Source organism: Sphingomonas sp. PP-F2F-A104-K0414, from assembly GCF_004340945.1.
Lineage (GTDB): Bacteria > Pseudomonadota > Alphaproteobacteria > Sphingomonadales > Sphingomonadaceae > Sphingomonas.
The window spans coordinates 226,650-282,401 of the sequence record NZ_SLYD01000003.1; the positions used below are offsets into that span (position 1 = coordinate 226,650).

At 65.5% G+C, this 55,752-nt stretch carries 57 protein-coding genes, 1 tRNA gene and 1 pseudogene (2 of these 59 running past the window's edge); 34 read left to right on the forward strand and 25 right to left on the reverse strand.

Features of this window, described 5'->3' with window-relative positions; all coding sequences use genetic code 11:
* Positions 1-435 carry the 5' end (the start) of a DNA repair protein RecN gene (recN, locus tag C8J46_RS08175; RefSeq protein WP_132737378.1) on the reverse strand. 1,230 nt of this gene lie to the left of the window's left edge, so 435 of the gene's 1,665 nt are visible here — the first part of the coding sequence; the start codon lies at positions 433-435; its stop codon lies beyond the left edge, outside the window.
* A 79-nt stretch (positions 436-514) separates the two neighbouring features.
* A complete protein-coding gene (locus C8J46_RS08180) occupies positions 515-1,477 on the reverse strand; it encodes an outer membrane protein assembly factor BamD (RefSeq protein ID WP_132737381.1) in 963 nt (320 codons plus the stop codon).
* Positions 1,478-1,623: 146 nt separating this feature from the next.
* Here C8J46_RS08180 and C8J46_RS08185 point away from each other — a divergent pair, with 146 nt between their 5' ends.
* Positions 1,624-2,448 carry a class I mannose-6-phosphate isomerase gene (locus tag C8J46_RS08185; RefSeq protein WP_132737384.1) on the forward strand — a complete coding sequence of 275 codons (825 nt, stop codon included), beginning with the start codon at positions 1,624-1,626 and terminating at the stop codon, positions 2,446-2,448.
* Positions 2,449-2,831: 383 nt separating this feature from the next.
* Positions 2,832-4,004, forward strand: coding sequence for a glycosyltransferase (locus C8J46_RS08190; protein ID WP_132737387.1), 1,173 nt, complete (start codon positions 2,832-2,834; stop codon positions 4,002-4,004).
* A gap of 140 nt (positions 4,005-4,144) precedes the next feature.
* Here the strand turns inward: C8J46_RS08190 and C8J46_RS08195 are convergent, their stop codons facing one another.
* The 4 genes from C8J46_RS08195 to yajC are packed head-to-tail and all read right to left on the reverse strand — an operon-like array spanning position 4,145 to position 7,452.
* On the reverse strand, positions 4,145-4,519 hold the full coding sequence (locus C8J46_RS08195) for an MTH938/NDUFAF3 family protein (protein WP_132737390.1): 375 nt from the start codon (positions 4,517-4,519) through the stop codon (positions 4,145-4,147).
* Positions 4,520-4,526: 7 nt separating this feature from the next.
* Positions 4,527-5,492 (reverse strand): protein translocase subunit SecF, encoded by a 966-nt coding sequence (gene secF / locus C8J46_RS08200; RefSeq protein ID WP_132737393.1) that lies wholly within the window; start codon positions 5,490-5,492, stop codon positions 4,527-4,529.
* 14 nt (positions 5,493-5,506) lie between these two features.
* Entirely contained in the window at positions 5,507-7,111 is a 1,605-nt protein-coding gene (gene secD / locus C8J46_RS08205; protein WP_132737396.1) for a protein translocase subunit SecD, read from the reverse strand.
* A complete protein-coding gene (yajC, locus tag C8J46_RS08210) occupies positions 7,111-7,452 on the reverse strand; it encodes a preprotein translocase subunit YajC (RefSeq protein WP_055875282.1) in 342 nt (113 codons plus the stop codon). The genes secD and yajC overlap by 1 nt, the downstream gene beginning before the upstream one ends.
* A 266-nt stretch (positions 7,453-7,718) precedes the next feature.
* On the opposite strand from yajC, the gene C8J46_RS08215 reads away from it, so the two are divergent.
* Positions 7,719-7,795, forward strand: a tRNA-Pro gene (locus C8J46_RS08215).
* Between the two features lie 143 nt (positions 7,796-7,938).
* On the opposite strand, the gene C8J46_RS08220 is transcribed toward C8J46_RS08215, so the two are convergent.
* Positions 7,939-10,221: an NADP-dependent malic enzyme gene (locus C8J46_RS08220; RefSeq protein WP_132737399.1), complete on the reverse strand. Its 2,283-nt coding sequence runs from the start codon at positions 10,219-10,221 to the stop codon at positions 7,939-7,941.
* 525 nt (positions 10,222-10,746) lie between these two features.
* On the opposite strand from C8J46_RS08220, the gene C8J46_RS08225 reads away from it, so the two are divergent.
* From C8J46_RS08225 to C8J46_RS08245, 5 genes and pseudogenes are all read left to right on the forward strand, one after another.
* Positions 10,747-11,283 (forward strand): glycosyl hydrolase 108 family protein, encoded by a 537-nt coding sequence (locus C8J46_RS08225; RefSeq protein ID WP_132737402.1) that lies wholly within the window; start codon positions 10,747-10,749, stop codon positions 11,281-11,283.
* Positions 11,284-11,371: 88 nt separating this feature from the next.
* A pseudogene (locus tag C8J46_RS08230) lies at positions 11,372-11,605 on the forward strand (3TM-type holin); the annotation flags it as partial.
* A 191-nt stretch (positions 11,606-11,796) separates the two neighbouring features.
* A complete protein-coding gene (gene hslV / locus C8J46_RS08235; RefSeq protein WP_056053053.1) occupies positions 11,797-12,339 on the forward strand; it encodes an ATP-dependent protease subunit HslV in 543 nt (180 codons plus the stop codon).
* A 119-nt stretch (positions 12,340-12,458) separates the two neighbouring features.
* Positions 12,459-13,754 carry an ATP-dependent protease ATPase subunit HslU gene (hslU, locus tag C8J46_RS08240; protein WP_132737408.1) on the forward strand — a complete coding sequence of 432 codons (1,296 nt, stop codon included), beginning with the start codon at positions 12,459-12,461 and terminating at the stop codon, positions 13,752-13,754.
* A gap of 101 nt (positions 13,755-13,855) precedes the next feature.
* Entirely contained in the window at positions 13,856-14,521 is a 666-nt protein-coding gene (locus tag C8J46_RS08245; protein WP_132737411.1) for a nitroreductase, read from the forward strand.
* 224 nt (positions 14,522-14,745) lie between these two features.
* Here the strand turns inward: C8J46_RS08245 and C8J46_RS08250 are convergent, their stop codons facing one another.
* From C8J46_RS08250 to C8J46_RS08265, 4 genes are all read right to left on the reverse strand, one after another.
* Positions 14,746-15,012 carry a hypothetical protein gene (locus C8J46_RS08250; protein ID WP_132737414.1) on the reverse strand — a complete coding sequence of 89 codons (267 nt, stop codon included), beginning with the start codon at positions 15,010-15,012 and terminating at the stop codon, positions 14,746-14,748.
* Between the two features lie 57 nt (positions 15,013-15,069).
* Complete coding sequence (locus C8J46_RS08255; protein ID WP_132737417.1) at positions 15,070-16,500, reverse strand: DEAD/DEAH box helicase; 1,431 nt, start codon at positions 16,498-16,500, stop codon at positions 15,070-15,072.
* A 224-nt stretch (positions 16,501-16,724) separates the two neighbouring features.
* The gene (locus C8J46_RS08260) at positions 16,725-17,453 is read right to left on the reverse strand and encodes a Crp/Fnr family transcriptional regulator (RefSeq protein ID WP_132738217.1); all 729 of its coding nucleotides are present in this window, start codon (positions 17,451-17,453) and stop codon (positions 16,725-16,727) included.
* A 181-nt stretch (positions 17,454-17,634) separates the two neighbouring features.
* Entirely contained in the window at positions 17,635-17,901 is a 267-nt protein-coding gene (locus C8J46_RS08265) for a hypothetical protein (protein WP_132737420.1), read from the reverse strand.
* A gap of 151 nt (positions 17,902-18,052) precedes the next feature.
* On the opposite strand from C8J46_RS08265, the gene C8J46_RS08270 reads away from it, so the two are divergent.
* The 5 genes from C8J46_RS08270 to C8J46_RS08290 all read left to right on the forward strand — a co-directional run bounded on the left by C8J46_RS08270 (position 18,053) and on the right by C8J46_RS08290 (position 23,353).
* Entirely contained in the window at positions 18,053-19,072 is a 1,020-nt protein-coding gene (locus C8J46_RS08270) for a fumarylacetoacetate hydrolase family protein (RefSeq protein ID WP_132737422.1), read from the forward strand.
* 138 nt (positions 19,073-19,210) lie between these two features.
* The gene (locus tag C8J46_RS08275; protein ID WP_132738220.1) at positions 19,211-20,500 is read left to right on the forward strand and encodes a thiamine pyrophosphate-dependent enzyme; all 1,290 of its coding nucleotides are present in this window, start codon (positions 19,211-19,213) and stop codon (positions 20,498-20,500) included.
* A gap of 223 nt (positions 20,501-20,723) precedes the next feature.
* A complete protein-coding gene (locus C8J46_RS08280) occupies positions 20,724-21,731 on the forward strand; it encodes an alpha-ketoacid dehydrogenase subunit beta (RefSeq protein WP_056053047.1) in 1,008 nt (335 codons plus the stop codon).
* The gene (locus C8J46_RS08285) at positions 21,731-23,125 is read left to right on the forward strand and encodes a dihydrolipoamide acetyltransferase family protein (protein WP_132737425.1); all 1,395 of its coding nucleotides are present in this window, start codon (positions 21,731-21,733) and stop codon (positions 23,123-23,125) included. The genes C8J46_RS08280 and C8J46_RS08285 overlap by 1 nt, the downstream gene beginning before the upstream one ends.
* Positions 23,126-23,140: 15 nt before the next feature.
* Complete coding sequence (locus C8J46_RS08290) at positions 23,141-23,353, forward strand: hypothetical protein (protein ID WP_132737428.1); 213 nt, start codon at positions 23,141-23,143, stop codon at positions 23,351-23,353.
* A 251-nt stretch (positions 23,354-23,604) separates the two neighbouring features.
* On the opposite strand, the gene C8J46_RS08295 is transcribed toward C8J46_RS08290, so the two are convergent.
* The 4 genes from C8J46_RS08295 to pgi form a co-directional block, all read right to left on the reverse strand.
* Positions 23,605-24,801, reverse strand: coding sequence for a thiolase family protein (locus C8J46_RS08295; protein WP_132737431.1), 1,197 nt, complete (start codon positions 24,799-24,801; stop codon positions 23,605-23,607).
* Between the two features lie 70 nt (positions 24,802-24,871).
* Positions 24,872-26,245, reverse strand: a complete 1,374-nt coding sequence (gene gorA / locus C8J46_RS08300) for a glutathione-disulfide reductase (RefSeq protein WP_243643282.1) — start codon at positions 26,243-26,245, stop codon at positions 24,872-24,874.
* A gap of 109 nt (positions 26,246-26,354) precedes the next feature.
* Positions 26,355-26,732 carry a DUF4174 domain-containing protein gene (locus C8J46_RS08305; RefSeq protein WP_132737437.1) on the reverse strand — a complete coding sequence of 126 codons (378 nt, stop codon included), beginning with the start codon at positions 26,730-26,732 and terminating at the stop codon, positions 26,355-26,357.
* 124 nt (positions 26,733-26,856) lie between these two features.
* Positions 26,857-28,347 (reverse strand): glucose-6-phosphate isomerase, encoded by a 1,491-nt coding sequence (gene pgi / locus C8J46_RS08310; RefSeq protein ID WP_056065526.1) that lies wholly within the window; start codon positions 28,345-28,347, stop codon positions 26,857-26,859.
* 125 nt (positions 28,348-28,472) lie between these two features.
* Here pgi and lepB point away from each other — a divergent pair, with 125 nt between their 5' ends.
* From lepB to lgt, 4 genes are all read left to right on the forward strand, one after another.
* Complete coding sequence (gene lepB / locus C8J46_RS08315; protein ID WP_132737440.1) at positions 28,473-29,282, forward strand: signal peptidase I; 810 nt, start codon at positions 28,473-28,475, stop codon at positions 29,280-29,282.
* Positions 29,279-29,941: a ribonuclease III gene (rnc, locus tag C8J46_RS08320; protein WP_107954640.1), complete on the forward strand. Its 663-nt coding sequence runs from the start codon at positions 29,279-29,281 to the stop codon at positions 29,939-29,941. The genes lepB and rnc overlap by 4 nt, the downstream gene beginning before the upstream one ends.
* Before the next feature lie 252 nt (positions 29,942-30,193).
* Positions 30,194-31,111, forward strand: a complete 918-nt coding sequence (gene era, locus C8J46_RS08325; protein ID WP_243643283.1) for a GTPase Era — start codon at positions 30,194-30,196, stop codon at positions 31,109-31,111.
* 326 nt (positions 31,112-31,437) lie between these two features.
* Complete coding sequence (gene lgt, locus C8J46_RS08330) at positions 31,438-32,277, forward strand: prolipoprotein diacylglyceryl transferase (protein ID WP_132737449.1); 840 nt, start codon at positions 31,438-31,440, stop codon at positions 32,275-32,277.
* On the opposite strand, the gene C8J46_RS08335 is transcribed toward lgt, so the two are convergent.
* Entirely contained in the window at positions 32,278-32,979 is a 702-nt protein-coding gene (locus C8J46_RS08335) for an NAD-dependent deacylase (protein WP_132737452.1), read from the reverse strand.
* Positions 32,980-33,196: 217 nt separating this feature from the next.
* Here C8J46_RS08335 and C8J46_RS08340 point away from each other — a divergent pair, with 217 nt between their 5' ends.
* The 5 genes from C8J46_RS08340 to C8J46_RS08355 all read left to right on the forward strand — a co-directional run bounded on the left by C8J46_RS08340 (position 33,197) and on the right by C8J46_RS08355 (position 36,957).
* On the forward strand, positions 33,197-33,991 hold the full coding sequence (locus C8J46_RS08340; protein ID WP_207894138.1) for a hypothetical protein: 795 nt from the start codon (positions 33,197-33,199) through the stop codon (positions 33,989-33,991).
* Between the two features lie 217 nt (positions 33,992-34,208).
* Positions 34,209-35,726 (forward strand): fumarate hydratase, encoded by a 1,518-nt coding sequence (locus C8J46_RS08345; protein ID WP_132737455.1) that lies wholly within the window; start codon positions 34,209-34,211, stop codon positions 35,724-35,726.
* Between the two features lie 192 nt (positions 35,727-35,918).
* The gene (locus C8J46_RS20780; RefSeq protein WP_165886492.1) at positions 35,919-36,092 is read left to right on the forward strand and encodes a hypothetical protein; all 174 of its coding nucleotides are present in this window, start codon (positions 35,919-35,921) and stop codon (positions 36,090-36,092) included.
* On the forward strand, positions 36,089-36,349 hold the full coding sequence (locus C8J46_RS08350; protein ID WP_165886493.1) for a hypothetical protein: 261 nt from the start codon (positions 36,089-36,091) through the stop codon (positions 36,347-36,349). The genes C8J46_RS20780 and C8J46_RS08350 overlap by 4 nt, the downstream gene beginning before the upstream one ends.
* Before the next feature lie 113 nt (positions 36,350-36,462).
* On the forward strand, positions 36,463-36,957 hold the full coding sequence (locus C8J46_RS08355) for a DUF2501 domain-containing protein (protein ID WP_132737461.1): 495 nt from the start codon (positions 36,463-36,465) through the stop codon (positions 36,955-36,957).
* Positions 36,958-37,749: 792 nt separating this feature from the next.
* Here C8J46_RS08355 and C8J46_RS08360 read toward each other — a convergent pair.
* Positions 37,750-38,151: a hypothetical protein gene (locus C8J46_RS08360; RefSeq protein WP_332755593.1), complete on the reverse strand. Its 402-nt coding sequence runs from the start codon at positions 38,149-38,151 to the stop codon at positions 37,750-37,752.
* 286 nt (positions 38,152-38,437) lie between these two features.
* Here C8J46_RS08360 and C8J46_RS08365 point away from each other — a divergent pair, with 286 nt between their 5' ends.
* Positions 38,438-38,815 carry a PRC-barrel domain-containing protein gene (locus tag C8J46_RS08365; protein ID WP_056065550.1) on the forward strand — a complete coding sequence of 126 codons (378 nt, stop codon included), beginning with the start codon at positions 38,438-38,440 and terminating at the stop codon, positions 38,813-38,815.
* On the opposite strand, the gene C8J46_RS08370 is transcribed toward C8J46_RS08365, so the two are convergent.
* The 3 genes from C8J46_RS08370 to uvrB all read right to left on the reverse strand — a co-directional run bounded on the left by C8J46_RS08370 (position 38,812) and on the right by uvrB (position 41,653).
* Positions 38,812-39,132 carry a HigA family addiction module antitoxin gene (locus C8J46_RS08370; RefSeq protein ID WP_132737464.1) on the reverse strand — a complete coding sequence of 107 codons (321 nt, stop codon included), beginning with the start codon at positions 39,130-39,132 and terminating at the stop codon, positions 38,812-38,814. The genes C8J46_RS08365 and C8J46_RS08370 overlap by 4 nt on opposite strands.
* Positions 39,101-39,388, reverse strand: coding sequence for a type II toxin-antitoxin system RelE/ParE family toxin (locus tag C8J46_RS08375; protein WP_132737467.1), 288 nt, complete (start codon positions 39,386-39,388; stop codon positions 39,101-39,103). Before C8J46_RS08375 ends, C8J46_RS08370 begins: the two co-directional genes overlap by 32 nt.
* A gap of 66 nt (positions 39,389-39,454) precedes the next feature.
* Entirely contained in the window at positions 39,455-41,653 is a 2,199-nt protein-coding gene (gene uvrB / locus C8J46_RS08380; RefSeq protein ID WP_132737470.1) for an excinuclease ABC subunit UvrB, read from the reverse strand.
* A 168-nt stretch (positions 41,654-41,821) separates the two neighbouring features.
* Between uvrB and C8J46_RS08385 the strand changes: the two genes are divergently transcribed.
* Entirely contained in the window at positions 41,822-42,652 is an 831-nt protein-coding gene (locus tag C8J46_RS08385; protein ID WP_132737473.1) for a ferredoxin--NADP reductase, read from the forward strand.
* 172 nt (positions 42,653-42,824) lie between these two features.
* The gene (locus C8J46_RS08390) at positions 42,825-43,211 is read left to right on the forward strand and encodes a VOC family protein (protein ID WP_132737476.1); all 387 of its coding nucleotides are present in this window, start codon (positions 42,825-42,827) and stop codon (positions 43,209-43,211) included.
* Positions 43,212-43,503: 292 nt separating this feature from the next.
* On the opposite strand, the gene C8J46_RS08395 is transcribed toward C8J46_RS08390, so the two are convergent.
* Positions 43,504-44,679, reverse strand: coding sequence for an MBL fold metallo-hydrolase (locus tag C8J46_RS08395; RefSeq protein ID WP_132738227.1), 1,176 nt, complete (start codon positions 44,677-44,679; stop codon positions 43,504-43,506).
* A gap of 118 nt (positions 44,680-44,797) precedes the next feature.
* Between C8J46_RS08395 and C8J46_RS08400 the strand changes: the two genes are divergently transcribed.
* The gene (locus C8J46_RS08400; protein WP_132737479.1) at positions 44,798-46,378 is read left to right on the forward strand and encodes an amidase; all 1,581 of its coding nucleotides are present in this window, start codon (positions 44,798-44,800) and stop codon (positions 46,376-46,378) included.
* Positions 46,379-46,550: 172 nt separating this feature from the next.
* Here C8J46_RS08400 and C8J46_RS08405 read toward each other — a convergent pair whose 3' ends face one another.
* Together C8J46_RS08405 and C8J46_RS08410 are read right to left on the reverse strand one after the other, a co-directional pair.
* On the reverse strand, positions 46,551-46,940 hold the full coding sequence (locus C8J46_RS08405; RefSeq protein WP_132737482.1) for a DUF4345 domain-containing protein: 390 nt from the start codon (positions 46,938-46,940) through the stop codon (positions 46,551-46,553).
* Positions 46,937-47,395, reverse strand: coding sequence for a DUF2721 domain-containing protein (locus C8J46_RS08410; protein ID WP_132737485.1), 459 nt, complete (start codon positions 47,393-47,395; stop codon positions 46,937-46,939). The genes C8J46_RS08405 and C8J46_RS08410 overlap by 4 nt, the downstream gene beginning before the upstream one ends.
* Before the next feature lie 93 nt (positions 47,396-47,488).
* Between C8J46_RS08410 and C8J46_RS08415 the strand changes: the two genes are divergently transcribed.
* Positions 47,489-48,583: a GNAT family N-acetyltransferase gene (locus C8J46_RS08415; RefSeq protein ID WP_132737488.1), complete on the forward strand. Its 1,095-nt coding sequence runs from the start codon at positions 47,489-47,491 to the stop codon at positions 48,581-48,583.
* Positions 48,584-48,604: 21 nt separating this feature from the next.
* Here C8J46_RS08415 and C8J46_RS08420 read toward each other — a convergent pair whose 3' ends face one another.
* A complete protein-coding gene (locus C8J46_RS08420) occupies positions 48,605-50,011 on the reverse strand; it encodes a methyl-accepting chemotaxis protein (RefSeq protein ID WP_243643285.1) in 1,407 nt (468 codons plus the stop codon).
* 20 nt (positions 50,012-50,031) lie between these two features.
* The gene (locus C8J46_RS08425; RefSeq protein WP_132738232.1) at positions 50,032-51,375 is read right to left on the reverse strand and encodes a methyl-accepting chemotaxis protein; all 1,344 of its coding nucleotides are present in this window, start codon (positions 51,373-51,375) and stop codon (positions 50,032-50,034) included.
* Positions 51,376-51,673: 298 nt separating this feature from the next.
* On the opposite strand from C8J46_RS08425, the gene sdhC reads away from it, so the two are divergent.
* From sdhC to C8J46_RS08460, 7 genes are all read left to right on the forward strand, one after another.
* The gene (sdhC, locus tag C8J46_RS08430) at positions 51,674-52,084 is read left to right on the forward strand and encodes a succinate dehydrogenase, cytochrome b556 subunit (RefSeq protein ID WP_132737491.1); all 411 of its coding nucleotides are present in this window, start codon (positions 51,674-51,676) and stop codon (positions 52,082-52,084) included.
* Positions 52,084-52,470, forward strand: a complete 387-nt coding sequence (gene sdhD / locus C8J46_RS08435) for a succinate dehydrogenase, hydrophobic membrane anchor protein (protein ID WP_060524023.1) — start codon at positions 52,084-52,086, stop codon at positions 52,468-52,470. Before sdhC ends, sdhD begins: the two co-directional genes overlap by 1 nt.
* Entirely contained in the window at positions 52,470-54,272 is a 1,803-nt protein-coding gene (gene sdhA / locus C8J46_RS08440; RefSeq protein WP_132737494.1) for a succinate dehydrogenase flavoprotein subunit, read from the forward strand. Before sdhD ends, sdhA begins: the two co-directional genes overlap by 1 nt.
* Entirely contained in the window at positions 54,272-54,544 is a 273-nt protein-coding gene (locus C8J46_RS08445) for a hypothetical protein (protein WP_132737497.1), read from the forward strand. Before sdhA ends, C8J46_RS08445 begins: the two co-directional genes overlap by 1 nt.
* A gap of 192 nt (positions 54,545-54,736) precedes the next feature.
* Positions 54,737-54,985, forward strand: coding sequence for a DUF1902 domain-containing protein (locus C8J46_RS08450; protein ID WP_132737500.1), 249 nt, complete (start codon positions 54,737-54,739; stop codon positions 54,983-54,985).
* A gap of 6 nt (positions 54,986-54,991) precedes the next feature.
* A complete protein-coding gene (locus C8J46_RS08455; protein WP_132737503.1) occupies positions 54,992-55,189 on the forward strand; it encodes a type II toxin-antitoxin system HicA family toxin in 198 nt (65 codons plus the stop codon).
* 60 nt (positions 55,190-55,249) lie between these two features.
* A protein-coding gene (locus tag C8J46_RS08460) for an ATP-dependent Clp protease proteolytic subunit (protein ID WP_132737506.1) crosses the window boundary here: on the forward strand, positions 55,250-55,752 show its 5' portion. The gene runs 79 nt beyond the window's last position; 503 of the gene's 582 nt are visible here — the first part of the coding sequence; it begins with the start codon at positions 55,250-55,252; the stop codon falls past the right edge of the window.

The window sequence follows — 55,752 nt, forward strand, 5'->3', positions numbered from 1 at the left end:
ATGTCCGCGGGCATTCAACAGCCCCCGTTCGTCATGCTGGCCGTGAATCTCGACCAGATGCGGCGCCATCTCGCGCAGCAGACCCGCCGACGCCGGCTGGTCATTGACGAATCCGCGACTGCCGCCATCCGCCTTGACGATCCGCTTCACGATCAACGGCTCGCCGCGTTCGATCTCCAGCCCGTTTTCATCGAACAGCAGTGCGAGCGGCGATTCGGGGGCAGGGGCGTCGAACGTCGCGGTGACGACGGCCTGCGTCGCGCCGTGCCGCACGAGCCCGCTATCGCCGCGTCCACCGAGCGCAAGCCCCAGCGCATCGAGCAGGATCGACTTGCCCGCGCCGGTCTCGCCGGTCAGCACGCCGAGTCCTTCGCCGAATCCCAGATCCAGCGCCTCGATCAGCACCACGTCGCGAATGGAAAGGTCGGTCAGCATCGTGCGCGTCTTAGACGATCAGCGCGCGAAAATGATCCCCTATTGTTCTCATGCGCGTGTTCTCATAGCGGTCCGGCGATCAGTTGCCGGGGCCGGTCCGCGTCGCGCTGCCCGGACCGACCGGTGCGGGGCTCGAAACGCTGCCTGCACCAGTACCACCGGTGTTGCCGTTCGCCTTGGGAAGCTCCAGCACGCCGGTACCCGGCGTCCCCGCGGTCCCGGTCGGAATGATCGCCTCGCCCGGTGCCAGTGGTGCGATCGGCTTCACCGGATGGTCCTGCATCAGCTTGTAGGCGTGATCATACCAGTCGGTGCCCGGATAGTTGCGACCCAGCACCGCGGCGGCCTTCTCGGCCTCGATCGGCACGCCGAGCTGCAGATACGTCTCGGTCAGCCGCATCAGCGCCTCGGGCGTGTGCGTGGTCTGCTGGAACTTGTCGACCACCGTGCGGAACCGGCCGTTCGCGGCGAGCCACTGGCCGCGCGTCTCATAGAACCGCCCGATCTCCATCTCCTTGCCGGCGAGATGGTCGTTGACCAGATCGATCTTGAGGCGTGCATCCGACGCATAGCGCGTGTTCGGGTAGCGGCGCATCAGTTCGCCGAGCGAGTCGAGCGCCTGGCGCGTAATCTTTTGGTCGCGCGTGACGTCGGTGATCTGCTCGTAATAGCCGAGCGCGATCAGGTAATAGGCGTAAGGCGCGTCGCGGTTGCCCGGATGGACCGCGAGGAAGCGCTGCGCCGAGCTGATCGACGCGGTGTAGTCCTTGGCGAGGTAATAGCTGAACGCCGACATGATCTGCGCACGGCGCGCCCAGATCGAATAGGGGTGCTGGCGCTCGACCTCGTCGAACAGCTGCGCCGCTTCCTTGTAGCGTCCCTGATCGAGCCGTGCCTTGGCGGTCGAATACAGCGTGCCGACGTCGCGCGCGACATAGGGCAGATCGCCCTTGGCGGCGCGGCCACCCGCACAACCGGCCATGGGGAGCGCAAGCGCGGCGAGGAGCGTGACCGCGAGGGCACGAGACTGGGTGATACGCATTGGCGTGATCCTTAGCGTAAGCGGATAGCCACGAACAATCCTTTTCGCCGGGCGGGTCTTGCCCCTTTCCTGGAGCCGGATCGCACGGCAATAGTCGTGCGTTGGTGCTCGCCATTCGAAGCGCCATTCACGTCGAGGATCATGTCATGCCGGCCACATTGTTGCACACCCACCGCGTCGAGAAGCCCTGGGGTCGCGACACGCTCTGGCCCGGTTTCGAGGATCCGGCCGAAGGTTCGCCGCCGATCGGCGAAGTCTGGTTCCAGGAGCCCGGCAACACCACGCCCGATCTGCTGATCAAGTATCTGTTTACCAGCGAAAAGCTGTCCGTTCAGGTCCATCCCAACGACGAGCAAGCGCATGATCGCGGGCTGCCGCGTGGCAAGGACGAGTGCTGGACGATTCTCGCCGCCGAGCCGACCTCGACCATCGCGGTCGGTACGAAGCAGCCGATCTCGAAGGACGCGCTGCGCCAGTCGGCGATCGACGGCACGATCGAGGACAAGCTCGACTGGAAGCCGGTCAAGCCGGGCGACTTCATGTATTGCGCGTCGGACACGATCCACGCGATCGGCGGCGGGCTGACCGTGATCGAGGTCCAGCAGAATTCCGAGACCACATATCGTCTTTATGATTATGGCAGCGATCGCGAGCTGCATTTGAAGGACGGCATCGATGTCGCCGATCCGACCCCGTACGTCCCCGTCGCGCCGCCGATCGAGGTCGAAACCGGCCGGACGATCATGGTCGAGGGGCCGAAGTTCGTACTCGAGCGCTGGAAGGGTGGCGATCATGTCGTCAATTTGCCCGGGGGTACGACCGGCTGGGTGATCCCGATCACCGGCTCGGGCGATGTCGCGGGTGTGGCATTCAAGGCCGGCGAATGCGCGACGATGACGGGGAGCGAGACAGTCTCGACGAGCGCGGATGCCGACGTGCTGTTCGCCTATCCTTTGGCGAAGCGGATTTAAGCCAAAGTCCGATTGAACGGGGAGACCCAAGCCCCGTTCGTCCTGCGTTTCCTTGTTCTCCCGCGAAGGCGGGAGCCCAGTCTGGGTCCCCGCCTTCGCGGGGAAACAAGGTGGGGGCGGGCAAGTGTCAGTCACCTGAGCGTTACCCTATCCAAAAGCACCACCCCGGCGAAGGCCGGGCCCCAGCTGGAAGGCGTCGCTAATTGAATGCTGCACTCCATTATTTCCACCTTTCCAACTGGGCCCCGGCCTCCGCCGGGGTGGAAATTTTGCCGGGCTGGTGGACCCGCCGGTCTGGCGAGCGTTCGGCAGGAAGTGAGTGACGGCACTGTGTCCCGTCACTCACTCCCCATTAACTCACCCCACCTTAAACTCGCGGCGACATGCTCCGCATCCTTACCCTCTCGACGCTGTTTCCCGACGCCACGCGCCCGAATTTCGGCGTGTTCGTTGAGCGTCAGACGTTAGGGCTCGCCGCGCATCCCGACGTCAGCCTGAAAGCGGTCGCACCGATCGGCCTCCCCCCCGGCATACTGAAACGCATCGGTCATTATGCCAGGCTGGCGACGCTGCCGGCACGCGAACGATGGAAAGGCATCGACGTCCATCGTCCGCGCTTTGCGGTGCGCCCGCTGCTCAAGGGGCGCCGCCACCCCGCCGAACTCGTCCGCGCGCTTGCTCCGGTGCTCGACGCGATCCGCGAGGATTTTGCGTTCGACGTGATCGATGCGTCGTTCTTCTTCCCGGACGGACCCGCTGCGGTGGCGCTCGGCAAGCGCTACGGCGTTCCCGTTTCGATCAAGGCGCGCGGTGCCGATATCCACCATTGGGGCACCGCGCCCGCCACTGCAGCGCGCGTTCGCAGCGCCGGGCGGGACGCCGCCGGGATGCTCGCGGTCAGCGCGGCGATGAAGGCCGACATGGTCGCGATGGGCCTCCCCGCCGAGCGTATCCGTGTCCACCACACCGGTGTCGATCAGGACCGATTCCGTCCCCTCGACCGGACCGCAGGCAAGACCGCGCTCGGCATCGCGGGGCCGCTCGTCGTGTCGGTCGGCGCGTTGATCCCGCGCAAGGGGCACGACATCGTCATCGATGCGGTGTCGGCGCTCCCCGGAGTCACGTTGCTGATCGCGGGCGAGGGCCCCGAACGCGCAGCACTCGATGCCCGGATCGCGCGCTACGGCATTGCCGACCGCGTTCGACTACTCGGCGCCGTTCCGCACGCCGAATTGCCGAAGCTGATTGCCGCCGCCGACGTCAGCGCGCTTGCCTCCAGTTCGGAAGGACTCGCCAACGCCTGGGTCGAGTCGCTCGCCTGCGGCACCCCGATCGTCATCACCGATGCGGGCGGCGCGCATGAGGTGGTAAAATCCGCCGATGCCGGTCGGGTCACGATCCGCGACGGGCTGGCGTTTGCCGCCGCGATCGACACGCTGCTCGCAGACCCGCCGGCGCCCGAAGCAACGCGCAAGGCCGCGGCGCCGTTCACCTGGGAGGCCAATACCGCCGCGCTCTACGATCACCTTGCGACGCTAGCCGCAGAACGCCGCTAAACGATCTTCTCCCGCAAAGGGAGAGGTGGCTGTCCCTCGCCAGAAGGAGGGGAGGAAAGGGGAAACGGCCGTTCCGTGTCCGCCCCCTCCGTCACCTTCGGCGACACCTCCCCCTGGTGGGGGAGGATTGTAATTCTGGATTACCCCTCGAGCGGGTACAGCGCCGCGACGATCCAGCGACCCTCACCGCGCAACACCGCCCAGGCGCGGGCGGCGGCGCGGCTGTCCATCGCCTCGATCCCAAACCCGCGCGCTTCGACCGCGCGCTTGAACGCGAGCGGCGGCTGGCGCAGCGCGGAGCCGGTGCCGAGCAACAGGAACTCAGGCGGCGGATCGAGTGCGAGAAGCGCCGCGACGTCCGACTCTGCAAGCGCCTCGAACGTCGGCGGCTCCCAGCCATCCGCGCGCTCGGGACTGATCGACAACGCGGTATAATAGCCGTCGTCGACCTTGAACCCGGCCCGACCGATCGCCGAGATCATCGGCCCATCGGTCTTCTCGCGGTCCATCCTCATGACGCGATCAACGCTCGACCTTGGGACCAACCCGCTCGGCACCGTCCTGCACGCCGCCCTTGCGCGGCGCAGGATCGGCGCGCAGACCCAGCGTGATCAGCAGCGACGACGACACGTAGATCGACGAATACGTCCCGACGACGATACCCAGGATCATCGCCGCAGTGAACCCGCGCAGCACGTGGCCGCCCAGCACCAGCATCGCGACCAGCGCGAGCAGGATCGTCACCGACGTCATCACGGTACGCGGCAGCGTCTCGTTCACCGACAGGTCGATGATCTCGCGCATGTCCATCTTCCGGTAGCGCCGCATGTTCTCGCGGATACGGTCGTCGATCACGATCTTGTCGTTGATCGAATAGGAGATGATCGTCAGCACCGCCGCAACGATGTTCAGGTCGAACTCGAACTGCGTCAGCGCGAAGAAGCCGAGCGTCATCAACAGATCGTGGACGATCGCGACGACCGTCGACACGCCGAACTGCCACTCGAACCGCACCACCGCGAACAGCGCGATGCCGAGGATCGCGAGGCCGACCGCGAGCAGACCCTTGCTGATCAGCTCGTCCGACACCTTGCCCGAGATCGTGTCGTACTTTGAGAACGTCGCGCCGGGGAACTTAACCGCGAGGTCGTCCGACACCTTCTTGACGAGGCGGTTGGTCGCGCCTTCGTCACCGGCGGGGACCGGCAGGCGGATCGACAGCGTCTTGGGATCGCTGAACGACTGGATCGAGGCTTCGCCGACGCCAAGCCGGTCGACTTCGGTACGGACCGCGTCGATCGACGGAGGGGTCGCGAACTTCTCTTCGATCAGGACGCCGCCGACGAAGTCGACGCCCATGTTGAGGCCCTTCGTCACGACCAGTCCGATCGCCAGCAACGACAGCAGCAGGGTCAGCCCGAACGCCCATTTGCGGAGCGAGACGAACTTCAGGTTCGTGTTGTCGGGTACGAGTTTCAGCAGGCGCATGGTTATCTCCCGCCTCAAATATTGATCGTGGTGGGGCGGTTCTTCCGCAGCCACAACGCGACCATCATCCGGGTGAACGTGACGGCGGTGAACACCGACGTGCAGATCCCGATCAGCAGCACGACCGCGAAGCCCTTCACCGGACCCGAGCCGAGCAGCAGCATGATCACGCCGGTGATGGCGTGCGTCACGTTGGCTTCGAAGATCGTCCGCGACGCTTCCTTGTAGCCGAGCTCGACCGACTGGATCACGCTACGCCCGCGGCGTCGCTCCTCGCGAATACGCTCGTTGATCAGCACGTTGGCATCCACCGCGGTACCGATCGTCAACACGAACCCGGCGATACCGGGCAGCGTCAGCGTCGCGTTCAGCATCGCCATGACGGCGACGATGACCAGGATGTTGATGACCACGGCGAGGTTCGCATACAGGCCGAACCGCCCATAGGTGACGAACATGAACACGATCACCGCGAGCGCTGCGATGATCGAGGCGAGCACGCCGGCGCGGATCGAATCCTTGCCGAGATCGGGGCTGACGGTGCTCTCGGCGATCGTCTTCAGCGCGACCGGCAGCTTGCCCGACCGCAGCGTGATCGCCAGCGCGTTCGCCGACTCGACGGTGAAGTTGCCCGAGATCGATGCACGACCGCCAAGGATCGGCTCGTTGATGTTCGGAGCAGAGATCACCGAATTGTCGAGGATGATCGCGAACGGCTTGCCCGTATTGTCCGTCGTGACCTTGGCGAAGCGACGCCCGCCGACCGCGTTGAACGTGATCGCCACTTGCGGCGCGTTGGTCTGCGGCTCGAACTCCTGGCGCGCATCGGCCAGCTGGTCGCCCGAGATGATCACCGAGCGCTTGACCGCGATGAACGGTACGCCGCGTGGATTGCCCGGATAGGGGAGAACCTGGCTGCCGATCGGCGCGATACCCTTGACCAGATCGGCGGGGTTCGCGGTCTCGTCGACCAGCTTGAATTCGAGCTTGGCGGTCTTGCCGAGCAGATCCTTCAGCGCCTGCGGGTTCTTCAACCCCGGTACCTGGACGACGATCCGCGTCGCGCCCTGGCGGACGATCGTCGGCTCCTTGGTGCCGAGTTCATCGATGCGGCGACGGACGACTTCGGTCGCGTCCTTCATCGCCGTGTCGACCGCCTGGGTCAGGCCTGCCTCGGTCGGCTTGAGCACGAACCGGCTCGTGTCGACGACATTGATATCCCACTCGCGCTGGCCGCTCATCCCGGCGCCACCGCCGGTGATCGCCAGCAGGCGCTCGCGCGCTGCGTCGACCTGGCTCGGATCACGCAGCAGGAAGGTCAGCTGGCCGCCCCGCGTCGAAATGTCACCGATCTCGATCCGCGGCGTGCCGTTGCGCATCGTCCCCGCGACGCTGTCGCGCATCGCCTCGATCCGCGTCGCGGCGAGGTCGGCGGTATCCGCCTCGAGCAGCAGATAACTGCCGCCAGCGAGATCGAGCCCCAGGTTGATGTGCGGATGGGGGATGCGACCCCATTGGCTCGTGGTGCTCTCGGGGAGGAAACTCGGGATCGCCAGCAGGCACAATGCCGCCAGCAACCCGATGATCGACCCGACCTTCCAGCGCGGAAAATCCAACATCAGTCGTTGGCCGGCTTCGTGTTCGGGCTGGTGATGTCGGTCAGCGTCGCCTTGACAACCCGGACGCGGACGTTCGGCGCGATCTCGACCTCGACGACATTATCCTCGACCTTGGTCACCTTGCCCAGGATCCCGCCCGAGGTGACGACGCTGTCGTTCTTCTTCACCGCGGCGACCGACGCCTGCAGCGCCTTCATGCGCTTTTGCTGCGGGCGGATCATCAGGAAATAGAAGACGACGAACACGAGGAAGAGCGGCGCGAGGCTCAGGAACGAGGCGATCCCGCCCCCCGCCGTGGTGGCGCCGTCCGCGGCCTGGGCATAAGCTGGTGAAATGAACATGAAGGTCCGTATCTGGCTGGGCCGTAGAAGGCGCTAGGATGGGTCGGGCCGGACGTCGCGCGTCGCGCCCGCATTGGTCCGCCCGCTATCATCGCTTGGAACCGCGCGCAACAGATCGCCACAGGATGAGACGTGGGCGCCGTGCGACCGGCGCATCTGACATGGCTGCTGACATGGCTGCCGACATCGCCGCCGTGTTCGGGCTTGCATCAGGCGCGGACCCCGCGTAGTGCGCCCCCCTCGGGTCGTTTTGCGGCCCGTTCGGTCGGAGCGTAGCGCAGCCTGGTAGCGCACCACACTGGGGGTGTGGGGGTCGCAGGTTCGAATCCTGTCGCTCCGACCATTTTCTTACATCGACGAGATACGGTGACCATCTGCTGGATCTTGTTCTCCCGCGAACGCGGGAGCCCAGGATAACGAACGCTGCCGCCCGTTACCCTGGACCCCCGCCTTCGCGGGGGAACAGCTTTGGTATGGCGTTCGCCCTTACGCCGTCTCGCTCACCGTTGCCGCATGCCCCACCGCGATCGCGCTCAAATTCACGATCCCGCGCGCGGTCACGCTCGGCACCATCATCTGCAACGGCTTGGCCAGCCCGAGCAGCATCGGCCCCAGCGGCGCCGACTCGGTCGATGCCGACAACAACGACACCGCGATGTTCGCCGCATCGATGTTCGGCATCACCAGCAGGTTCGCCGAGCCGGTCAACGGGCTATCGTCGACCAGCCGCCGCCGCAGTGCCTCCGACAGCGCGGCATCACCGTGCATCTCGCCGTCGAACTCGAACTCCGGCGCCATCTCCTTCAGCAACGCATGCCCTGCACGCATCTTCTGCGCAGACGGCGACCGCGACGCACCGAAGCTCGAATGCGACAGCAACGCCGCCTTCGGCTCGATCGCGAACGCGCGCACCGCTTCGGCCGCCAGCATCGTCATCTCCGCGATCTGCTCGGCGGTCGGATCGACCGTCACGTGCGTATCGCAGAAGAACAGGCTGCCGGTGCGCAGGATCACCGCCGACATTGCATATAGTCGCGAGACACCCGGCATCCGCGGGATCAGCGGCATGACATACGTCATCTGCGTCCACCAATCGCCAATCCCGCCACACAGCGCCGCATCGACGCGGCCCTCGCGCAGCAGCATCGCCGCGGCGACGCTTGGCCGAGTCCGCAGCGCGCGCTCGGCGCTGTCCGGCGGCGTGCCGCGGCGGCCTACCAGCGCGCTATAGCCCGCCAGCAGCGGCTCGAAGACTTCGCGATCAGTAGCCGGATCAAGCACCTCGACGTCGGTGCCGATCGTCATGCGCAGACCGCTCGATTCGATCTTCTCGGCGATCACCTCGCGCCGCCCGATCAGCACTGGTCGCCCGATGCCCTCGTCGATCACCGTCTGTACCGCGCGCAACGTCCGCGGGTCCTCGCCCTCGCCATACGCGATCGAGCGCCCGGCCTGCTTGGCGCGCGCGAAGATCGGCCGCATCAGCTGGCCCGAGCGATACACGAACACTTCGAGATCGCGCAGATACGCGTCGAAATCCTCGATCGGCCGCGTCGCCACGCCGGAATCCATCGCCGCCTTTGCCACCGCCGGCGCAACATGCAGGATCAGCCGCGGATCGAACGGCTTGGGGATGATGTAGGTCGGCCCGAACACCGGCGTCGCGCCGCCGTACGCCGTCACGACCACGTCCGAAGCGGTCGCGCGTGCGAGCGCTGCGATCGCGTCGACCGCGGCGACCTTCATCGCCTCGTTGATCTCGGTCGCACCGACGTCGAGCGCGCCGCGGAAGATGAACGGGAAACACAGTACGTTGTTGACCTGGTTCGGAAAATCCGAGCGGCCAGTGGCGATGATCGCGTCGGGCCGGGTCGCATGCACTAGCGCCGGCTGGATCTCAGGCTCCGGGTTCGCCAGCGCCAGGATCAGCGGATCGGGCGCGAGCAGATGCAGCCACTCCTGCTTCAGCACGCGCGGCGCCGACAGGCCGAGGAAGATGTCCGCCCCCTCCAGCACGTCCGGCAGGGTCCGCGCATTCGTCTTGCGCGCATACCGCGCCATGTTCGGCGGCATCACGTCGCCGCGATCGGCATGCACCACGCCGGCGATATCGGTCAGCGTCACGTTCTCGGGGTTAAGCCCCATCGACACCAGCAAGTCGACCGTCGCGAGCGCCGCCGCGCCGGCGCCCGACGTCACCAGCTTCATCTGGTCGAGCCGCTTGCCGCGCAGTTCGAGCACGTTGCGGACCGCCGCCGCACACACGATCGCGGTGCCGTGCTGGTCGTCGTGGAACACCGGGATGTTCATCACCTCGCGCAGCTTCGTCTCGATCTCGAAGCATTCCGGCGCCTTGATGTCCTCGAGATTGATCCCGCCGAACGTCGGCTCGAGCACGCGGACAGCCTCGATGAACGCCTGCGGATCGAGCTGGTCGATCTCGATGTCGAAGCAGTCGATCCCCGCGAATTTCTTGAAGAGCACCGCCTTGCCCTCCATCACCGGCTTCGACGCCAGCGCACCGATCGCGCCGAGCCCGAGCACCGCGGTGCCGTTGGTGATGACCGCGACGAGGTTGCCCCGCGCGGTATAATCCCTCGCCTTGTCCGGATCCGCGGCGATCTCCTCGCACGCGGCAGCGACGCCTGGCGAGTAAGCGAGCGCCAGATCGCGCTGCGTCGCCATCCGCTTGGTCGCCTCGACGGAGAGTTTCCCGGGCTTTGGATAGCGGTGATAATCGAGCGCGGCTTTGCGGAAATCGTCTTCCATGGTCTTCCTAACCTGTCGGCCGCGGCGGCGACCGGGTTGAGCGCGCAGACAGAGCCCGCGGCGAATGTTCAAGGGAGCGCATAGCCTTAGGCACACCAATCCGCCAACCCCGCGCGGACGTAGCGTCGGTTTGGATGGGGAGGGTGGGTGGCGACCACACCCGGTACCCTACAGCACAGCACCACCCCGGCATAGCACCACCCCGGCGAAGGCCGGGGCCCAATTGGAACGTCGGACATAACGAAGCGCCGCCCTCAGTCAGCACCGTCCCCCAATTGGACCCCGGCCTCCGCCGGGGCGGTGCGCGCCCTAGTAATCCTTCCCCGCAAGGGGGAGGTGGCGCCGAAGTTGACGGAGGGAGAGGCAAGCGATCACGTCCGTTGGGTGTCCTCCCCCTCCGACCGGCAAGTGCCGGCCACCTCCCCCTGGCGGGGAGGATCGAAGATCCTGACCTCCACAGAATCCCCTGTCCTACAGCGAACCAATATGGTTCGCTCTACCCCCAAACAGGGCGGGACCCACATCATGACCATCGACCACCTAATCGACGCCGTCATCGACCGCGAAGGCGGCTACTCCAACCACCCCGCAGACCGAGGCGGCCCCACCAGATACGGCATCACGCAACAAGTAGCCCGCACCAACGGCTACCCCGGAGACATGCGCAATTTCCCCCGCGCACAGGCCGAAGACATCTACCGCCGCCTCTACTGGACCCGCCCCGCCTTCGACCAGGTCGCCCCCCGAGCCCCCAAAATCGCCGAAGAACTCTTCGACACAGGCGTCAACATGGGCCCCGCAGTCTCCGCCACCTTCCTACAACGCGCGCTCAACGCGCTCAACCGAGGCGCCACCGACTACCCCGACATGATCCTGGACGGCCGCATCGGCCCCGCGACGCTGACCGCGCTCGAAGCCTTCCTCGCCCGCCGCAAACCCGGCGGCGAAACCGTGCTCCTGAAAACGATCGAGGCGCTGCAAGGCGAACGCTACGTCGCCCTCGCCGAGACCCGTCCTGCCAACGAAGCCTTCCTCTACGGCTGGCTCGCCAACCGCACATGACGCTCGCGACGAAACGCTCCCAGCGTCTACACTTCCTATACTTCACTTTTGCCGGAGGCAGCCAATGACCCCGCAACCCCTTGATCCCGCACCAGATCCCTGGATCACCCGAGCCCGCCCGACGTTCCTCTACGTGATGTACACCTTGCTGCTCGGCGCGATCCCCGCAGGCCTGATCGCCGCCGTCCGCCCGCAAATGGCACAAGCGATCGCGGCTGGCATGGCGGCGTATTTGAACGCGATCCCCGAACCCCTCTACGCGCTCTTCGGCACCGGCTATCTCGGCTACACGGTGGCGCGGGAATGGGGGAAGGGGCGGTAACCTCCTTCTCCCGTCATCCTGACGAAAGTCAGGACCCAGGGTTCCAGCCGACACGTCCGTGGCTCTGGGTCCTGACTTTCGTCAGGATGACGGGGAGGGCGCTTGATGAGCGGTCCTGCCGTTGCGGCCCCGCCCGTTGCACCCCCAAAACCAAACCCTACATCGCGCCTATGAGCAACGACCCCCACGCCATGCCGACATGGCACGGCACCACGATCCTCTCGGTCCGCCGCGGCGGCAAGGTCGTCGTCATCGGCGACGGCCAGGTCTCGATGGGCCAGACCGTCATGAAACCCAACGCGCGCAAGGTCCGCCGCCTCGGCGACGGCAGCGTCATCGGCGGATTCGCCGGAGCCACCGCCGACGCCTTCACGCTGTTCGAACGCCTCGAACGCAAACTCGAAGCGCACCAGGGCCAGCTCCTGCGCGCCGCGGTCGAGCTCGCCAAGGACTGGCGCACCGACAAGTTCCTCCGCAACCTCGAAGCGATGATGATCGTCGCCGACAAGGACGTGACGCTGATCCTCACCGGCAACGGCGACGTCCTCGAACCCGAGAACGGCGTCGCGGCGATCGGCTCCGGCGGCAATTACGCGCTCGCCGCCGCCCGAGCCCTGGTCGAATACGAGACCGACGCGGAGGTGCTGTGCCGCAAGGCGATGCACATCGCGTCTGAGCTCTGTGTCTACACCAACGACCGCCTCACGGTCGAAACGATGGACTCGACCACGTAATCCCCCTCCCGCTTGCGGGAGGGGTCAGGGGAGGGGCTGAAATAAACCCCACCCACACCTTCCGTTGCGGCCACGCCCTCCCCCGACCCCTCCCGAGCGGGAGGGGAGAAGGTAACAAAATGAACGACCAGCTCACCCCCAAGGCCATCGTCGCCGCGCTCGACGCCCACATCATCGGCCAGGCCGCCGCGAAACGCGCGGTCGCCGTCGCGATGCGCAACCGCTGGCGCCGCCAGCAGCTCAGCGAGGACCTCCGCGACGAGGTCACGCCCAAGAACATCCTGATGATCGGGCCGACCGGCTGCGGCAAGACCGAGATCAGCCGCCGTCTGGCGAAACTCGCCGACGCGCCGTTCGTGAAGGTCGAGGCGACCAAGTTCACCGAGGTCGGCTATGTCGGCCGCGACGTCGAACAGATCGCCCGTGACCTCGTCGAGGAAGCCATCCGCCTCGAAAAGGAACGCCGCCGCGTTGCCGTCAAGGACAAGGCCGAGGAGGCCGCAATGTCCCGCCTGCTTGACGCGCTCACCGGCAAGAACGCGAGCGAGGCGACGCGCGAGAGCTTCAAGCAGCGCTTCCTCGACGGCCATCTCAACAATGCCGAGGTCGAGATCGAGATCGAGCAGGCCCCGGCGATGCCATTCGACATTCCCGGCGGCGCCCCGCAGATGATCAATCTCGGCGAGATGATGAAGTCGTTCGGCGGCGGCCAGCAGCTCAAGCGCCGGAAGCTCACCGTCCACGCCGCGTGGGACAAGCTCGTCGAGGAAGAGGCTGACAAGCGTCTCGACCAGGACGAGGTCAGCCGTGCGGCGCTCGCCGACGCGGAGGCCAACGGTATCGTCTTTCTCGACGAGATCGACAAGATCGCGGTCTCCGACGGCCGCGGCGGTTCGATCAGCCGCGAGGGCGTCCAGCGCGACCTGCTACCCTTGATCGAGGGCACCACGGTCGCGACCAAGTACGGCCCGATGAAGACCGACCACATTCTCTTCATCGCCTCGGGCGCGTTCCACGTCGCCCAGCCGAGCGACCTGCTCCCCGAATTGCAGGGCCGCCTGCCGATCCGCGTCGAGTTGAAGGGCCTCACCGAAGCCGATTTCGTCGCGATCCTGTCGGATACGAAGGCGTCGCTGCCGCTGCAATACAAGGCGCTGATCGCCACCGAAGGCGTCGGCATCGAGTTCACCGAAGACGGCATCGCCGCAATCGCGCGCATCGCCGCCGAGGTGAATTCGGAGATCGAGAACATTGGCGCGCGACGTTTGCAGACGGTGATGGAAAAGCTGCTCGAGGAGGTCAGCTACAACGCCGAAGACCGCGGCGGCTCGAACCTCGTCATCGACGGCGCGTACGTCGACAGCCAGTTGAAGGAAATCGCCCGCAACACGGATCTGAGCCGCTTCGTGCTCTAATTGCTTTCCTGCGAACGCAGGAATCCAGGGTAACATGGAGAAACGCTCGTAACCTTGGACTCCTGCGTGCGCAGGAGAACAAAATTGGAGAGGAGAACACCATGGACGTGACCGAAGCCATAGCCGCTCGCCGCTCCGTCCGAGGCTTCCTCGACACCCCGGTCGATCCCGCACTCCTCCACGACCTCGCGATAAAAGCGTCCCGAGCCGCAACCGGTGGTAACCTCCAGCCCTGGCACATCGCCATCGTCCAAGGCGAACCCCTGGCCCGCCTCAAGGCGACGATGGCCGCAAAACTCGCCACCGGCGAAGCCGAAACCCCAGCCTACGACGTCTACCCGAAAGACCTCACCGCTCCCTACCGGGACCGCCGCTACACCGTCGGCGAAGCGATGTACGCGCACCTCGGCATCCCCCGCGACGACAAGACCGCCCGCCGGGACTGGTTCGCCCGCAATTTCGAATTCTTCGGTGCCCCCGCCGCGTATTTCTGCACGGTCGATCGCCGCATGGGGCCGCCGCAATGGTCGGATCTCGGCATGTACCTGCAGAACCTGATGCTGCTCGCGGTCGAGGCTGGACTCGCCACCTGTCCGCAGGAATGTTGGGCGATGTATCCGGAAACGGTCGGGACGTTTCTCGAGATACGGGAAGACCGCATGCTCTTCTGCGGCATGGCGATCGGTTATGAGGACAAGAGCGCTCGGGTAAACGCGTTGCGCACGGAGCGCGCGGACGAAGCGGAATGGCTGACGACGATCCGCTGACAGCCCTCCAGCTACCGCAAACCAAACCCCACCCCGGCGAAGGCCGGGGCCCAGGTGGGAAACGATTGTAACGGATGTACGCGCTTCGTTACGCTGGTCCTGCCAACTGGACCCCGGCCTCCGCCGGGGTGGAGTGCGTGTGCTGAGTGTGCGTATGCCAAGCGTGTTCACCCGCGACGGCGGGTGCCCAGACTGGGTCCCCGCCTTCGCGGGGGAACAAGTTTCTAGAGAACCACCGTCACCGGCTTGGCGCCCCTGATCCCCGCGAGGATCATCGCCTCCCACACCGCCGGATCACCCGCCGCGGCCATCGCCTTGTCAGGCTCGCGCAACGTCTTCAGCACAGCCAGCGCATCGGGCAGATAATCCGCCCAAGCCGCGTCGATCAGCCGCGACGCCGACTCGGCATCGCCGCCGGCGTTGCAGCTGATCCGCTGTCCCGCCAGCACGCGTGCGACGCGTTCGGCGACAGGTGTAGTGGAAACGTCCATGAGCATTCTCCTCGCGGGACCGGTCTACACCAAACCCGCGAGGCGAACGAATGCTCCTTAGCGTGCCGGGCCTGAACCCGCGCCACGGCTCGGACCACGGCCACCGCCGCCGGCTGGACGACCGCCGCCCTGACCGCCGGGACGACCACCGCCCTGGGGACGACCGCCGCCGCCTTGGCCGCCACCGCCACCCTGGCCACCACGGCTCGCACCCGCATAGTTACGGCCGGTCGTACCGGTCGCCCTCGGCGAATGCGTCGCCCGCGGCCGTGCCGGATCGCGCGGACGGTCGATCCGGACTTCTGGATCGGCGCCCATCGTCTTCACGCGCGTCTGCTTGATCTGGTTCGACAGGTTGACGAAATCGTCCGGCAGCGACCGGACCTGGACCTTCTGGCGGGTGATCCGCTCGATGTCGCGCAGGTAGGCCTTCTCGTCATCCGCGCAGAACGCGACGGCGATGCCGCTGGCGCCCGCACGCGCGGTACGGCCGATGCGGTGGACATACTGCTCGGCGACGTTCGGCAGCTCGAAGTTGATGACGTGCGAAACGCCCGAGACGTCGATGCCGCGCGCGGCGATGTCGGTCGCGATCAGGACCTTGACCTTGCCCTGCTTGAACTCGCCGAGTGCGCGCTCGCGCTGGCCCTGGCTCTTGTTGCCGTGGATCGCGTTCGACGCGATGCCGTTGCCGGCGAGCAGCTTCACGACGCGGTCGGCGCCATGCTTGGTACGCGTGAACACGAGCGCGCGGTCGATGGCAGGATCGGCCAGCGTGATCGTCAGCAGCGCCTGCTTTTCCGACTGGTTGCAGAAGGTGACATACTGGTCGACGCGCTCGGCGGTCGTCGCAGCCGGCTTTACCGACACCGTCTTCGGGTCGAGCAGGAACTGCGACGCGAGCTCGCGGATCGCGACCGGCATCGTTGCCGAGAAGAACAGCGTCTGGCGCTTCTTCGGCAGCATGCGGACGATCTTCTTCAGCGCGTGGATGAAGCCGAGGTCCATCATCTGGTCGGCTTCGTCGAGCACGAGGATCTCGATCATCGAGAGGTTGACGAAGCCCTGCTCGATCAGATCGATCAGACGGCCCGGCGTGGCGACGAGGATGTCGACGCCGCGGCTCATGTCCTGGCGGTTCTTGTTGATGCTGGTGCCGCCGAACACGGTCGTCACCGACATCTTGCTGAACTGGCCGTAAGCGCGCGCGCTGTCGGCGATCTGGCTGGCGAGTTCGCGCGTCGGTGCGAGCACCAGCATGCGGCAATGCGTCGGCAGGACGCGCTTCTGGTTTTCGGTCAGGCGCTGGATCGACGGCAGCACGAACGCCGCGGTCTTGCCGGTGCCGGTCTGCGCGATGCCGAGCAGATCGCCGCCTTCGAGCAGGATCGGGATCGACTGTGCCTGGATCGGCGTCGGCTCGGTGTAGCCCTTGGCTTCGAGCGCACGGACGAGCGGCTCGGCAAGGCCGAGGTTTGCAAATGACATGAATAGTCTCTCAAATAGATGCCGGGCTCGCGAATCCACACAAGGACGCGCGAGGGGCGGTGGTGTTTTGACACCCCGCGTGAAAAGGGAAGCCCGTTGGAAACGACCGAGGCGGAGCTAAGACCCTAAGGTCCAATCACGCTGCATTACGCCTCGATGGCCGCCATTTGGCGAACCACAGTCGAAAAGTCAACCTTCGGCCCCTTTTCGCACCCCTGGCGACGTCAGGTCCGGATCTGGCCCAGATGCAGATAGCGCTCGTTGAACTCCGCGGCGTCGCGCAGGCGGGGCCAGTCGGTCACGCTGACCTGCCGCTTCTTGCGCGCGATCAGCCCGTCGTTCTCGAGCGATTTCAGGACACGGTTTACGTGCACGGGGGTCAGCCCAAGCGCGTCGCCAAGCTGTTCCTGAGTCATCGGCAACTCGTAGGCCATGGCATCCCCGAGCGTCGATTTCTTGAACCGCACGGAAAATTCACAGAGCAGATGCGCCAACCGGCTGCGCGCGTTGCGCCTGCCGACGTTGAGCAGCCATTCGCGGTGGATCGATGCCTCGACCAGCGCATCGATCCACAAGGCCTGGCCCGCGGTCGGGCACGCCTCGATAAATTGACGCAACGCCACGATCGGCACCTCCGCCAACGTCAGTCTGGTCAGCGCCTGGATGTCGTGATCGGATTCATCGAGGAACAGGTTCTGGAGGTCGACGAACTCGCCGGGCATCAGGATCGACACGATCTCGCGCTCGCCATTGGGCGTCAGCTTCTGCCGATAAGCGAGACCAGCGAGGATGAAGGCGCAGCGCGTCGGACGTTGGCCTTCGCGCAGCATGTAGGTCGACGCATCGATCGTCCGCACCTTGAACGGCAGCGCAGCGATCTGAGCACGGTCATCCGCACGCAGCGCCATCCGCGACTCGAACTTCCGTGTAACCTGTTCAGTCACGGTGGACATATCCACGTGCACTCTCCGCATCAGGGCAGGAGCACTCGTTTCTCGCTGTCACCCTCACTGGGATAGCGCGTTGGCGGATGTCGCACCTTATCCCAGGATTGAGCAGACTGACAAAACCCATGTTATATTATTGCGGGGTGTTCTGACGTCCTTAGGGCACGGCGCCCGGTCGACTCCGGCGTCAGGCATGTAATGAACCGGAGGCGCCCGCATGAGGGCTTCCCGGTTCGTCTATCGTGACCGCGACGGCGAGCAGCACATGCCCCTGGTCGTTGCGGACCGCGACACGAAAATGTGCGCCGTGGCGCGCGATCGCGGGATGGTCGCTAAGATAATCGCCCGCGAAAATGACCGCCTGGACACGCGCTACCTCGTCGTCGGCCAAATCGGTGCCGTCGTCGTCATTGACGTGTTTATGGTTGTCGATGTCGAAGAAGTATCTGGGCATGCTCGACTTCCTCAACCGTTACGCAAGCCTAATTCCTAGCAGGCCGGCGCTCCCTGCGCTCTTACCAAAATCAGTTTCGATGCGCGCAGCAAGCTCGACTTGACCAGCGTCGCGGGCGTAGGATGCGTGCAAACAATAGAGGATCCGCCCCATGAAACTGGCCAGCCTGAAGCATCCCGACGCTACTCGGGGACGAGACGGCAAGCTTGTGGTCGTCTCCAACGACCTCGCCTGGTACGCTGATGCGAGCCATATCGCGCCGACGCTGCAGGCCGCGCTCGACGACTGGGACCGGCTTTCGATCGACCTCAAGAACCTGTCGACCGATCTCGAGCACGAGATGATCCCGATGCGCCGCTTCCACGAGCATGACGCCGAGTCGCCGTTGCCGCGTGCGTATCAATGGGCGGATGGCTCGGCCTACGTGAATCATGTTGCGCTCGTGCGACAGGCGCGTGCGGCGGAGATGCCCGACAGCTTCTGGCACGATCCGCTGATGTACCAGGGCGGCTCGGACGGGTTCCTGGGGCCGCGCGATCCGATACCGCTCGCCGACGAATCCTGGGGCTGCGACATGGAGGGCGAAGTCGTCGTCGTTACCGGCGACGTCCCGCTCGGCGCGAGTCGCGACGAGGCGCTGGCGGCGATCTTGCTGGTCGGGCTCACCAACGACGTCTCGCTGCGCAACCTGATCCCCGGTGAACTCGGCAAGGGCTTCGGCTTCTTCCAGTCGAAGCCGGCCAGCGCGTTCTCGCCCGTCTTCGTCACCCCCGACTCGCTCGGCGACTGGTGGAAGGACGGCAAGCTGCATCGCAAGCTGATGGTCGACCTTAACGGCCAGCCGCTCGGTCGCGCCGAAGCCGGCGAGGACATGACGTTCGATTTCGGCACGCTGGTCGCGCACGCCGCCAAGACCCGCAAGCTCGGCGCGGGGACGATCGTCGGCTCGGGCACCGTCTCGAACCGCGGCCCCGATGGTGGTCCCGGCAAGTCGGTTGCCGAGGGTGGCGTCGGCTATTCCTGCCTCGCCGAAGTCCGGACTATCGAAACCATACAGGGCGGCAAGCCCGTCACGCCGTTCCTCAAGCAGGGCGACGTCGTCCGGATCTGGGCCGAGGACGACAAGCGCCATCCGATCTTCGGCGTGATCGAACAGACCGTCGGCGGCTGAATTCTGCGGAGGGGGAGAAAAATCCGCGCGGCACATCGTGAATGCGCAACTCCCCCTCGCAATCTGCGTTGAAATTTAATAACAAGCCTCGGTAAGAGTGTTCCGCGGTCACAGCGGCCTCATGGAGATGGAATGACGATGGCAAGCGAGCATCCGCGCGCCAATTTGCAGCCACTTACGCTGCATATCCCCGAGCCGAAGTTCCGCCCCGGCGACGCGGTGGACTTCGCCGAAGTCGACGTGCCGCCCGCCGGCGAAGCGCGCCGCCCCGACACCGCGGACAAGGCGTCCGACTTCATCGATCTCGCCTATACGCTGGTCCGCGTGCTCGACGACGACGGCAACGCGGTCGGCCCCTGGGGCCCCAAGCTTTCGCCCGACGTGATGCGCCGCATGTTGCGCAGCATGGCTTTGCTCCGCGCGTTCGACGAGCGCATGTTCCGTGCGCAGCGTCAGGGCAAGACCAGCTTCTACATGAAGGCGCTTGGCGAGGAGGCGGTCGCGGTCGCGGCAGCCTACGCGCTCGATTACGAGGACATGTGCTTCCCCTCGTACCGTCAACAAGGCCTGTTGATCGCGCGGGGCTGGAGCCTCGTCGACATGATGAACCAGATTTATTCGAACACGGCGGACCGGCTCGGCGGCAAGCAGCTGCCGATCATGTATTCGGTCAAGGAAGCCGGCTTCTTCTCGATCTCGGGCAACCTCACGACGCAGTATCCGCAGGCTGTCGGCTGGGCGATGGCGTCCGCCGCCAAGGGCGACACGCGGATCGCCGCCACCTGGTGCGGCGAAGGCTCGACCGCGGAGGGCGACTTCCACTCGGCCTGCACGTTCGCCGCGGTCTACCGCGCACCGGTGATCTTCAACGTCGTCAACAACCAGTGGGCGATCTCCAGCTTCTCCGGGTTCGCCGGTGCCGAGGCGACGACGTTCGCGGCGCGCGCGGTCGGCTATGGGATTGCCGGACTCCGCGTCGACGGCAACGACGCGCTCGCGGTCTACGCAGCGACCGAATGGGCCGCCGAGCGCGCGCGCACCAACCAGGGCCCGACGCTGATCGAGCACTTCACCTATCGCGCAGAAGGCCATTCGACCTCCGACGACCCCGGCCAGTATCGCAGCGAAGGCGAACCCAATGCCTGGCCGCTCGGCGACCCGATCAAGCGCCTCAAGGATCACCTGATCGCGATCGGCGAATGGGACGAGGAGCGCCACGCGGCACAGGACAAGGAACTTGCCGAGCAGGTCAAGGCCGCGCAGAAGGAAGCCGAGAAGAACGGCATCCTCGGCCACGGCCTCCACCAGCCGCTCGAATCGCTGTTCGATGGCGTGTTCGAGGAACTGCCGTGGCATCTGAAGGAGCAGCGCCAGCAAATGCTCGACGAGGAATCCGCGAGCGGCCGCCCTTGGGATATCAAGGCATGAGCGCCCAGCCCAACCAGGCCCCACCAAACTCCGTCATCCCAGCGAAAGCTGGGATATCCCGGTTATCGAGCGTGCCCTCGCGGCATGAGACCCCAGCTTTCGCTGGGGTGACGAAGGTGTTTGTATGAGCGACGTGACTGAAGCACGTGGGTCGGGCGCAACCGAAGCAGCGGAAGCGGCTGCGGCCTCGTCGAGCCACGCAGGTACCGAACCCACCGCACGCATGAACATGATCCAGGCGATCAACTCCGCAATGGACATCATGATGGAGCGCGATCCGGACGTGATCGTCATGGGCGAGGATGTCGGCTATTTCGGCGGCGTTTTCCGCGCGACCGCCGGGCTCCAGGCCAAGCACGGCAAGACCCGCGTGTTCGACACCCCGATCACCGAATGCGGCATCATCGGCGTCGCGGTCGGCATGGGCGCGTACGGCCTGCGCCCCGTCCCCGAAATCCAGTTCGCGGATTACATCTACCCCGCGCTCGACCAGCTCGTGTCCGAAGCCGCACGCCTGCGCTACCGCTCCGCCGGCGAGTTCACCTCGCCGATCACGGTCCGCTCGCCGTTCGGCGGCGGCATTTTCGGCGGCCAGACGCACAGCCAGTCGCCCGAGGGGCTCTTCACCCACATGTCCGGCATCAAGACGGTCATCCCGTCGACGCCGTATGACGCCAAGGGGCTGCTGATCGCCGCGATCGAGGACAATGACCCGACGCTCTTCTTCGAACCCAAGCGCATCTACAACGGCCCGTTCGACGGATATTGGGATCGCCCGTCGCAGAACTGGTCGAAGCATCCGGCCGGCGAAGTCCCGACCGGCTATTACAAGATCGAGCTCGGCAAGGCGAAGATCGTCCGCGCCGGCGAGGCGCTCACGATCCTTGCCTACGGCACGATGGTCCATGTCTGCGCGGCCGTCGTCGCCGAAGCCGGGATCGACGCCGAGATCGTCGACCTGCGCACGCTCGTGCCGCTCGACATCGAGACGATCGAGGCGTCGGTGAAGAAGACCGGCCGCTGCATGATCGTCCACGAGGCGACTCGCACCAGTGGCTTCGGCGCGGAGCTGTCGGCGATCGTCCAGGAACGCTGTTTCTACCATCTCGAGGCGCCGATCGAGCGCGTGACCGGGTTCGACACGCCGTACCCGCACAGCCTCGAATGGGCGTATTTCCCGGGGCCCGTCCGCATCGGCGAAGCCCTGAAAAAGATCATGAAGGACGCATAATGGCCCGCTTCACCTTCAAGCTGCCGGACATCGGCGAAGGCATCTCCGAGGCCGAGATCGTCGCGTGGCACGTCGCCATCGGCGACCGCGTCGAGGAGGATTCGCCGATCGCCGACATGATGACCGACAAGGCCACCGTCGAAATGGAGTCGCCGGTGACCGGCGTCGTCGTCGAACTGGCGGGCGAAGTCGGCGAGCAGGTGTCGATCGGCGCCGCGCTGGTCGTGATCGAGACGGACGCGGTGGACGCCGCGGACGAAGTCGTCGCCGCGCCGCTGACGTCGGCCCAGGCCGAGACCGCGGAGCAATACGAAGCCGAGAACCCCGGCGTCGAACTCCTCCCCGAAACGGGGAGGGGGACCGCCGGCGAAGCCGGGGGTGGAGGGGGCGTGCCGCAAACGACCCCGCCGGTGGCGGATACTGCATCGGTGGGCATGTTCCCGCAGACCGCTCCGCCCGTGGAAGCCCCCCTCCACCATCCTGCGGATGGTCCCCCTCCCCGTGCCGGGGAGGATAAGGCGCACGCGCTCGCATCTCCAGCGGTACGCGCTCGCGCGCGCGATCTCGGCATCGACCTCGCCTCGGTCAAATCCGACTCCGACCGCGTCCGCCACGCCGACCTCGACGCCTACCTCCGCTACGGCTCGGGCGAAGGCTACCACCCCCCGCATGCGTCGCGCGCCCGCGAGGACCAGCCCATCAAGGTCATCGGCATGCGTCGCCGCATCGCCGAGAACATGGCCGCCTCGAAGCGCGCGATCCCGCACTTCACCTATGTCGACGAGATCGACGTCACCGCCTTGGAAGCGATGCGCGCCGACCTCAACGCCAACCGCGGCGGCCGCCCGAAGCTCACCATGCTGCCGCTGATGATCGTCGCGATCTGCAAGACGATCCCCGACTTCCCGATGCTCAACGCGCGTTACGATGACGAGGCGGGCGTGGTTACGCGTCACGGCGCCATCCACCTCGGCATGGCCGCGCAGACCGACGCGGGGCTCACCGTCCCCGTGATCCGCGACGCACAGGACCGCAACGTCTGGCAGCTCGCCACCGAGATCACGCGCCTCGCCGAAGCCGCACGCGCCGGAAAACTAGCACCCAACGAAATGGGCGGCGGCACGATCACCGTGACGTCGCTCGGCCCGCTCGGCGGTATCGCGACCACGCCGGTCATCAACCGCCCCGAAGTCGCGATCATCGGCCCCAACAAGATCGTCGAACGCCCGGTCTTCCGGTCTGATGGAAGAGGGGGCGACGAAGTCGTCCGTGCGAAACTGATGAACCTGTCGATCAGCTGCGACCACCGCGTCGTCGACGGCTGGGACGCGGCAAGCTTCGTCCAGGGCCTCAAGAAATACCTCGAAACCCCCGTCCTCCTCTTCGCCGACTGAACGCACGTGAACGGCATGCACCGCGGAGACCTGACGATCGAGGGTAAATTCGAAGGCATGCTCGACGGCACCGCGATCGTCCCGGCCGGCGCCACCGCCGAGATCGCCGGGATGATCGATGGCACGCTGATAGTCGAACCCGGCGCGACGGTGCTGATCAGCGGCATGGTCGACGGCGAGATTATCGACCGCGGCGGCAAAATCACCGTAACCGGGATGGTCGACTGATCTTGTATCCCTCTCCCCCAGGGAAGCGGCCCGCTTGGCAAAGCCGGTGGGAAGGGTGAGGACTCGACGAAGAACACCCTAAATTTCGTGTACTGCCACCCCGGCGGAGGTCAGGGTCCCTGTGCCCTAACCAATGCCGTCACCCCAGCGAAGGCTGGGGTATCCCGGTAAGTGCGTCGGCTCGAACCGGGAGATCCCAGCTTTCGCTGGGATGACGGGGCCGCACATCGAGGTGGTGGCGATTAGAGAAATCAAACGATCTCGAACAACCCCGCAGCGCCCATGCCCCCAGCCGTGCACATCGACACGACGACATAGCGCACACCGCGTTTGCGCCCCTCGATCAGCGCATGCCCGACCAGCCGCGACCCGGTCATCCCGAATGGATGGCCGACCGCGATCGCGCCGCCGTTGACGTTGTACTTTTCCGGATCGATGCCGAGGAAATCGCGGCAATAGAGGCATTGCGACGCGAACGCCTCGTTCAGCTCCCAAAGTCCGATGTCGGCCACCGACAACCCCGTACGCTCGAGCAGTTTCGGGATCGCGAAGATCGGCCCGATCCCCATTTCCGCCGGGCTGCACCCCGCCGCCTGGAACCCGCGATAGATGCCGAGGATGTCCTTGCCCTCAGCCTCAGCAGTCCTGCGATCCATCAGCAGCTGCGCCGACGCGCCGTCGGACAGCTGGCTCGCATTGCCCGCGGTGACACTCGACCCCGGCCCGGAAAACTCGCCGCCCGGCCACACCGTCTTCAGCCCACGCAGACCCTCCAGCGTCGTGCCGGCGCGGATACCCTCGTCTTGCGACAGCGTGACGCTCTCGATCCCGGCATGCGCGCCCTGCTTGTCGTACAGCACTTTCTCGACCGTGATCGGCACGATCTCCTCGGCAAACGCCCCGTTCGCCAACCCGGCGGCGGCACGCTGCTGGCTCATCGCCGCATAGGCGTCCTGCGCCTCGCGGCTGATGCCGTATTTCTCCGCGACGATCTCCGCGGTCTCGATCATCGGGATATACGCCGCCGGCTCCTTCGCCACGACGCTCGCATTGACGTAGCGCGGCGCATCCTTCGTGACGGTGTAGCTGATCGACTCCATCCCGCCGGCCAGTGCCACATCCGCCTCGTCGCAGATGATAGTCCGCGCCGCGAGCGCCACCGCGGTCAGGCCCGACCCGCATTTCCGGTCGAGCGTGAAGGCGGGGACCGACTCCGGCAGCCCGCCGGCAAAAAGCGCCATCCGTCCGGCGTTACCGCCCTGCGTCCCCCATTGGTTGCCGACGCCCCAGAACACCTCGTCGATCCGCGCCGGATCGATCCCTGCGCGCTCGACCACCGCGTTCATCACATGCCCCGCCAGCACCGGCGCCTCGGTCGCATTGAACGCGCCGCGATACGCCTTGCCGATAGCGGTACGGGCGGTCGAGACGATGGCGGCTTCACGCATGCTGGAACCTTTCGAGGATCGGGTATGCGCGATCTACCGCGTCGTTCCCGCAACGCAAAGCCTGAAGGTTTCACTTCATCAAGACAAGCTCTTCCGCCATCGTCGGATGCAGCGCGACGGTCGCGTCGAAATCGGCCTTGGTCAGCCCGGCCTTCACCGCCACCGCAGCCGATTGCAGGATCTCCGGACAGTCCGGCCCGATCATGTGGATGCCGACCACCCGGTCGGTCTCGCCGTCGCAGATCATCTTGTACAGCGAGCGCTCGTTGCGGCCCGCCAGCACGTTCTTCATCGGCCGGAAGTCGCTCGAATACACCCTTACCGAGCCGAGTGCTTCCCGCGCCTGCGACTCGGTCATGCCGACGCCGGCCATCGGCGGATGGCTGAACACGGCTGCGGGAACGTTGGCGTAATCGACTCGCGTCGGCTTGCCGCCGAAGAACGTGTCGGCGAACGCCTGCCCCTCGCGGATCGCGACCGGAGTCAGCTGAATCCGGTTGGTGACGTCGCCGACCGCAAAGATCGAGTCGCAACTCGACCGATTATCCTCGTCGACGATCACCGCGCCCGCCGCGTCCATCTCGACGCCTGCGGTTTCAAGCCCGAGGCCCTTCGTGTTGGGCAAACGGCCGGTCGCGAACATCACGAGATCGACGACGATCGGCTCGTGCCCGCTCATCTTGACCGTCAGGCAGCCATCCGAATCCTTCTCGATGCTCTCGAACGCAGCGTTGAAGCGGAAATCGATGCCCTTGCTCATCGAGATCTGGAGCAGCCGGTCGCGGATCGATTCGTCATAGCCGCGCAGGATCACGTCGGTCCGGTTGACCAGCGTCACGTGCGATCCGAACTGGTGGAAGATGCCGGCGAATTCGTTGGCGATATAGCCCGCGCCGGCGATCAGCACGCGCTTGGGCACGTCATCGAGATGGAAGACCTCGTTCGAGGTGATGCCATGCTCGGCACCGGGGAACTCAGGCACCAGCGGATGCGCGCCGACCGCGATCAGGATCTTGGCGGCGGTCTTGGTGGTGCCATCAGCGAGCGTGACTTCGTTCGGCCCGGAGACGACCGCACGCTGGTGGATGATGTCGACATGGTTGTTCTGCAGCGTGGTGGTGTAGGCGCCGTTGATCCGGTCGACCTCCTCCATCACGTTGTCGCGCAGCGTCGGCCAGCTGAACGCGCAATTGTCGGGCACCTGCCAGCCGAACCGCTTGGCATCCTTCAAATCCTCCGCGAAATGCGCGCCGTAGATCAGCAGTTTCTTCGGCACGCACCCGCGGATGACGCAGGTCCCGCCGACCCGGTGCTCCTCCGCGACCGCGACCCGCGCGCCGTGCGCGGCGGCGACACGCGACGCACGCGTCCCGCCCGAGCCTGCGCCGATGACGAACAGGTCATAGTCGAATGGGGTATCGGTCACGGATTTGGTGTCGGTCACGGGCAGTCCTCGTAGGTCACGTGCCGCTGGCGAGCGGCTTTGCATGCCATCTGGGGCAGGGGGCGCGAGGCGGCAACCCCGGCGCGGCGATCACGCTGATCGGCTCAGCCTATCGCTGGCCGGCCTTGCGCATCGGCATCGTGTCGATCGTCGCTTCCAACGCAGCGGTAGGGAAGGGCTTGGTGCTACGTAGTTTCTCGCCGCCGTCCTTGCCGATCAGGATCGCGGTGAAGGTGGTGGGGAGGTGGTATTTGCGGCGGAGCGCTGCTGCTGGGTCACTCGCGCCGCGAACCGTGTCGCCGACAACTTCGACGACAGTGAGGTCGCGGGCGGCGGCGCTGGCCTTCCAACCGGCGAGAATGCGACGTTGCTCGGCGAGCGCGGGGTCTTCAGCGGTCGAGGCGGAGACGATCAACACGCGCCGCTCCCACTTCATCTGTGCAACGGTGGGGGAGGCGGCGAGCGCGACGGCGAGGATTAGGGGCATGAAACGGGAACGCCCCCGCCTCACCAAAGCTCCGTCATCCTGGGCTCGACCCAGGATGGAGAGCCACGCAGGATGTCGCGCGTGGCTCTGGATCCCGGATCAAGTCCGGGATGACGACCGTGTTTTATCCAAAAGCGCGCTTGATCAGATCGTCCGTCGAAGGATCGAACGTCTGCCCGCCCTTCTCCGCCGCCTTCGCCATTTCCTTACCCAGCTCGACCCCGAACTGGTCGAACGAGTTGATCCCCAACAGCACCCCGTTCACGAACACCCGGTGCTCATAAAACGCGATCAGCGCCCCCAGCGTCCGCGCATCCAGATCGTCCAGCAGCAACGTCGAAGACGGCCGATCGCCCGAATAGCTGCGCGCCGGATCCTCGACCTGCTTGCCCGCCATCAGCGCCGCACCCTGCGCAAACGCGTTCAGCAACAGCGCCCGGTGATGCTCCTCGGGCAGCGTGTCACCCGGCTCGATCACCGCGATGAACTCGACCGGCACGAGATGCGTGCCCTGGTGGAGCAACTGGAACACCGCATGCTGCGCCTCCGTACCGACGCCACCCCAGGTGATCGCCGCCGACGGACGCCCGAGCGGCTGCCCGTCGACCGTCACCGACTTGCCGTTCGACTCCATCTCCAGCTGCTGGAGATAGCTCGGCAGCAACCGCAGCCGCTCGTCATACGCGAACGGCGCGCGCGTCTCGGCATGGCGGATCTGTGTGTAATACAGGTCGGCGAACGCCGCGAGCGCCGGCGCGTTCTCATGAAGCGCCGATAGCCGGAAATGCCGATCCATCTCGGCAGCACCCTCGAGCAGTTCCTCGAACCGATCCCACCCCAGCGCGATCGCCGCCGGGAAACCGATCGTCGACCACAGCGAGTAGCGCCCACCGACGCTCTCCGCGAACGGCAGGATGCGCGTCTCGTCAACGCCCCATTCCATCGCCTTCTCAGGGGACGCGGTCAGCGCGATCACGCGGCCATACGGATCCTCGACATTATGCTCGGTCATCCACTGCAGCACGCTTTCGGCGTTCATCAGCGTCTCGGTCGTGGTGAACGTCTTCGACGCGACAACCAGCAAAGTCGCCGCCGGATCGAACTTCGCGAACACGTCCTCCAGCGCCACGCCATCGACATTGGCGACGATCGCCACGTCGTAGCGCTTATCGTCACGCCCCAGCGCATCGACCAGCAATTGCGGCCCCAGCGCCGATCCACCGATCCCGACGTGCAGGATATGCCGCACCGGACCCAGCGCCTCAGCCTCGATCGCATCGATCAGCGTCCGCATCCGCGCATGGCTCGCCTGCGCGATCGCGACGCTCTCAGGCTTGCCCTCGCCGCGCTCGGCAGTGTGCTCGACCGCGCGGCCCTCGGTGACGTTGACGACCTCGCCCGAGAACAGCGCCTGCCGCTTACCCGACAAGTCCTGCGCCTTCGCCATCTCTTCGAACGCAGTGACCATGTCCGTCGTCAGATGCGTCTTCGACCAGTCGAAGTGGATCCCCGCGACATCGAGGCTGAGCTTCGAGAGTCGCTCCGAGTCCGCTGCGAACAGGTCGGTCAGCTTGGTGGCGGGCAGGGCTTCGATCTTGGACCAGTCGGCGGTCATGCTACTTCTCCGAATAGACGTGCGCGCCGGTCATGCTGCAAGCGCGAGACCGCGACAACGCTCTTTCGGTGACTGGTATCCCGCACACGCTTGACGATAGGCGCGGTCTGCGCAAACCCGCGCACATGGCAAATGACGTTAAGACCAAACCCAAGCGCTCTGAGACGAGCGAAACGTTCCGCTTTCTTCTGAAGCTGGCGGTGGTCGTCCTGATCCTCCGCAGCTTCATCTTCGCGCCGTTCAGCATCCCGTCCGAATCGATGCTGCCCCGCCTCCTGATCGGCGACTATCTCTTCGTCTCGAAGTGGAACTACGGCTATTCGCGCTGGTCGCTCCCCGCGGGCATACCGCTGATCCCCGGCCGCATCTTCGGCAGCACCCCGACGCGCGGCGACGTCGTCGTCTTTCGCGCACCCGAAGTGCTCGACCACGACGTCATCAAGCGCGTCATCGGCCTCCCCGGCGAGACCGTCCAGATGCGTCAGGGCACCGTCTACCTCAACGGCACGGCGATCCCGAAGCTCCGCATCGCCGACTTCACGATCCCGCTGACCGAGAACTTCAACGCCGAGAAATGCGGCGCGCCGTACGTCGACGTCGTCGCGAACGTCCAGATCTGCCGCTACCCCCGCTTCCGCGAAACGCTTCCGGGCGGTCGCAGCTACGAAGTCCTCGACCAGGCCGAACTCCCCGATCGCGACGACACCGGGCTCTACACGATCCCCGCCGGCCACATCTTCGTGATGGGTGACAACCGCGACGACAGCGGCGACAGCCGGTTCCCCGCGCCGCAAGGCATGGGCTACGTCCCGCTCGCCAACGTCGAGGGCAAGGCGGTCGTAAATTTCTTCTCGACCGACGGCAATGCCGAATGGCTGAAGCCCTGGACCTGGGTCAGTGCCGCGCGCTGGAGCCGTATCGGGGAAGGCTTTTGAGCGATCTAGCCGGCTGGCTGAAGACGCTCTTCGGCCGCGCACCGACCAACCTCGCCCCCTATGAGCGCGCGCTGACGCACGGCAGCCAGGCCGCGGCGAACTACGAGCGACTCGAGTTCCTAGGCGACCGCGTCCTAGGCCTGATCATCGCCGAGTGGCTCTACGAACTGTTCGCCACCGACCCCGAGGGTTCGCTGTCGAAGCGCCTTAACGCACTCGTCACCGGTCCCGTCTGCGCCGACGTCGCCCGCGAACTCGGCGTCCGCGCGCATCTGAAACTCGGCAAGCAGGCCCGCGATGACGGCGCGAGCGACAGCGACAACGTGCTCGGCGACGTGATGGAAGCGCTGATCGGCGCCTGGTACCAGGAAGCCGGCCTCGACGCGGCGCGCGCCTTCGTCCGCGGCGCCTGGGGCGACCGCGTCCAGGCGGGCGCAAAAGCCCCGCAACACCCCAAGTCCGCGCTGCAGGAATGGGCCGCCGCGCACAACCGCAAGCCCCCCGAATACACCATCGTCGAACGCACCGGCCCCGGCCACGCCCCCAAGTTCACGATGCTGGTGTCAGTCGGCAAACTCGCCGAAGCCACCGCCACCGGCTCCAGCAAACAGGAAGCCGAAACCGCGGCAGCCAAGGCGCTCCTGGAGAAGCTGGGCTGAGAAGGCAGTTTTGTTCGCGCAAAGGCGCAAAGGCGCGGAGGTGGTGTGGATGGGGCTCGCGCGCGCCGCAATCATGCGCCGCCGAGTATCTCGGAGCCGTTTGGAGCGATACCTGATTACCGCTCGCAACCCCTCCGCGCCTTTGCGCCTTTGCGCGAACAAAACTGCCTTCTTCGACCTTCTCGCGACGCGATGACGGACGGCCATTTTCCCTGTACAGCCGAACGCAACACCAGTTCGAAAAGAGCATATGTGACTGAAACGAATACCAAGCCCGATACCAAGCATTGCGGCCTAGTTGCCATCGTCGGCGCGCCGAACGCCGGCAAGTCGACGCTCGTCAACGCGCTCGTCGGCCAGAAGGTCGCGATCGTCAGCCCCAAGGCGCAGACGACGCGAGCCAAGCTGATGGGCGTCGCGATCGAGGGCGACACGCAGATCCTGCTCGTCGACACCCCCGGCATCTTCGAGCCCAAGCGCCGCTTCGACCGCGCGATGGTCGCCGCCGCCTGGGGTGGCGCGGAAGGCTCCGACATCATCGCGCTCGTGGTCGATGCCAAGGGCGGGATCGGCGGCAAGGTGACGACGATCGTCGAGTCGCTGGTCGGCCGCACCGAGCCGATCTGGCTGGTCCTCAACAAGGTCGATCTCGCCGACAAGACCAAGCTGCTGATCCACGCCGAGAAACTCAACGCGCTGCTCCCGTTCGCCGAGACGTTCTTCATCAGCGCCGGCACCGGCGACGGCCTTGCGCACTTCAAGACGCAGCTCGCCAAGGCCATGCCCGAAGGTCCGTGGCACTACCCCGAGGACCAGGTCTCCGACTCGACCGAGCGCGCGCTGGCATCGGAAGTCACGCGCGAGCAGCTCTATCTCCAGCTCCACGCCGAACTCCCCTATGCGAGCACGATCGAGACCGAGCAGTATATCGAACGCCAGGACGGCTCGCTGGAGATCCACCAGCAGATCCTGGTCGAGCGTCCCACCCAACGCGCGATCGTGCTCGGCAAAGGCGGCGTCCGCATCAAGGAAATCGGCGCCCGCTCCCGCATCGAACTCGCCTCGATCACCGGCAAGCCCGTTCACTTGTACCTGCACGTAAAGGTCAAACCCGGCTGGGACGAAGACCGCGAAGTCTATCGCGACATGGGCCTCGACTGGGTCGACTGAACCCGCGGAAATATTCCACCCCGGCGAAGGCCGGGGCCCAATTGGGGGCGTTTGTAACTGCGGACAGCGTTCCGTCACTTCGACCTTGCCAATTGGGCCCCGGCCTTCGCCGGGTGGTATAGAGTTCGAACAAAGGGTGTTCCCCCGCGAAGGCGGGGGTCCAGTCTGGGCCCCCGCCTTCGCGGGGGAACAATTTGGGTCGGTATTTCCGCGACCCGATCCCGCAATAGTAAAACCATTTCGCGATCGCCGGTCAAAACCGCGCCGTCCTCTCGCCCGCGCATGCTATCGTTCCCACGCCCGCTCAGCCGGACGAGGACCACACGATGCCGACCATGATCGATGCGACGTCCGCGATCCGCTACGACCAGCTTCCTCTTTCCCCGGTCGCCTGGGATTTCGGCCTGTTCCAGCTCAGATGGTACGCGCTCAGCTACATCGCGATGATCGCCCTGGGCTGGTGGTATCTGCGGAAAATGCTCGGGCGATCCGGCGCGCCGATGGCTGAACGCCATGTCGACGACCTCGTCTTCTATCTGACGCTCGGCATCATACTCGGCGGCCGCCTCGGCTATTGCCTGTTCTACCGGCCGGAGATCTGGCGCGATCCGCTGGACGTACTGAAACTCTGGCGGGGCGGGATGTCGCTGCATGGCGGGTTCCTCGGCGTGATCGTCAGCCTGATCGCGTTCACCCGCCGCCATCGCCTCTCGCTGCTCCGCGTCTGCGACTATGTTGCGTGCGCGACGCCGTTTGGGCTCGTGCTGGTACGGATCGCCAATTTCGTGAACGGTGAGTTGTGGGGCCGGCCCAGTTCGCTGCCCTGGACGGTGATCTTCCCCGGCACGCAGGACGGCATCCCCCGCCACCCCAGCCAGCTATACGAAGCCGCGCTCGAGGGGGGCGTGACCATGATCGTGCTCGCATATCTGTTCTGGCGCACCGACGCGCGGCTTCGCCCGGGACGGCTGCTCGGCACCGGACTGATCCTCTACGGCACTGCGCGCTTCCTGCTCGAATTCGTCCGCCAGCCCGACGCCGGACTCGATCACCTGTGGTGGGGACTGACGATGGGGCAAACGCTGAGCGTACCGATGATCGTGGCGGGTATCTGGTTCTGGGGGCGGTCCTATACGCGATCGTCCGTAACGCCCGTGCCTGCCTGACTATCGGCCCAGCACTTCGTCCACCCACGACGGCACCAGCACGCCCGCCGCACCGATCCGCGTCTGCTCGAAGAACACGCTCCCCATCGACGGATCGAGATTCAGCTCCAGCGTCCTGGCCCCATGATACGCCGCGGTCTGCACGAACCCCGCCGCGGGATACACCGCGCCCGACGTGCCGATCGACACGAACAGGTCGGCCTTCGCCAAGGCCGCCTCGATCCGTTCCATCTGGTACGGCATCTCGCCGAAGAACACGATGTCCGGCCGCAACGCGCCTGAGCCGCACGCCGCGCACGTCGCCCCCTCTGGCAAGCTGTCAGCCCAAGCCTCACGCGCGCCGCACACGGCACACAAGGCCGACAACAACTCACCATGCATATGCAGCATCCGCGTTGCACCCGCGCGCTCGTGCAGGTCGTCGACATTCTGCGTGACGATCAGCAACTCGCCCTCCCAACCCGCATCCAGCCGCGCCAGCGCGTTGTGCGCAGCGTTAGGCTCGACCGTCGCCAGAGCCTCGCGTCGCAGATCGTAGAACCGGTGCACCAGTTCCGGATCCGCCGCGAGCGCCTCGGGGGTGCACACGTCTTCGACACGGTGCCCCTCCCACAAGCCACCCGGCCCGCGAAACGTCGCGATTCCGCTTTCCGCCGAGATGCCCGCCCCGGTCAGAACGACGATGTTTCTGATATCCTGCATCGGCACATTCTAGGCCGGGCAGCGCCGCGCGGAAAGCCGGAGTCGGCCTGCCGCCGCCGAAATGGCCTTCCGGTCGCCCGCCCGCCCTGTCCATGCGATGCGACCGATTGTCCCTTCCGGCGTTAAGGTACATCGACCATATCATCATGGCCGTCTGCGAACCGATCGCCGGTGCCGTCTCGGCGCTACGCTTTGATATTGTGAAGGATTTACTGCGATGTTGACGAAAAAGCTGATGCTGCTGGGCGGTATGATCGCGGTCCTCGGCGGCTGTGGTCAGACGACTTCGACGGACTCGAACACCACGACCGCAAACATCGCCATGGGCAACACCAGCGCTGCGACGAGCGCGACCCCGGCGGTCAACCGTGTCCGCGGCGTGATCACCGCGATCGGCACCGATGCGCTGACCGTCCAGACCTATGACGGCAAGTCGGCCACCGTGCCGCTCGACGCCAACACCAAGTTCGCCTGGGTGGTGAAGTCCGACCTGTCGACGCTCAAGGACGGCGACTTCATCGGCACCGCGACGACTGGTCCCGACAATGCGTTGCGCGCGGTCGAACTGGTCATCTTCCCCGAGGCGATGCGCGGCACCGGCGAGGGTCATTATCCCTGGGACGTCCCCGGCGCGGTCGCGGCTGCAGGCGGCGGCACGAGTGGGTCGAGCGCAATGACCAACGGCACCGTCGACGGGCAGAGCGCGATGACCAACGGCACGGTCGATGGCCAGAGCGCGATGACGAACGGCACGGTGGCGCAGCAGAGCGGCATGACCAACGGCACCGTCACAGGTGGCGCAGGCAAGCCCGGCGAGACCAAGCTGAGCATCTCGTACAAGGGCGGCAAGGCCCAGGTCGTCGTCCCCGTCGGCACGCCGATCGTCCGGTTCGAGCCAGCCGAGCGTACTGTCCTCGCCAAGGGCCAGAAGCTGTTCGCGATCGTCTCGACCGACTCCAAGGGCGCCAAGTCGGTCGCCGTCGGCAAGGACGGCCTGACGCCGCCGATGTAATCATACTAACACTTTGAGATAACTAGGAAAGGTCGGGGTGGCGCGAAGGCTATCCCGGCCTTTTCCATTTGGTGGCATCGGATACGCCAGGGCACGTTGGTGTGACCTTATCGTAACCTTTGGCTGTTTGCGCCCCGATTACCGCAACGGCCCCGTCTTCATAAATCGCGCGATCACCGCTAAGACGCCTGCAAACCTGTATCCGTAAAGGCGCTGCATGACCGTCATCACCGAAGCCGACCTGATCGAAAGCGTCGCCGACGCACTCCAGTTCATCAGCTACTACCACCCGATGGACTACATTCGCGCGCTGGGCGTCGCGTACGAAGCGGAGCAATCGCCCGCCGCCAAGGATGCGATCGCGCAGATCCTGACTAACAGCCGGATGTGCGCGGAGGGCCACCGCCCGATCTGCCAGGACACCGGCATCGTCACGATCTTCGTCAAATGGGGCCAGGATTGCCGCCTCGAGTCGACCCGCAGCTTGCAGGAAGTCGTCGATGAAGGCGTGCGAAAAGCCTATCTCAACCCCGAGAACAAGCTGCGCGCGTCGATCCTCGCCGACCCCGCCTTCACCCGCCGCAACACCAAGGACAACACGCCGAGCGTGATGCATGTCGAGATGGTGCCCGGCAACACCGTCTCGATCGACGTCGCGGCGAAGGGGGGCGGCAGCGAGAACAAGTCGAAGTTCAAGATGATGAACCCGTCCGACTCGATCGTCGACTGGGTGCTCGAGATGATCCCGCAGATGGGTGCCGGCTGGTGCCCGCCCGGCATGCTCGGGATCGGCATCGGTGGCACCGCCGAGAAGTCGATGATCCTCGCCAAGCAGTCGCTGATGGGCTCGATCGACATGGCGCAGCTGAAGGCGCGCGGGCCCAGGAACGACATCGAGGCGCTGCGGATCGAGATCTACGACAAGGTCAACGCGCTTGGCATCGGCGCGCAGGGGCTGGGCGGGCTTTCGACTATTCTCGACGTGAAGATCTTCGACTGGCCGACGCATGCCGCGTCGAAGCCGGTGGCCATGATCCCCAACTGTGCCGCCACGCGCCACGCGCACTTCGTGCTCGACGGCTCGGGCCCGGTGTATCTGGAGGCGCCAAAGCTGGAGGAATGGCCCGACGTCAACTGGACGCCCGACAGGGCCGCGATCCGCGTCGATCTCGACACGCTGACGCCCGAAGTCGTGCAGACGTGGAAGCACGGCGACCGCTTGCTGCTCAACGGCAAGATGCTGACCGGGCGCGATGCGGCGCACAAGCGGATCAAGGACATGCTCGATGCGGGCGAGCCGCTGCCGGTCGATTTCAAGGGTCGCGTGATCTATTACGTCGGCCCGGTCGATCCGGTCGGCGAGGAAGTCGTCGGACCTGCGGGCCCCACCACGGCGACGCGGATGGACAAGTTTACGCGGATGATGCTCGACCAGGGCCTGCTGGCGATGGTCGGTAAGGCGGAACGCGGCGGCGATGCGACCAAGGCGATCGCCGAGGCCAAGTCCGCGTATCTGATGGCGGTCGGCGGCGCGGCGTATCTGGTCGCGCGCGCGATCAAGGGATCGAAGGTCGTCGGCTTCGCGGATCTCGGCATGGAAGCGATCTACGAGTTCGAGGTCAGCGACTTCCCGGTGACCGTTGCGGTCGATTCCGCGGGCGAGAACGTCCACCAGCTCGCACCGTTGGTCTGGCGTGAGAAGATCGCGCGTGAGGGGTTGCTGACGCCGGCATGACGACGCGCGCAGGCAGAAGGGGGCGGGGGCCCGTCCGGTGGGTCGTGCCTTCCTACTTCTGCTTGTTGTCGCGGTCGTCTACGCGCCGCAGTTGCTAGCGTTTCCGTATGAGCAGCGAATCGGCACCGTCACCGTCTATGCCGAGCGTCCGATCGATCCTCGGATCGCAGCGAACTGGCGCGCGCGGAAGGGTTGCTGCGCGCCAGTCCGATCTACACCGGCTCGCTCGATCGGTCGCTGTTCCTGACGGACGGAGGCTGGCGCTGGCGGTTTCTCGCGATCCAGTCGCCGGACGCCTTCGCGTTCCGCCGGCCCTTCAGTTCGGCGATCATCTTAACCGCAGCGATGTCGCCGCCGACCGCGTGACGAACGGTCGTGCGATGGGCGGCACTCGCACGTTGTCCGGCGTGATCGCGCACGAGACGACGCACATTATGCTCGCCAACCATCTTGGCGAAGTGCGCAGTGTTATGCTCCCGACTTGGCAGCAGGAGGGGTATGCGGATCATGTCGCGGGCGAGAGCAGCCTGACGGACGCGGAGGCCTCTCGTCTTCGCAAGACCGTCCGGGCGCGACGGCGCTGGTGTATTACGATGCCCGCCGACGGGTGGCGGCGGCGTTGAGCGCCAAGCGCGGATCCGTCGACGCGTTCTTTGCGGGCGGTTGAGCGAAGCCGAGCTCGGAACGCACCCCGGCCAGTCCTGTTGGTAACACGACCTTATCGGAGCTCCGTATCATGCCCAAGACCGCAATCGCCCTCGTCGCAGCCTTCGCCCTCGCGACGTCCGCATCTGCGCAGACCACCGCACCGGAGTCGGCGTCGACTCGAAACGGTCTTGGCGGTCTTGGTGGACTCGGCGGCCTGGATGGCTTGCTGGGTGGTGCGTTGCCGAGCGTCGGATCGATCGGTGCCGGTAACGCCGCCGGCCTGCTCGGTTATTGCCTTAAGAACAATCTGCTTGGGCAGGGTGGTGCGCTTGGCGCGCTGACCGGCGGACGGAATGCACCGCGAGCGGGCAGCACCACGAAAGCCCCGGATACTGGCGCGCAATCGATCCTCCAGCGTCTGATCGGGCGACAGGGGGTGCAGACGTCGCCGGGCTATGCCGCCGGACAAGACGGCGAAGTGCAGGCGCCGAACGGACAGGCGTTTTCGCTCGACGAGCTCGGTGGGCAGGTGAAGACGCGGATGTGCAGCATCGTGCTCAACCGGGCTAAGTCTTTCCTGTAGGGGTAGTTACGGACCAAGGGCGGGGCGCGGTAATACAGATGGTAGATCAGGTGCTTGCCCAAGCAGCCCACTCATTCCTGCGTCTTTCCCGTCATCCTGACGAAAGTCAGGATCCAGAGTAATCAAACGCAGCCCTTTGCGACCCTGGATCCTGACTTTCGTCAGGATGACGGCGGGGGCGGGGCATGCACTTGTAACGCTTCGGCTGGTGCAGCGTTGGCCTAATGCGCGCTCGGTTGCCCGGTCCTAACCGTAAAGCGGAACACAAAGGTGATGGGTGCGGAGGCGAAGCGAGGCACCGGCTCGGCCGGCACCTGTCGACATCGTCAGCTCGAAAAAACCGGGGTGACTTCGACGGACAGCGAACATAGTCCCGTTCGACGCAATCTCGTCGCAGATGGCAATTGGGTCGACCACCATCGTCAACCCACCACCCCACAAATGAAAAGAGGCTGCCGGATCGTCTCACGACGAACCGACAGCCCCCTGACATGGTCAGCGGCCGGAGAGCTCCAGCCCGGAGGACCATGCGTACCGCCTATCCTATGGACCACGTGTTGACTGGGAGAGGATACTCCCCACGCGGACCGGCGGCGTTAGCGGTGCGTCCCCCGAACGAACCGAACCGAACTCACTGCTGAACCATGAGACATCGGATCACCTCCTTTCGCTTGTTGAAACAACGCGGCCAAGCCTGACCGCAACGCCAATGTGTGCCGAGCGCGCCTGCGATACAAGCCTTGTTTTACGGAAGTTTTTGATCAATCCTGTGGGACCGCCGGTTCGTCGAAATCAGCCGCGGCAATCCTCGGTGACGCGCTCGATCTCGGCCCAGGCGGGCACGACGAGCGGCGCCAGTCCGGCCTGCTGGACGACGAACCGCCCGCGACTGAACCCCATCGCCTCCAGCAACGAATCGTTCGGCATCAGCGTAGCCGCGACATAGGGCGGCGTGCCCCCGGTCGGCTGTACGGACACGGCGCGCGTAACGCTTGATGTGCGGATCGTCAGCGGCGTCGGCGTACTGCCCGCGCGCGATAGATAGACTTGGCGCGCCGTAGTGTCGCACCGCACCGTCAGCGACGCGTCGGCATTGGCTGGCCCGAACAACGCGATCGAACCGCGCGCATCCCGGCGATACACCCACGTCCCCGGCGAATACGGCCAGTCGCGCCAGTCCGCAGCGATCGGCACCGGACGTGGCGCCGGAGCGGGGGGGGCCTCACGCGGGGGCGGCGGCGCTTCAACACGTGGCGGCGCAACGCAGCCGGCGATCGAGGCAAGAGTCGCTAGACCAGCAAGCCGTGCCAGGGCGATAGGGCTGGCAAGCGATCGCAAGCCGACGAGGGGAGGGGACGGAGTGCGCATCGCATCGCTATGCGGCACGCCCGGCGGTCGCTCAAGTACGACGAAGAGCGGCCGGCGGGAACCGCCGCACGGTGATACCGGTTCAACGACGGAAGAAATCAGGAGAACGTCCATGTCCGATACCGCCGCCCAGACGCCAACCCAGCTGCTCGTCCAGTCGAACATCTCCGGCACGATGAAGGTCGAGAGCCGCGACGGCGACAATGTCGGCTCGGTCCACGCGTTCATGGTCCACAAGGGCACCGGCCGCGTCACCCACGCCGTGCTGAGCCTCGGCGGCTTCCTCGGCATGGGCAAGAGCTTCTACCCGCTGCCGTTTGCGCTGCTCCAGTTCGACGCGGTCCGCGACCTCTACGTCGTCACGATCGACAAGCGTGTCCTTGAAGGCGGTCCAAGCTGGGCGAACAACGCGCCGGTCTTCGACCAGGCGTATGCCGACCGTGTGGCAAGCTATTATGGGTCGAGCAGCGAAGACCTTGTAGTCGGCTAAGCCGCGCGCGGAACGATGCGGGCCAGTGCGCCCGCTTCGTTCCGCTGAATTTTCTCGACATCGTAACTGACCTGAAGCCGGAGGAAAAATCCCTCGGACATCCGTAGATACCGGGTCAACCGGGCGTCCACCGACGGATCTATGTCACGGGTGCTGGCAACTATTTCGCGCAGAGTGGCAAGTTCGATCCCGGTGCCGTTTGCGACTTCCTCAAGCGGGATGTCGCTACCAATCAGGAAATCTTCGCGCAGAATGTCGCCTGGGTGGACGTTGTCCAACCGCTCGTCATCCGCGATGGTAATCCTCGATCCGGACATCGTCCGCGCCTCCGTTCGACCAACCAAACGTAATCCGCCACCGGTCGTTGATCCGGATGCTATATCGCAAAGGCGTTAACCCTTTCAACTGCTCCAAGCGGTTGCCCAGCGGGGTGCGCAGGTCGTCCAAGCGACCGGCATTTTCTAGCTGACGAAGTTTGCGCCGGGCAGTCTGCTGAATATCAAGTGGCAGTCTGCGACTTTGCCGTCCGACGGAAACGCTTTCAGTCTCATCATCTAAAAAACTGCGGATCATAAGCCACCATCAAACAGGCATAGGCGATCCCTTAGTGTCCAGCGGCAGCGTAAAGCATGCAAGCGTTCACCGTGACCGGGAGCCACCCATCCGCATCTTCTGGCTCTTGCCGTACCTCGTCTTGCGCGTCCCCGGCTTGCCCTCGTTCGAACGCCCCATGACCGGCGCTTTCTGCTGGTCGACCGGCAGGCCCAGTTCCTCGTTCTCCAACTGGCGGATCTCGTCGCGCAGTCGACCCGCGGTCTCGAATTCCAGATCGGACGCAGCCTTGCGCATTTGCTTCTCGAGGTCCTCGATATACGCGCGGAGATTGTGGCCGACCATGTGCGGGCGGTCCTCATCGATCGGGATCGTCACCTGATCCTGGCTCGCCACGTGCGCGATGATGTCGCCGATGTTGCGGCGGATCGTCGTCGGGGTGATGCCGTGCTCGGTGTTGTACGCGACCTGCTTCTCACGGCGGCGCGACGTCTCGTTCATCGCGCGCTCCATCGATCCGGTTACGCGGTCGGCGTACAGGATCACGCGGCCATCGACGTTGCGTGCCGCGCGACCGATCGTCTGGATCAGCGACGTCTCGGAACGCAGGAAGCCCTCCTTGTCCGCATCAAGGATCGCGACCAGCCCGCATTCGGGGATATCCAATCCCTCGCGCAACAGGTTGATGCCGATCAGCACGTCGTACACGCCGAGCCGCAGGTCGCGGATCAGCTCGATGCGCTCCAACGTCTCGACGTCGCTGTGCATGTAGCGGACCTTGATCCCCGCCTCGTGCATATACTCTGTGAGATCTTCGGCCATCCGTTTGGTGAGCGTGGTGACGAGCGTGCGGTAGCCGAGCGCGGTGGTCTTGCCGACTTCGACGATCAGGTCCTGGACCTGTTCCTCGACCGGCTTGATCTCGACGGGGGGATCGATAAGCCCGGTCGGGCGGATAACCTGTTCGGCGAAGACGCCGCCGGTCTGCTCCATCTCCCAGCTGCCCGGGGTCGCCGAGACATAGGTCGTCGGCGGGCGCATCGCGTCCCATTCGTTGAAGCGCAGCGGACGATTGTCGATCGCGCTCGGCAGGCGGAAGCCATATTCGGCGAGCGTCAGTTTGCGACGGTGATCGCCGCGCGACATGCCGTTGATCTGGCCGATCGTGACGTGGCTCTCGTCGACGAAGAGCAATGCGTTGTCGGGGAGATATTCGAACAATGTGGGTGGCGGCTCGCCGGGCATGCGTCCGGTCAGGAAGCGACTGTAATTCTCGATCCCCGCGCAGGAGCCCGTCGCGGCGATCATCTCCAGATCGAAGTTGGTGCGCTGCTCGAGGCGCTGCGCCTCCAGTAGCTTGCCCTCCAGCACCAGCTCCTTCAACCGCTCCGCCAACTCGTGCTTGATCGCCTCGCCCGCCTGCTTGAGCGTCGGGCCGGGCGTCACGTAATGCGAGTTTGCGTACACCCGAACCGAGTTCAGCGACGCGACCTTCTTGCCGGTCAGCGGATCGAATTCGGTGATCTCCTCGATATCGTCGCCGAAGAACGAGATGCGCCACGCGCTGTCCTCGTAATGCGACGGGAAGATCTCGAGCGTATCGCCCTTCACGCGGAAATTTCCGCGCTGGAACGCCGCGTCGTTGCGCTTGTACTGGAGCGCGACCAGTTTCCGCACAATCTCGCGCTGATCGACCGTCGTGCCTTTTTTGAGGTCGAAGATCATCGCCGAATAGGTCTCGACCGAGCCGATGCCGTACAGGCACGACACCGACGCGACGATGATGACGTCGTCGCGTTCGAGCAGCGCACGCGTCGCCGAATGCCGCATCCGGTCGATCGACTCGTTGGTCGACGATTCCTTCTCGATGTAGGTGTCGGAGCGCGCGACATAGGCTTCGGGCTGATAATAATCGTAATAGCTGACGAAATATTCGACCGCGTTGTCGGGGAAGAACGACTTCATCTCGCCGTATAGCTGCGCGGCCAGGATCTTGTTCGGCGCGAGGATCAGCGCGGGGCGCTGGACGCGGTTGATGACGCTGGCCATCGTGAAGGTCTTGCCCGAGCCGGTGACGCCGAGCAGCACCTGGTCCTTCTCGCCGTCGCCGATCGCGGCGACGAGTTCGGCGATCGCGGTAGGCTGGTCGCCCGCGGGTTCGTACTCGCTGACGAGGTTGAACCGCTTGCCGCCCTCGACCTTGTCTGGGCGCGCGGTCGGGCGGTGCGGGACGAAGCTTTCGCCGGTTTCGGGCTCGGCGAGACTGGTGCGGATCTGAATGGCCATCGAGGGGGAATATGGGGAACATCGCTCGAGTCGGCAACGGCCACGGGACCTGTTTGGGCAGTGCCAAGTTTAGCTGTTGTTGACCCGTCCGGCTCGCGCCCATAATGCGACCGTTTCGCAAGCAATCGATCCGCCAGCGCGAGTCCGCGCGGCCGAAGGAATAGACGCATGATCGCCCCGACCGTCGAAGCAACCCGCGCCCCCGTGCTGATCCCCGAGACGCCTGCGTTCCTCAACGCCAAGGTGCTGTGGGTGCGTCACTGGAACGAACATCTGTTCAGCTTCGCGATCGAGCGGCCATCGACCTTCCGCTTCCGCTCGGGCGAGTTCGTGATGATCGGTTTGCCCCAGGAAGGCGGCAAGCCGATCATGCGCGCCTATTCGATCGCGTCCCCGCATTATTCGGAGGAGCTGGAGTTCCTGTCGATCAAGGTCGAGGATGGCCCGCTGACCTCGAAGCTCCAGCTGATCCAGCCGGGTGATGAAGTGTATCTGGGCAAGAAGCCGACCGGCACGCTGGTGCTCGACGCGTTGCTGCCGGGGAAGCGCCTGTTCATGTTCTCGACCGGCACCGGCCTCGCGCCGTTCCTCAGCCTGATGCGCGACCCCGACGTCTATGCGGCCTATGAGCAGGTGATCGTCGTGCACAGCGTGCGCCGCGTGAGCGATCTCGCCTATCACGACGAGATGGTAGGGCTGCTCTCGGAGGACCCGCTGATCGCCGACGAGGCGCAGACGCAGTTCCACTACATCCCGACCGTGACGCGCGAGCCGTTCCGCACCACGCGGCGGATCGGTGCGCTGATCGAGGACGCGTCGCTGTTCGGCCACCCGGTCCGCGGCGATCAGAAGCTCAACCCCGAAACCGACCGCGCGATGCTGTGCGGCTCGACCGAGATGATCAAGGAATTCGCGGTGATGCTCGAGGCGCAGGGCTTCGAGGAGGGCGCGAATTCGAAGCCGGGTACGTTCGTCATCGAGCGCGCGTTCGTCGGCTGACACCCCGTCATCCTGACGAAAGTCAGGATCAGAACCCCATGCGGCGGCGTCTGTGGCTCTGGATCCTGGGTCGAGCCCAGGATGACGGAGATTGGGCAGATGGCAGCATGTGGATGGATTGTCTCCGTTGCTGAACGGGCCGATAGGCCTCTCCACCATATAGGAGAGACCCATGATCGGTTACGCGACGCTCGGCACCAACGACCTCGATACCGCGCTGACCTTCTACGACGCGCTGTTCGTGACGGTCGGCGGCAAGCGGCTCATGCAGATGCCCGACGAGCGCAAACTCACCTTCTACGGCGCGGGTGCGGACAAGCCGATGCTGGTGATCGGCAGGCCCTATGACGGTGCGGCGGCGACCGCGGGCAATGGTACGATGGTCGCGCTGGCGGCGGACTCGCGCGAGCAGGTCGATCAGGTTTACGCCAAGGCGATCGAACTGGGCGGCGCGGACGAGGGTGGTCCTGGGTCTCGGGGGCCCGAGCAGATGGGCTTCTATGGCGCCTATTTCCGTGATCCGGACGGCAACAAGCTCTGCGTGTTCAAGATGGGGTGAGGGACGGGCTGTGTTCGCCGCCTATCGCGTCCGAGCGGGTACACCTCCCCGGCGAAGGCCGGGGCCCAATTGGAAAGGTGGCAGTAACAAGGGGCTTGTCCACCATTAACAGCCTTCCCCAATTGGGCCCCGGCCTTCGCCGGGGTGGTCGGACGTGTGGCCGGCGTCACTTTTCTCTATCGTTGTTCTCCCGCGAAGGCGGGAGCCCAGTCTGGGTCCCCGCCTTCGCGGGGAAACAGGTTTACTCGGTCGAAGGGGATAACCGCCGAACTTCTCCGAGGTGACGGAGAATTTAGCGGAAAGCTCGAACCGTCGGTGTATCGAGACACTTCAACAAAACCTCCCGCGGCATCGGCGTCACTGTCGCCGGCTTTACATACCGAGCAACCGCCACCGGCCGCCCGATCGCCACCGGCGCGAACCCGGTCTGCCCCGTACACCGCATCGCCGCCGCCAGCAGTTTCGGCGGCGTATCATACCCTTCGAACGACAGCCGGAAGGTCCCCCAGTGGATCGGGATCGCGTGCGCCGCGCCCAGTCGGCGATAGACCTCGACCGCATCGACCGGGCCGATATGGCTGCCCGATTCCATCTGCCCATCGACGAACCGGAACGCACCGATCGGGATCAGCGCCAGCCGGATCGGGCCGAGCGCCGCCGCTTCGACCGGCCACTTCCCGTCGCCCATCCCGGTATCGCCCGCAAAGAACACGTTCCCGCCCGGCAGCGTCACGACGAAGCTCGACCACAGCGCGCGATTGCGATCGGTGAACCAGCGGCTGCCCCAATGATGGTTGCGCGTTACGGCGACCGCGACGCCCGGCTTGATCGCCACCCGCTGTCCCCAGTCGAGCGCGGTCGCTTCCGCCCCGGTCTGGCCGATCACGCTGTCGTTGCCCAAACTCGTGACGATCCGCGGCCGATCGCGCTGCCACAGCCGTTGCAGCGTCGCCTTGTCGAGATGATCGTAGTGGTTGTGGCTGACGAGCACGAGATCGATCTTCGGCAGCGCATCGAACGCGATGCCCGGCTCGGCGACACGATTCGGCCCCGTGCCCAGCGGCCCGGCCTTTTCCGCCCAGACTGGATCGGTGAGGATGTTGAGCCCCTGCGTCTGGATCAGCACGCTGGCATGGCCGACCCACGTCACCACCATCCGCTCGCCCTCGACGCGCGCGGGTGGTGCGATGCGGTTTATCGCGACCGTCTTCGGCCAGGCGGGTCGGCCATCGCTGCCGGTGAAATATCGCCAGAAGAAGCTTGCGCGACCCCCGCCGTTGCCACCACCCGCGGGCTGAATCTGCTGCGTGTCAGCGTCGTTGTCGGGATTGGCGAACCGCGTACCATCGAAATGTCCGCTTGCCGGCCCGCGGTAGTAGATGCGGTCGAGAAAGCGCGGCACGATCGTCACCGCCAGCGCGACGACCACGACCGCCAGCAGCACGATGCCCCCGACGATCTTCAACACGAGACGCACGCCATTCCCCTATCCGTTGCCGATCCGTAACGCATCGTGTCGAGCATCGTTCAGACCGCTTGGCGTGGATGCGCAACCCCGATAGCCTCGCGCCAAAGGGGATTCGCAAATGCGTAAGTTTATCATCGGGCTATTGCTCGCAACCGCCATTCCAGCCGTCGCGAGCGCCAAGACCGTCGCGGTCGAGGAACAGTCGATCGATCAGCTCCAGGCGGCTATGACGTCCGGCAAGGCGAGCAGCGTCGACCTCGTCCGCACCTATCTCGCGCGGATCGCGGCGATGGACCGCAAGGGCCCTACTCTCCGCGCCGTTATCGCGCTCAACCCCGACGCGCTGGCGCAGGCCAAGGCGCTTGACGCCGAACGCAAGGCCGGGCGCATCCGTGGTCCGCTCCACGGCGTGCCGGTGCTGATCAAGGACAATGTCGAGACCGCCGATGCGATGCCGACGACGGCCGGCAGCCTCGCGCTGAAGGATAATCTCACGCGTCGGGACGCACCCGTTGTGGCGCAACTCCGCGCCGCGGGGGTGGTGATCCTGGGGAAAACCAACCTCAGCGAATGGGCGAACATCCGCTCGACCCAGTCGATGAGCGGCTGGAGTGCGGTCGGCGGCTTGGTCAAGAACCCCTACGCGCTCGACCGTACCGCGTGTGGTTCGTCGAGTGGCTCGGGCGCGGCGATCGCGGCGAGCTTCGCGGCGGCGGCGATCGGGACGGAGACCGACGGTTCGGTGGTGTGTCCGTCGTCGCTCAACGGACTGGTCGGGCTGAAGCCGACGCTGGGCCTCGTGAGCCGCACGCATGTCGTGCCGATCAGCCACAGCCAGGATACGCCGGGGCCGATGGCGCGGAGCGTGCGCGACGTCGCGACGCTGTTCTCGGCGATGATCGCGGCCGATCCTGCCGATGCCGCGACCGCGGGGGCAGGGGCTTTCAAGCGCGACTATGCGGCCGGGCTGTCGACCAGCGCGCTGTCGGGCCTGCGCGTCGGCGTGATCCGGCCGGAGATGACCGCGGACCTTGCCGCGAAATACCAGGCCTCGCTTGACGTGATGAAGGCTGCGGGCGCGGTGCTGGTCGAGGTCAAGCAGCCCAAGCTCGATGGGCTTGGCGAGGCGGAATTGCTGGTGCTCCAGACCGAGTTGAAGGCCGATCTCGACACCTATCTCGCGACCACGCCCGCAGCAGTCCGCACGCGGACGCTCGATCAGGTCATCGCGTTCAACACCGCCAACGCAGGCACCGAAATGCCCTTCTTCGCGCAGGAGACGTTCGAGGCTGCGGCGAAGACCAAGGGGTTGAACGATCCGGCGTACAAGGCGGCGCGCGCGAAATCGCTTCGGCTGGCGGGTGCGGAGGGGATCGATGCTATGCTCAAGACGGCGGGCGCGAGCGTCCTGGTCGAGCCGACTTACGGCCCGGCATGGCTGAGCGAACCGGTGTACGGCGATCAGTACGGCGGGCCGAGTTCGAGCGGGTTGCCGGCGATCGCGGGGTATCCGAACCTGACGGTGCCGATGGGGTTGGTCCGTGGTCTGCCGGTTGGGTTGTCGTTCATCGCGACGAAGTATGGTGACGCGGCGGTGCTCGGCGCCGGCTATGCGTATGAGCAAAGAGCGAAGGCTCGCGTGGCGCCACGGTATCTGCCGACTGCCGACATAGGCCCCGGTTTGGACGCTGCTCGCTGACCGGGTGATTGGCGTGCTGGGTAAAACAGGACGACCTCCCACACCTGCCGTCATCCTGACGAAAGTCAGGACCCAGAGCAAAGAGCGTGGCGCCAATGGCTCTGGATCCTGACTTTCGTCAGGATGACGGGTGGGGGGACTGTGCGTGTCGGAGGGGACGGGGGAAAAGGGGTCAGCCCACCCGCTTCGCGAAATTCCACTGCCAGAGCATCAGCAACGGCACGACCACCGTCTCCATACCCAGCCCGAGCACATGTCCTTGCGAGGGCACCCCTACCGCCAGCAGCGAGATCCCGCGCGATACGCCGCCGACGAAGATCAGGCCGCCGAGCAGCCGGAATCGCGGCCCTTTGCGCTCGATATCGGGGATGCAGCTCAGAAACCCCAATCCGGTCGCGAAGAAGATCCCCGAGATGTACCGGAAATGGCTATCCAGATCGCGCGGTACCTCGGCGAGATGGCCGAATGGCGCGGGGCCGTGCAGCACGCCCTGACCGCCGACGATCAGTGGCAACAGGCACGCGACTGCCACGACCGCCTGCAGGATGCGCTTCTCGATCACGACAGGTCTTTCAGCAGTTCGGGTCGAATCCGGAACGCGCGCAGCGAGATCCGCACCTCGACGATGAACGAGACGAGTGCTGCGATCAGCAGGATCATCGCCAGGATGAAGCACAAGGCCACCGCCGTGCCGAAATGCAGCTTCGCCAGTTCGGCGATGAACAGCAGCGCGATCAGCACGCACGTCATGATCGCGCTCGACACCGCCAGGAACAGCGCGGCGTTGATGATCGTCATCCGGCGGTCGAGAAGGCGCAGCTCCCAGACATAGCGATGATGGTCGGGCCCGGCGATGCTGCCGTGCAGCAGTTCCAGCTTGCGCGCCCGGTCGATCACCCGCGACAGGCGTCCGGCCAGCACGTTGAGCAACTGACCGATGCCGGCGAGCATGAACACCGGCGCGAGCGAGAGCTGGATCGTCTGGGCGATCGTCGAAATGGCGGGGATCGTCGGCATGACCGTCACCATGATGGGGAATGGCCGAATGCAAAAGGGGGCGATTGCAAAAGAGCATGCAATCGTAACCTTCTGCGCGGTATCTAGCGGGCAATGTCCAAGCCGATGCTCCTGGCCGACTTCGTCCGGCTACCGCCCACTGTCCGCGCCGATGTGGTCGAGGGGCTTGCCGCGGCGATCGACAGCGTCGCGGAGCGAGGCGCGGAGAGCCACCGCTTCCTGCGCTTCGGTTGGTACGCCGCCGCGCTTGCGGCCTATGGCGGGCAGGCCAAGACCCTGGTCGTCGAGCAGGACGACGTGCCGGTGCTGACGCTGCCGTTCGTGCCGTTGGGGCCGGGCCTGCTCCGGATCGCGGCGATCCCGGGTTGCTACTGGCCGTTCCGCAGCTTCGGCCTCGCGCTCGAAGCCGGTGAACCTGCGCTAAAGGCCGCGCTGTCGACCCTGGCGCGCAACGTCAACGGCATCAGGATCGGCCCGGTCTACGACACCGACCCCGCCGCCGCCGCGTTGATCGCCACCGCTCGCGGGCAAGGCTGGACGACGGTCGATCGCGCGATCGGCGATAGCTGGTCGCTCGACCTGCCACGTGCGCGCGAAGGCGAGCCCTGGCCACGCACCTCGACGCTGCGCAAGAACCGCTTCCACGAAAAACACCTCGCCGAGCATGGCGCACCCGACTGGCGCTTCCTCTCGGGCGCGGACTGGCCCGCCGCGTTCGCCGATCTCGGCGCGGTCGAGCAGACGAGCTGGATCGCGCACGCTACCGATCGCACTGGCATGAAGTTCACCGCCGACGGTCATCTCGCCTTCTGGCAGGCTGCGGTCGCCGACCCGGTGCTTGCGGGCATGTTCCGCGCCGCGCTGCTGACGGTCGACGGTGCGCCTGCCGCCTTCTCGTTCGATATCGATACCGGCGAACTGCTGTACGCGGTCGCCAACAGCTACGACCCGCGTTTCGCCAAGCACTCGCCGGGCAAACTGCTCTACTGGCGCAACCTGGTCGCGGCCCAGGCGCGAGGGATCCGCCGGGTCGATTGGGGCGCAGGCGATAGTGGCTACAAGCAGGTCATCGGCGCGACGGTCGACGCACCGATCCGCGACTGGCTGCTGTTCCGCCCAGGACTGCCGGCGCTGGCGGGACGCCTGCTCGGCTGGTTATGGCGCAGGAGCGGCCAGAGCCGCGGGTGACGAACAGTGTCTCCGAGCCGCTCACGCCACGCTCGCCGAGAACCCGTCCGCCGCACCCCGCAGCACCCCCAACTGATCGTCGACCTCGCCGAACGCGTGGCCGAGCTGGTCGATCTCGGAGGCCACCGCCTCGGTATCCTCGCGGATCGTGGCGATGGTGTGGGACATCGAATCCGCCGCCAGCGCGGTTTCGTCGACTGCGGCGGTGATCGCGCTGACGGTCTGCGCCTGCGACTCCATCGCGTGGCGGATCCGCGCGGCGCTGCGCTGCACCTCGGCGACGGTCGACTTGATCTCGGCGTTGGTCGCGACCGTCGCCGCGGTGGCCGACTGGATCGCGGCGATCTTCGCGGCGATGTCGTCGGTCGCCCGCGCAGTCTGGTTGGCCAGCGATTTCACCTCCTGCGCCACCACCGCGAAGCCGCGCCCGGCGTCGCCCGCACGCGCCGCCTCGATCGTCGCGTTCAGCGCGAGCAAATTGGTCTGCCCGGCGATGGTGCGGATCAACCCGAGGATCGATTCGATCGACTTGGCATGTTCGCTTAGCGCCTCCGATACGCCGACCGCCTCGCCAGTCTGGGTAGAGGCGCGGTCCGCGATCTTGCCTGCGGCCTCGACTTCGCCGCGTGCATCCTCGATCGCGCGGATCAGCCCGGCGGTGGTGTGTGCCGCCTCGCGCATCGCCACCGCGGACTGTTCCGCCGCCGCCGCGACCTCGCTTGCCCGACCGAGCATGCCGCGGGTCGAGGCCGACGCCCCCGCCGCCTGCACGCGAATCCGCGCGCCCAGCGCCGCGGTATCCTCGATCGATGCGGCAATGCTGCTGCGAAAGTCGGTCGCGCGCGTCTGGCGTTCGACCCGTGCCGCCTCCGCATCGCTCGCGCCGAGATGCGACGCCATGATATCCGCCTCGATCAGCGCGAGCCGCTGGACCACGTCGCTCAGCGTCCGCATCGCCGACAGGTCGCCGCCGAGCCTGTCCGCGAGCAGGTTGAGCGTCACACTATGCGCGAACGCCAGCGACGACAGCAGCGCGGGCAGGGGGACACCCGAGCGATGCGAATTCTGTGCATGGCTGATCGCCATCGCCTTCCACGCATCGTCGTTGGGGGCACCGTATTTCAGGCCGACATATTCGGTGCTGAGCGCGATCCGCTGATCGAGCAGTTCGGGGGTGAAATGCCGCTGGAGGTGCCGCGCCGACTCAAGCGAGAGATAGTGCCGCCAGAACGTCTCGGCGATCCGCCGGCGATCGTCGGGTTCGAGCAACGCGCTGAGCGTCGCGCAGGCGGGCTCGATCAGCCCGTCCCAGTCATAATCATGCACGCGCTCGCGTAGCGGCCGTTGATCGCCGCCCCAGTTGCGCACCGGATTCCGGGTCTTGGTCTCGCCGGCCGCAAGGGCCATCCTCTCCTGGTGTTCGATCATCGCCCCCTCCTGAGGGTCCTTTATGCAGCGACCTTCGCGACGAAATCCCCGGCGCTGTTCTTGAGATTGCCAAGCCGCGAGTCGAGCACGTCGAAGCCGCGGCCGACGCCGTCGATCTCGGTCGCGACCGTCTCGGTATCCTCGCGGATCGCGGCGATCGTGGTCGACATCGAATCCGCTGCCAGCGCGGTCTCGTCGACCGCCGCGGTGATCGCGGTCACGGTCTGCGCCTGTGCCTCCATCGCATAGCGGATCCGGTCGGCGCTCTCCTGCACCTCGGCCACGGTCGACTTGATCGAGGCGTTGGTCTCGACCGTCGATCGCGTCGCCGACTGGATCGCGGCGATCTTTGCGGCGATGTCGTCGGTTGCGCGTGCGGTCTGGTTGGCGAGACTCTTCACTTCCTGCGCCACGACCGCGAAGCCACGCCCGGCATCACCGGCGCGCGCCGCCTCGATCGTCGCGTTCAGTGCGAGCAGGTTGGTCTGCCCGGCGATGTCGCGGATCAGCCCGAGGATCGATTCGATCGACTTGGCGTGATCGCTGAGCGTCTCGGACATGCCGACCGCCTGGCCGGCCTGCACCGAAGCCCGGTTGGCGATCTCGGCCGCAGCCTCGACCTCGGTGCGCGCATCCTCGATCGCGCGGATCAGCCCGGCGGCGGTCTGCGCGGCTTCGCGCATGGCGACTGCGGATTGCTCGGCGGCGGCGGCGACTTCGCTTGCCTTGCCCAGCACCGCGCGGGTCGACGCCGAACTGCGCATCGCCTGTTCGCGGAGCATATGCCCTTCGTCGGTCGCGGTCTCGACCATCGCCGCGATGCCGTCGCGGAACTCGGCCGCCAGCGTATCGCGTGCGTTCTGCGCGGAGTGCGTCCGGTATGCGTTGTAGATCGCGACGGTGATCTCGCCTTCGAGCGCCGACAGCCGCATCAGCGTGTCGATATAGACCGGCAGCTTGGCGTCCGACCGGTCGACCCGGCGCATCAAGACTTCGAGCGCGGCACGGTCGCTCGCGCTGATCATCGACAGCAGCGCCATCGGCGACACATCGGCGACATAGGCGGCGGCGACCGAGCGTTCGACCGACTCGACCCAGGCACGACCGCTCGTCTCGAGGAAGCGATTGCGCAGGAACGTGCAGCCGACCTCGATCATCCGCTCGGTTTCGTGCGCCGCCCAGATCCGCTCATCGGAGAAACAGCGCAGCCATTGCTCCCAATACGCCTTCGAGACGTGCGTGATTTCGGGAGCGAGCGCGGCCCAGACTTCGCGACTCGCGCCAGCCAGCGATCCGTCGAAGTCGAACGCCCGCAGCCGGGCTGCCAGGTCGACGGAAGCGGCAATCGCGCCGGGTACCGGCAGGTCGGTGGTGGTCAAGATGCTGGGCTCCGGATCGGGAATACCGACCCAGCGCTACACCGCATATCTTAAGAGCGGGTTAGGGATGGAGGCTGTGTCGACCGTGTTGCGGATTATTTCGAAACCGCAATGAAGTGGATCGGCGCTCCCATGTCGCGTGGAGGGCCAGCGGTGTCATGGGTTATCGGACCGCCCCCAATGGGTTGCATCGCAGCACGTGGTGGCTAATAGGTCGCCCGATCTATATATTGTGGACCAAGATATTTTTGGTTCGTCATCTTCTGGTTCGAGGACTCCGCCCTTGGCATCGCGCAACCCGGCACGCCCGCTTTCTCCCCATCTGCAGGTCTATAAATGGGGCCCGCACATGCTGGTCTCGATCCTGCACCGCGCGACCGGCAGCGGGATGGCGACCGTCGGCAGCCTGCTGCTCGTCTGGTGGCTCGCCGCGATCGCATCGGGCGATCAGGCTTATGCGACCTTCGTCGACGTGTTCACGACCGATACCGGCCGTCTCAACATCCTCGGCTACATCGTCGCGGTCGGCCTGACGCTGTCGCTGTTCCAGCACATGATGACCGGCATCCGCCACTTCGTGCTCGACACCGGCGCGGGCTACGAACTGAAGCGGAACAAGATGGGTGCGCTCGCGACGATGGTCGCATCGGTCGCGCTGACGATCGTGTTCTGGCTCTACATGGGGATCAAGTAATGGGTTCGGGTACGGCAATCGGTCGCGTCCGCGGCCTCGGCAGCGCGAAACACGGCGCGCATCACTGGTGGCAGCAACGCCTGACGGCGGGCGCGAATCTGTTCCTCATGCTGTGGCTGATGATCTCGGTCGCGCGGATGCCCGGCTATGACTACGCAGCCGTGCATCTGTGGCTGCAGTCGGCCTGGGTCGCGGTGCCGATGGCGCTGCTGATCCTGTCCGTGTTCTACCACTTCCGTCTCGGTCTTCAGGTCGTGATCGAGGATTACATGCACGACGAAAGCCGTGTCGTGACGATGATCCTCCTCAACCTGTTCACCTTCACGCTGGGCGGCATCGCCCTGTTCGCGATCCTGAAGGTCGCCTTCTCCGGAGCTCCCGCGTAATGTCAGCTGCCTACAAGATCATCGATCATACCTATGATGCGGTCGTCGTCGGTGCCGGCGGCTCCGGCCTGCGCGCGACGATGGGCATCGCCGAGAGCGGCCTGAAGACCGCGTGCATCACCAAGGTCTTCCCGACCCGGTCGCACACCGTTGCGGCGCAGGGCGGCATTGCCGCCAGCCTTGGCAACAACTCGCCGGATCACTGGACCTGGCACATGTTCGACACCGTCAAGGGTTCCGACTGGCTCGGCGACCAGGACGCGATCGAGTATCTGTGCCGCGAAGCCCCGCAGGCGGTGTACGAGCTGGAACACGCCGGCATGCCGTTCAGCCGTAACGAGAACGGCACGATCTATCAGCGTCCGTTCGGCGGCCACATGCAGAACATGGGCGAGGGGCCGCCGGTCCAGCGCACCGCCGCCGCCGCCGATCGCACCGGCCACGCGATGCTCCACGCGCTGTATCAGCAGAGCCTGAAGTACAACACGGACTTCTTCGTCGAGTATTTCGCGCTCGATCTGATCATGGAAAACGGCGTCTGCCGCGGCGTCATCGCGCTGTGCATGGAAGACGGCTCGATCCACCGCTTCCGCAGCCATCAGACCGTGCTGGCAACCGGCGGCTATGGCCGCGTCTATTTCTCGGCGACCTCGGCGCATACCTGCACCGGCGACGGCAACGCGATGGTGCTCCGCGCCGGCCTGCCGCTCCAGGATATGGAGTTCGTCCAGTTCCACCCGACCGGCATCTACGGCGCGGGCGTGCTCATCACCGAGGGCGCACGCGGTGAGGGCGGTTACCTGACCAACTCCGAGGGCGAGCGCTTCATGGAGCGCTATGCCCCGTCGGCAAAGGACCTCGCCTCGCGCGACGTCGTCAGCCGCTCGATGGCGCTCGAAATGCGTGAAGGCCGCGGCGTCGGCAAGAACGGCGACCACATCTTCCTGCATCTCGATCACATCGATCCCAAGGTGCTCGCCGAGCGCCTGCCGGGCATCACCGAGACCGGCAAGGTTTTCGCCGGCGTCGATCTCACGCGCCAGCCGCTGCCGGTCACGCCGACCGTGCACTATAACATGGGCGGCATCCCGACCAACTTCCACGGCGAGGTCGTCAACCTCGTCGACGGCAACCCCGACGCGGTCGTCCCCGGCCTGTTCGCGGTCGGTGAAGCGGCGTGCGTCTCGGTCCACGGCGCCAACCGCCTCGGCTCGAACAGCCTGATCGATCTCGTGGTGTTCGGCCGCGCGACCGGCCTGCGGATCAAGGACACGCTGAAGCCCGGTACGGCGCACGCACCGCTCCCCAAGGGATCGGAAGACCTCGCGCTGACGCGTCTCGACCATTTCCGCAACGCGCGCGGCGGCTCGCCGACCGCGCAGATCCGTCTCGACATGCAGCAGACCATGCAGAAGCATTGCGCGGTGTTCCGCGACACAGAGCTGCTGAACCAGGGCGTCGAGAAGATGGCCGGGATCTACAGCCGGATGACCGACGTCGCCGTGAAGGATCGCAGCATGATCTGGAACACCGATCTGGTCGAGACGATGGAGCTCGACAATTTGATCGGCCAGGCGGTCGTGACGATGAACTCGGCTGCCAACCGCACCGAGTCGCGCGGCGCGCACATGCACGAGGATTTCCCCGAGCGCGACGACGCGAACTGGATGAAGCACACCATCACCACCTTCAACGGCTGGGGCGGCAAGGGCGGCGAGACCAAGATCGATTTCCGCCCGGTCCACGACTACACGCTCACCGACGACATCGACTACATCAAGCCCAAGAAGCGGGTATACTAATGACCTGGGCCATCATCGCGATCGGGTTCCTCGTGCCCGTCGCGGTGGGGCTGCTGACGCGCTTCCAACCGATGATCGCCGGCTTCCTGTGGCCGGTGGTCGTCGCGGCGGTGACAGCGATCTACGTCTTCGCCATCGAACCCCGCGGTGTGGGCGAAGAACCCCAAAAGATAGCGATAACCTTCTACGCACTCTTCTCGCTGGTAGGCGGCGTCCCCGGCGGCCTCGTAGGCTGGATTCTCCAATATAAGCGCGCGGCTAAGGCCAGCTGACCTACCCCCGTTCTCCTGCGAACGCAGGAGCCCAGGGTTACGGAGCGCGGCATTTGTGATCCTGAACTCCTGCGTTCGCAGGAGAACGGCTGTGGGTGTACCGCATCCGACCCGGCAACACCGCGCCTGTGGCGCCCAACCGCATTTCAGCGTACACCAACCTCAGCAATCCGCGGAAAGACGAGGTTGGACATGGCGCACTGGACGATCCGTGCAGACTACGACCCCGAAGCCAGCGTCTGGTATTCGGTAGACGGTGACATCCCCGGTTTCGCTGCCGATGCCGCCACGCTCGAAGCACTCGTCGAAAAAGCCGCGGCGATGCTACCCGACCTTCTAGATATCCACGCGGACGATATCGTCGATCCCACGCGCCTCGCCGGCCCGCACCGCATCCGGATCATCGCACACCACGAACGCGATTTCGAGATCGCGGCCTAACGCATCATGGTCCGGGGATACGCCGCGCAGGTTCGCGATATCCTCACGGCGAACGGATGTACCTTCGGGCGTAGCGGCAAGGGCGATCACGAGATCTGGCGTAGTCCGCACGCGCCACGCCCGGTCGTCGTCGACGGGACGATCTTGTCCCGCCACACGGCCAACGCCATCCTGAAACAGGCAGGCCTTACAACGAAGCTTTAAGCTCCCCGGCTTTTGTCCTGTTCCTCGGAACCCGCCGCTTCCGCAAAAGTTTGCCGCGACATGACCGACACATCCCCCGCCTCGAACGCCCGCAACTACCCCTTGCTGGCCGCCCCCCACATCCACCTCCACGGCCCCGTCGACGACGCGATGTACGACAACTTCAAGTCGCAACTCGCCGCCGCCCCCACCGAAGGCCCGCTGGTCGTCTCGATCACCACGCTCGGTGGCGATCCCGAAGTCGCGCGTGCGATGGGCGACAACATCCGCCTGCTCCGCGAATATACCGGCCGCGAGACGCTCTTCCTCGGCAAGGTCGCGGTCTATTCCGCCGGCGCGACGTTCATGTCCGCCTTCCCGGTCGACAGCCGCTTCCTCACCCGCAACAGCCGCATCATGATCCACGAGCGCCAGATGCAGAGCACCATCGAACTCAACGGCCCGCTCAACACGCTGTCCTACACGCTGAAGGCCAAGCTTCACGAGATCGAGGACTCGATCAACATCCAGGAAGAAGGCTTCCGCGCGATCGTCAAGGGTTCGAAGGTATCGCTCGAGGAGTT

What these genes read in the sequence shown, in the direction of transcription:
- C8J46_RS08180 (WP_132737381.1), bottom strand. Translation starts at nt 1,477, where the DNA reads ATGCGTATCACCCAGTCTCGTGCCCTCGCGGTCACGCTCCTCGCCGCG.
- C8J46_RS08185 (WP_132737384.1), top strand. Translation starts at nt 1,624, where the DNA reads ATGCCGGCCACATTGTTGCACACCCACCGCGTCGAGAAGCCCTGGGGT.
- C8J46_RS08190 (WP_132737387.1), top strand. Translation starts at nt 2,832, where the DNA reads ATGCTCCGCATCCTTACCCTCTCGACGCTGTTTCCCGACGCCACGCGC.
- C8J46_RS08195 (WP_132737390.1), bottom strand. Translation starts at nt 4,519, where the DNA reads ATGAGGATGGACCGCGAGAAGACCGATGGGCCGATGATCTCGGCGATC.
- secF (WP_132737393.1), bottom strand. Translation starts at nt 5,492, where the DNA reads ATGCGCCTGCTGAAACTCGTACCCGACAACACGAACCTGAAGTTCGTC.
- secD (WP_132737396.1), bottom strand. Translation starts at nt 7,111, where the DNA reads ATGTTGGATTTTCCGCGCTGGAAGGTCGGGTCGATCATCGGGTTGCTG.
- yajC (WP_055875282.1), bottom strand. Translation starts at nt 7,452, where the DNA reads ATGTTCATTTCACCAGCTTATGCCCAGGCCGCGGACGGCGCCACCACG.
- C8J46_RS08220 (WP_132737399.1), bottom strand. Translation starts at nt 10,221, where the DNA reads ATGGAAGACGATTTCCGCAAAGCCGCGCTCGATTATCACCGCTATCCA.
- C8J46_RS08225 (WP_132737402.1), top strand. Translation starts at nt 10,747, where the DNA reads ATGACCATCGACCACCTAATCGACGCCGTCATCGACCGCGAAGGCGGC.
- hslV (WP_056053053.1), top strand. Translation starts at nt 11,797, where the DNA reads ATGCCGACATGGCACGGCACCACGATCCTCTCGGTCCGCCGCGGCGGC.
- hslU (WP_132737408.1), top strand. Translation starts at nt 12,459, where the DNA reads ATGAACGACCAGCTCACCCCCAAGGCCATCGTCGCCGCGCTCGACGCC.
- C8J46_RS08245 (WP_132737411.1), top strand. Translation starts at nt 13,856, where the DNA reads ATGGACGTGACCGAAGCCATAGCCGCTCGCCGCTCCGTCCGAGGCTTC.
- C8J46_RS08250 (WP_132737414.1), bottom strand. Translation starts at nt 15,012, where the DNA reads ATGGACGTTTCCACTACACCTGTCGCCGAACGCGTCGCACGCGTGCTG.
- C8J46_RS08255 (WP_132737417.1), bottom strand. Translation starts at nt 16,500, where the DNA reads ATGTCATTTGCAAACCTCGGCCTTGCCGAGCCGCTCGTCCGTGCGCTC.
- C8J46_RS08260 (WP_132738217.1), bottom strand. Translation starts at nt 17,453, where the DNA reads ATGTCCACCGTGACTGAACAGGTTACACGGAAGTTCGAGTCGCGGATG.
- C8J46_RS08265 (WP_132737420.1), bottom strand. Translation starts at nt 17,901, where the DNA reads ATGCCCAGATACTTCTTCGACATCGACAACCATAAACACGTCAATGAC.
- C8J46_RS08270 (WP_132737422.1), top strand. Translation starts at nt 18,053, where the DNA reads ATGAAACTGGCCAGCCTGAAGCATCCCGACGCTACTCGGGGACGAGAC.
- C8J46_RS08275 (WP_132738220.1), top strand. Translation starts at nt 19,211, where the DNA reads ATGGCAAGCGAGCATCCGCGCGCCAATTTGCAGCCACTTACGCTGCAT.
- C8J46_RS08280 (WP_056053047.1), top strand. Translation starts at nt 20,724, where the DNA reads ATGAACATGATCCAGGCGATCAACTCCGCAATGGACATCATGATGGAG.
- C8J46_RS08285 (WP_132737425.1), top strand. Translation starts at nt 21,731, where the DNA reads ATGGCCCGCTTCACCTTCAAGCTGCCGGACATCGGCGAAGGCATCTCC.
- C8J46_RS08290 (WP_132737428.1), top strand. Translation starts at nt 23,141, where the DNA reads ATGCACCGCGGAGACCTGACGATCGAGGGTAAATTCGAAGGCATGCTC.
- C8J46_RS08295 (WP_132737431.1), bottom strand. Translation starts at nt 24,801, where the DNA reads ATGCGTGAAGCCGCCATCGTCTCGACCGCCCGTACCGCTATCGGCAAG.
- C8J46_RS08305 (WP_132737437.1), bottom strand. Translation starts at nt 26,732, where the DNA reads ATGCCCCTAATCCTCGCCGTCGCGCTCGCCGCCTCCCCCACCGTTGCA.
- pgi (WP_056065526.1), bottom strand. Translation starts at nt 28,347, where the DNA reads ATGACCGCCGACTGGTCCAAGATCGAAGCCCTGCCCGCCACCAAGCTG.
- lepB (WP_132737440.1), top strand. Translation starts at nt 28,473, where the DNA reads ATGGCAAATGACGTTAAGACCAAACCCAAGCGCTCTGAGACGAGCGAA.
- lgt (WP_132737449.1), top strand. Translation starts at nt 31,438, where the DNA reads ATGCCGACCATGATCGATGCGACGTCCGCGATCCGCTACGACCAGCTT.
- C8J46_RS08335 (WP_132737452.1), bottom strand. Translation starts at nt 32,979, where the DNA reads ATGCAGGATATCAGAAACATCGTCGTTCTGACCGGGGCGGGCATCTCG.
- C8J46_RS08340 (WP_207894138.1), top strand. Translation starts at nt 33,197, where the DNA reads ATGTTGACGAAAAAGCTGATGCTGCTGGGCGGTATGATCGCGGTCCTC.
- C8J46_RS08345 (WP_132737455.1), top strand. Translation starts at nt 34,209, where the DNA reads ATGACCGTCATCACCGAAGCCGACCTGATCGAAAGCGTCGCCGACGCA.
- C8J46_RS08355 (WP_132737461.1), top strand. Translation starts at nt 36,463, where the DNA reads ATGCCCAAGACCGCAATCGCCCTCGTCGCAGCCTTCGCCCTCGCGACG.
- C8J46_RS08365 (WP_056065550.1), top strand. Translation starts at nt 38,438, where the DNA reads ATGTCCGATACCGCCGCCCAGACGCCAACCCAGCTGCTCGTCCAGTCG.
- C8J46_RS08370 (WP_132737464.1), bottom strand. Translation starts at nt 39,132, where the DNA reads ATGTCCGGATCGAGGATTACCATCGCGGATGACGAGCGGTTGGACAAC.
- C8J46_RS08375 (WP_132737467.1), bottom strand. Translation starts at nt 39,388, where the DNA reads ATGATCCGCAGTTTTTTAGATGATGAGACTGAAAGCGTTTCCGTCGGA.
- uvrB (WP_132737470.1), bottom strand. Translation starts at nt 41,653, where the DNA reads ATGGCCATTCAGATCCGCACCAGTCTCGCCGAGCCCGAAACCGGCGAA.
- C8J46_RS08385 (WP_132737473.1), top strand. Translation starts at nt 41,822, where the DNA reads ATGATCGCCCCGACCGTCGAAGCAACCCGCGCCCCCGTGCTGATCCCC.
- C8J46_RS08390 (WP_132737476.1), top strand. Translation starts at nt 42,825, where the DNA reads ATGATCGGTTACGCGACGCTCGGCACCAACGACCTCGATACCGCGCTG.
- C8J46_RS08400 (WP_132737479.1), top strand. Translation starts at nt 44,798, where the DNA reads ATGCGTAAGTTTATCATCGGGCTATTGCTCGCAACCGCCATTCCAGCC.
- C8J46_RS08410 (WP_132737485.1), bottom strand. Translation starts at nt 47,395, where the DNA reads ATGCCGACGATCCCCGCCATTTCGACGATCGCCCAGACGATCCAGCTC.
- C8J46_RS08415 (WP_132737488.1), top strand. Translation starts at nt 47,489, where the DNA reads ATGTCCAAGCCGATGCTCCTGGCCGACTTCGTCCGGCTACCGCCCACT.
- C8J46_RS08420 (WP_243643285.1), bottom strand. Translation starts at nt 50,011, where the DNA reads ATGATCGAACACCAGGAGAGGATGGCCCTTGCGGCCGGCGAGACCAAG.
- sdhD (WP_060524023.1), top strand. Translation starts at nt 52,084, where the DNA reads ATGGGTTCGGGTACGGCAATCGGTCGCGTCCGCGGCCTCGGCAGCGCG.
- sdhA (WP_132737494.1), top strand. Translation starts at nt 52,470, where the DNA reads ATGTCAGCTGCCTACAAGATCATCGATCATACCTATGATGCGGTCGTC.
- C8J46_RS08445 (WP_132737497.1), top strand. Translation starts at nt 54,272, where the DNA reads ATGACCTGGGCCATCATCGCGATCGGGTTCCTCGTGCCCGTCGCGGTG.
- C8J46_RS08450 (WP_132737500.1), top strand. Translation starts at nt 54,737, where the DNA reads ATGGCGCACTGGACGATCCGTGCAGACTACGACCCCGAAGCCAGCGTC.
- C8J46_RS08455 (WP_132737503.1), top strand. Translation starts at nt 54,992, where the DNA reads ATGGTCCGGGGATACGCCGCGCAGGTTCGCGATATCCTCACGGCGAAC.